A 56,936-nucleotide genomic window follows, 5' to 3' on the forward strand; every position below is an offset into this window, starting at 1 on the left:
GCCGGAAGAAGGCGCTGAAGGTACTTGAAAAAGAGGATGCGCTCCTGCCGAAAGCTACTGTGCTGCGCTGCCGGGTGCGCTACTTCACCGATGGGGCCATCCTGGGCAGTCAGGACTTCGTCCGGAGCTACGCTGGGGCCTGGCAACGGGAGAAAAAACGAAAATATCCGCCCAAACCGAATCTACTGCGCGGAGCCGACTGGCAGGATCTTGCCACGGTTCAGGGGTTGAGGAAGCAGGTGTTCGGGTAAAATGTGCTGATTCTGATAAGAAGAGAACGGCACTTCTTGACCGTAGGCGTATGTTCTTCTATCAGCGCATCATGAATATCCTGATTGCCGAAGATGACATGATTTCGCGGAATCTCCTGAAGACGACGTTGAAGCAGTTCGGGCATACGGTGAAGGTGTTCAGCAACGGAGCGGAGGCTTGGGAAGAATACGACAACAATCCTTACCGGGTGATTGTGAGTGACTGGTTGATGCCGGAAATGGACGGGCTCGATTTCTGCCGTAAAGTGCGTCAGCGTCATTCGACGGAATACACTTATTTTATTTTACTCACGGCTAACGTGCAGCAGGGAAATGAGACCTATATCGAGGCAATGAACGCGGGCATCGACGATTTTATGACGAAGCCCCTGGATCGGGACCTGATCTGGATGCGGCTCAAAGTGGCTGAGCGTATTCTCCGCTACACCACGGAGATCAGCAATCTGGAGAGCATGTTGCCGATCTGTTCCTACTGTAAAAACGTGCGCGACGATAATAACTACTGGCAACAGGTGGAAACCTATTTGAATAACCGCACAGGCACGGTTTTCAGTCACAGTGTCTGCCCGCGATGCTACGAAACCAAGGTGAAACCTCAGTTAGAAGAACTTTAGCCGACTTGTGGGGCCCATTACTTCCCGATCAGAGCTAAAGCGATCAAGCTCTCATAGGTGACCCAGGCCACCAGTGCGATGATCAGCAGTGTGGCCAGGTATTGCATGAATTTGCGTCGCTTGCGTGGCTGGTCAAAGGGCCGGAAACCGCGGCTGTGCCCGGACGTGTGTGAGAGATAACTTCCCAGGTTTGCCCTTTCCGGCTTATCGCTCCGTCCACTTTTAGGCAGTTTGAACGCACCCGACCGAGCCTGTCGTTCGTATCGCCATTTAAAGAATCGGTGGAGCATTCGGATTAATTTTTCAGGGTCACTTTTGGTTCGCATCAGAAGAGTCATCCCTCTTCCATAAAAGTTCAATTTATTTTCAATGGATGCAGACAAAATAAGTACGCAGACGATTTCCCTGCTCAAAGGGGAACGTGCTGTTGTGGCGGTGACCGCATATGACACCGCGATGGCTCGCTATGCCGACGAGGCCGGGGTCGATTTGCTCCTGGTCGGCGACTCCGTGGGCACGACTCAGTTGGGCTTCGATACTACGGTTCCGGTCACGCTTGAAATGATGCTGCACCATACCGCGGCTGTTGCGCGGGCCAATCCGGGTGCGCTTCTCGTGGCCGACGTGCCTTTCGCCGTCGCGCATGATGAGTTTACCAAGCTGCTGGATGCCTGCCGCCGCCTCATGCAGGAAGCCGGAGCCGAGGCGGTTAAAATCGAAGGTGGTGCCTTGATCGCTCCTAAAATTGAGCGCCTTGTTCAAGCCGGTATCCCCGTGCTCGGTCATATTGGCTTACTCCCACAGAATTTTCACCAGTTGGGTGGATACCGCAAGTTCGGGCGCAGTGATGCGGAGAAAAGTGTGCTGGTCGACGACGCGCTGGCTTTGGAGAAAGCGGGATGCTTCGCGGTGATCTGCGAAATGATCGACGGCACGGTAGCCGGTACCATCGCCGGTGAGCTTAAGATCCCACTGATCGGGATCGGCAGCGGCCCGCATTGCGACGGACAGATTCTGGTTTGTAATGATCTCCTCGGGATGACTGCCGGCTATGTGCCATCCTTTGTGCGGCAGTATGCACAACTCGGGGAGGAAGCGCGTAAGGCCTTTGCCAACTACGCGGAGGACGTACGTAATCGAAAGTTTCCCTCATGAATTGTTGTATCTTAGGAGCAGGTGCCTGGGGCACCGCGATGGCCTTGCATCTTGATCGTTGCGGCCACTCAGTCACTTTGGTCCCGCGTCGGATGGAGCATGCGCTCTCGATCGCATCCTCCCGCGAGAACTCCGATTATTTACCGGGCTACAAGTTGCCGCACCGTATTCAGATCGGTTACGAGATCGGACCAGTGCTGATGGAGGCGGACGTGGTTTTTTTCGCCTGCCCCTCCAAAGCGATTCGTGATCTGGCCGGAAAAGTTCGGCCTCATCTGGAAGCGGCCCGTCAGCTCAAGCTCTGTCTTGTGATGTGCAAGGGGCTCGAACTGGATAGCTTCAAGGCGCCGGCTGAGATCCTTGAAGAGTCCTTGCCCGGCTTACACTGCGGTGTTCTTTCCGGTCCGACTTACGCGGGTGAGGTGGCGGCTGGGCAACCCACTGCGGTGGTCCTGGCATTGCCGAGAGGATTGGAGGACGGCAACCGCTATCAGGAAGCATTCAGTAACAGCTCGATGCGTTGCTACCTGTCCCATGATGTTCGAGGTACCGAGCTGGGCGGCACACTCAAGAATATCTATGCCATCGGTTCCGGGATCTGTGACGGGCTGAAGCTGGGCGATAATGCCAAAGCCGCTTATTTGACGCGAAGCCTGAATGAATTACTCGCTTTGGGTACTTCACTGGGTGGGCAAGCGGACACCTTTTACGGGCTGAGCGGCTTTGGGGATTTGATCGCCACCTGTACCGGCGCCTGGAGTCGTAACCGGACCTTCGGCGAAAAAGTGGGGGAGGGGGAGGCTCCGGAATCCATCATCGAAAACCAGAAGACCGTGGTTGAAGGCTACCGGGCAACAGAATGTCTCTACCGTTACTGCAGGCAGCAGAAGATCGATGCGCCCATACTCGGTACGATTCATGCCGTTCTCTACGAAGCGCTCAATCCGGAGGAAGGCATTCAAGCCTTGATGAGGAGGAACCTGAAAGCCGAGTGATTTTTTCTCATGCTCCTATTTGTAATCTTAATCCCAATTCTCTTGGGTTGACCTGATTGCCGTAGATTAAGATTAGGATGAAAAATACGATTAAGATTTGAATATCATTATGCCGAAACGCCTTTGCAAAGTCGACTCATCGCCAATCCATAAACGCGGACTCTTCGCCACCGCCGATATCGAAGCGGGAACCGATATCATCCAGTATATCGGAGAAAAAATTTCTAAGGAAGAATCCACCCGGCGCGCTCTCGAATGGGAGGAGAAGGCGCGCAAGACGGGAGCCGGACTGGTTTATATTTTTGAGCTCGATGACGAGTGGGACTTGGACGGTCGCCGCGGTCGTAATCCGGCCCGCTACATGAACCACTCCTGCGATGGGAATTGCGAAGCGATCAATTACGACGGGGAGATCTGGATCGTGGCCCGTAAGGATATCAAGGACGGTGAAGAACTGACCTACGATTACGGCTACGACATGGAGCACTTTCTCGACCACCCCTGTGAATGCGGGGCAGACAACTGCATTGGCTACATCGTGCGCGAAGACCAGCGCAAGAAGGTCAAAAAGCTGCTGCGCGGGAAGAAGAAAAAGAAGAAGGGCAAGAAGTCCAAAAAAGACAAAAAGGGAAAGAAATAGAAATTTCGCCCTAAGGCTGAACCAGTGTCAGGATTTGTGTCTCCGCACTGCGGCCGTCTTTCCGCTTGGCCTTGACGACGACGGTTCCCCGGTAGAGCTCATCGTATGACTTCGGTGTGATACGCAGGGTGCGGCTTGCGTTATCCCCGGGGGCCTTCTCTTCGACCACGTTTAACTTGTCGCTATCGTAGCCGATGCTCTGGATGGAATCGACGTAACGCTCGTCGAGGGTGACGGTGACGCGCCGCTCGCTCTTGGAACCGGAGGGGCTCCAGTAAACAACCCGAGGCGTGGCTTCGACAAGTTCCGGAATCTCCACATTCATGCGCAAGGTTGCGACTGCTTCAGCCTGACTATCGATAAAGACATCCAGCTGCAGGCGGTTCAGCCCCTGACGTTTACCTTTGTTGAAGGTGGCAATGATTTCCGTGGTATCTCCGGGCTTGAGAATCTTTCGGTCAATGATGGATCCGGTACAACCACAGCTTGTTTTGATGCGCGAAATGCGTATGCGATCCTCGCCTTTATTGGTTACCTTGAAACTGGCGCGGACCTCTTTCTGGTCCGGTTTCATTTCCAGTTTCACTTCTGTGCGGTCCCAACTCAGGTCTGAGGCCGAAAGCATATGGACCAGGCAAAGGCAAAGTGCGGGAAGTATGATGGATAAGCGCATAAATCAGTTAGAGCTTTTTGGGGTTCTCTTGTTCCTGCACGAGGCGCGCAAGATGAAAATTGTTATGATTAACAGGACGAGATTTCTCAAGATCAACCAGTGGTACTCCGGGCTGTCCGTACTTTTTCCGAAGCAGCCGCAATTGATATCCAGCCCCCGGGTCCAGGCGCTTCCGTGCAATGTGATAAATAAGCAGAGTAGGGCGACCATGATGCATGCACTCGCCCGTCGTAGCCATGGCGTGAGCAAGCCGAAGCCGATAATCAGTTCCAGCCAGGGGAGAATGATAGCGGTCCAAAGCGCGGGGCTTCCGCTGATAAGACGATAGCCTTCAATCGATGTGGAAAAGGCCACTGGGTCCTGCACCTTGGGAAGTCCGGCGCTGATAAAAACCCAGGCCAGTACCAGGCGTGAGATGAGGAGGGGGATGGTTCTTTGATTCACTTCGACCATGCAGACCAACCTCCTTTCAGACTGTAAATCTCGGCGTCCGGTAGATTAGCGCGCAATTCTTCGGCAACTTTCTTGCTCGTTCCGCAGCCTTCATCCGAACAATAAACCACAATCACCCTCGGATTCTGGAGCCATTGCTCCAAAATATCGGCTATGCTACCGGCTGGGTCCGCCTGGTCGTAAAGCAAAGCTTCCGGGGCGTGGTCGCGGGCAAAAGCGGTCTCATCGCGCGCATCCACCCAGATGACGTCGAGCACGCGGGCATCCTGTAAGCGTATTTCGCCCGGCAATAATTCAGGCTCCGACCATGGCAGTGGTGCCAAGCCACTGAGCAGAGAATAGCATGCTCCCAAGAGGGTAATCAGGCCGATGACGAAAAACTCCCGAATCATAACATTTAAACTAGATGGATGCGTTGATGTGTGAAGGGTGAAATGCAGTCCGGCGATTAACCTTCACACATGTTGTTGGCTGATTTTGATTAGAGTACCATGTCAGTACATACCAAAGAAATCGAAGTTGTGGCTTCAGGCAAATCGACGTCGGAATTCACTCATATGATTGAAGAGGGGCTCCTCGAGTCCGGATACAACGAAGGCACAGTAACAGTCTTCTGCTGTCATACGAGCTGTAGTCTCGTGATTATGGAAAACGCCGACCCGTCCGCGCGCCGTGACCTGGAGGGTTTTATTGATCGCCTCGTGCCGGAGGACGACCCGCACTTTACCCATACCTACGAGGGGCCTGATGATATGCCGAGTCACATCAAGATGGCGCTGACCCGCACGACCGAGGTGATTCCGTTTAAGAATGGCCGCCTGTGCCTAGGCACCTGGCAGGGCGTCTTTCTTTGGGAACACCGGGCCCGGAGCCATAAGCGCCGGATCGTTTTGAGTTACCAAGGGGAGTAGGCGGATAGTCGAAGGGTATCGATGCGGTATTATCCCTGATTGCGCTTCATTACAAAAAGTGGGGGCGTCCAGTCCGGGCCTTCTCTCGTGTTGAAGCCACCGGCTTCGATAAAGAGATATTCCATGCCGTTGATGGTCTCGGGCGTGATTCGCAGAGCTTCGTTTTTCCTCAGGTCCAGCAACATATTGTCCGACCAGATGACGAGACCATCGCCGGTTGCACCATCTTCCATGAAGGTGATTTCCTGGAAGCGCGCTCGACGATTACGTTTAATCGGTTCGCCGGGTACGAATTCTTCAATTGACTGGACCTGGCCGAGTTGGGTCCAGGAGCCCTGAACCTTGGGATTGGGCACGTACTCGCCATCCCAGACATACTTGCCATCGTCCTCACCGGTGTTGCGCATGGTATCCTGTAGCGATTGCCATTCAGCCGAACGCATGGGCGTCTTAGTGGCGGAGTGAAGAATCACGTCCCGGCCCATAGGTGGTGCTTTCATTTCCTGCAGCCAGATTGAGAAGTGGCGACGGCTGGAGTTTTGCCCCATCCGCAGGAAGCTCATAGCGGCGATGGTGGTTTTATCCTGAGCGAAGTTCGGCCACCAGGCCTTGTCGATGTAGTAGGTTAAGGGTTTGGCACCTTCCCGGCGGCCGACGCCGCGCTCACGCTCGAACATCTGCTCTCCCCCGACGTAGACCCGGAAACCATCACCGGCGTTTACATGAGACATTCCCCCGACGAGTATACGGTAGCGGTGGCCTTCCTTGAATTCGGGAAAATGGAATTTGCCGTGCATCAGCATGGCTTCGTTTTTCCACAGCGTCTGCATGGGTTCGTTACAGCGGCAGAAGTCGTAACCACAACCGCGCAGGCGCTCGACGAGTTCGCCGTTCTTTTGACCGAAGGGTTGCTGGCCGCTCTTCCAGCCCGCCTTCCGGGGATCAAAGCCCGGCTTGAACCAATCTTCCATGCCTGCCGGGACGGTGACTTCACGGAATCGGGTGCCGGTGCCAAGGGTCTTCTGTTCCGGTGGATCGAAAGTATGGTATTGCCAGGTCATCTCGGTCCACTTGGGGCCGTAATCCTTCCAGTTGTAGTCGTCGATACCCGCACGCTGGTAGAGTTCGACCAGTCCGGCCATGCGCGGTTCGCGATAGTAGAAGCCCCAGTCGAGCGGTTCGCTGCTGGTGGCTTCGTTCATTAGGTAGCCACGATTGGATTGCGGGTGATGCCCTTTGCCGATGTATTCCGGAATCAGATCCTCCAGGATAATTTTCCGCATGGACTCCTGAAGTTCCGGTCCGAGGCGTTGCGGATCGGCTTCAAGGTAGAGTTCCTTGTGAGGCAGCGAGGCGTTCGGAAAGCGTTTTTTAGCCACGGCATAGAGCGCGTCCAATCCCCCCGGAGTTTGGGCGACCGCCTTGGCGGCGTGCCGCAGCATATAGTTGGTGCCGTTCGACATATCCTGCCCACCAGGTGCCGCGATCATTTCGGGGTATTGGGCATAGGCTTGAGAGAAATGTTCTCTGGCAAACTCTTGAACCGCCCTGGGTGCCTTCCGGCATTGCTTGGCAATGTCGTTGAAATAGCGCGGCATACTGGCGCGCTGGCTGGTGGACATGAGTTCCGCGATCGCAGGGATCAACTGCTTGTAATAGCGCTCGTCCGTGACCAGAGGCGTGGCCGCCCGCATGGCCGAGGCCTGCAGCCACCAATCAGAGTGATTGAGCCACTTTTCTATGGCAGCGAGGTGGGGACCGAGTTGGTCCGCGCTGGCGTTCTGAAGCTGTTGCAGTGCTTCCATGACGACCCACCAGGATTCGTTTTCGTCCTCAATCATATCAATGAGGATGCCGGCCACTTGATCGGACATGGGCTTGGGCAAAGCGCCGACGCCCATGAGCCCGGAGTGGCGGCCGCGCGGGTCCTCCGAGCGGAGCAGCTTCATGATAATATGATCCCAGCCACGCTTGCGAATTTGCGCCACGGTCGAGTCGCGTATGCCCTGGTCGATATGCAAAGCATAGGCATGCAAAACCTCTTCTGTCACGTCGTTCGCTTTGATCCGTTTGAAGATTTCCTTGGATGCACTGTTGGGAATGGTTTCGTGGGAGATATCCATTCGTTTCCCGGGCGCATAGGCTCCGGGGGTGAGTGAATAAAAAGCATCGTCCGCCGCGGTGCCCCAAATGCGTTCGGGCAGCTCATAGGTCTGGGAATACTGGGTCGCCGGAGCCCCAAAGATCCGTAGCTGTTTGCGCGGGAGCGTGTAGATTAATGGGATATAATTGCCATTCGGTTTGCCGGTATTGACGCCGGTGTAGTTGACGTTCTGTCCGGCAGCCCATCCGAAGGCGCCTTGGTAGGTACGGGCCAGTTCATAAACCCAGCGGCGCTCATCCATGAAAGAGCGGTATTGTGACGGGCGCTTCTCTTTGACCATGCCCATGGCGGGGCCGCGCCAGAACTCACCGATGCCTCCGCCGGTATGGCCGTGAAACAGCCAAGAGGTGTTGTAAAAGCTTTTCGTAGCGCTGATGTCGCGGGCATTGGCATAGATCGATTGCTCTCCCTTCGGCGTTAAGTTGGCCGCGGCCTGAAGCACGAAGGTAAGTTTGCCAACCTTGCCGTTGTCGGTCATCCCGCCCTCCGGCATATGGTCGCCATAGGCCACATTGCCACGGCCCGCATAGCGGTAGAGATGGCGGAAAGTATTTTTGAGAAATTCCTCGTCCACATCGACACCGCACTCCCTGGCCATGAGCAGGAAGGTGACCGCGTGCAGCCCGGCCGCATTGAGGTGACCACCGGCGACGTAATTGAAGTTGGCGCCCCCGCGCCCCATCCACGAGTCGTTGTAAACTCTTTCGAGCAAATAATCGTGCCGGGCCTGGATAGCCGGCAGCACGCTCTTGTCACCGGTTTTCAGATAGTATTCGCAGATGGCGATGCCGGTGTAACCGATGGGCCAGGGGAAGCCCGGATTATCACCGTCCAACTTACCGCTGAAGCGCTGGCGCACCGCTTCCAGGTCCTGCGGGTCGCCGGTCGAGAGGAGGAAGAGAGCGGCACCCCAGCCCCAGTTATCCGCTTCCCGCAGGTATTGAGCCATGTTCTTGACGATAGCTTCCGACTTGGCGCAGTTCATTGGCCAAGTGTCGCTGTAGCTGCCGAGGACGGGGATCCTGAATTCAATGGGGGACGCTTCGGCCTTCGGCTTGTCTTTTACCATGAGGCGGACCACGCCATCGCTGGCTTCGATTTCGGTGATCAGATTCCCCAACTGGACACGAGGGTCGATATCCTTCAGCACCTCACCGTTGATCGATTCGATGATCTGCCCCTTCCTGAGCTTGCCCGTTTTGGCGGCGGGAGAACCCTCTTCCACATTGCTGATGTGCATGGTGAAGTTGGGCTTACGCAGTTCCAGTCCGAGCCCGATGGGACCGAGGCGACCAATGGTGTTGGTCGGAGCATTGGGATCGGGCGTGAAGTGAAAGAGCGGGTCCTCGGTATAGTATTTGTCTTTAGCCTGAGCGAGGCCGGAGCCGAGGCTGATTGCGAGGATTGCAAGTAGAATACGGTTCATTGAATGACGCGGGGGATAACGATTTCGGTTCACCTAAAAGGTGCCCATGAGTGCGTGGATACAAGCCGCCGCCTAAATCGATGCCAATAACACAATATAGTAAAGGACGGCACAATGCTGTCCTTATATGGGTAGGTTTTAAGCCTCTACAGCGATGGGCCGATAGCCTGACTGCTCCACCTGTGAGAGTAGTTTCGCTTCGTCCACTTCCACACCGAGCCCAGGGCCGGTCGGGCAGTGCATTTTGCCACCTTCATCGGAGATCGGTTCCTTAAGAATACTGGCGGTAAGAAACTGTGGCCCGTTCAGCGCGGCCGGTTTCTTTAGGCCGAAGGCTGTGTAGAGCTGGAGGGTAGCGGCGAGGGAAAGGTCCGGGTCGGTCAGGCCGCTGCCCACCCACATGAGCTTGTGGCGGTTGATGATTTCAATCTGTCGCTTGTTGCTGGTGAGGCCACCGCAGCGGGAGGGCTTGCAGGCGATGCCGTCGATCATGTTCAGTGCGATGAATTGCTCCAGATCGGTGGGCGAGATCACGCCTTCATCCATCAGGATGGGGAGGGCGCCCTGCTTTTTCAGGGCCTGGTAGCCGAGGATCTGGTTTGGGCGCAGGGGGGCTTCGAGGATATCGACACCGGCGTCCGCCAGACGCGGAGCGGCCTGGAGCGCAGTTCCCGGGTCATAGCCACCATTGGCATCCGACCAGAGGAAACCATCGGGCGCGGCGGCGCGGGCGGCTCTGGCAAGTTCCACGTCGAATTCCGGATCGGGCGCGACCTTGATATTGAAGTTTTGGTAGCCCCGCGCCTTACCCTGTGCCGCGACCGCTTCCACGTCCTCGATCTTTTTGACGTTAAGTGTCCAGCTCAGGTCAATCGGGCCCTTCGGCTTCATCCCCCAAAGTTCACAAACCGGCTTGTTGCGAATGCGGCCCTGTAGATCCCATAGCGCGATATCCAGCCCGGCGCGGGTGATGGGCATACTTGTGCTGAAACCGGGGGCAATGGCCGCATCGAGTTTTTGATGGGCTTCGTTGATATTGCCGGCACGGTGGCCGATGAGCGCGGGGGCGAAGTAGTTCTTCAAGGCCGCCACTGCGGTTTCAAGAGTTTCGTCACTCCACTTGGCGATCGGAACCGATTGTCCCCAGCCGACCCCTTCGTCGGTGGTGATTTTGATGGTGATGCAGGCCCGCCCAGTCGAACCGTCGGGCCCGGCAAAGAATTTGAAGTAGCCCGTCATCGGGTAGCGGGAGGGGTAGAGGTCAATACGCCGGATCGGCCCGGCAATCGTGTGCCGTGTGTTGCCGAAAGCCGTGCCGGCAGCAGTCAGAGCCATACCGCCGGTAGTAAGTTGAACGAATTTTCGGCGGCTTAAATTCTGGTTCATTGCGGGGTAGGTTTTGGCGGATGTAGACCGGCTCAGATGAGCTTCAAGAGTTCATTGGTCGCAGGCACGTCTTTGATAATCTGGCTCGGGTCCGGACCGACGCCGATGTAGCGAAGGTTGGGTAAGCGGTCTTTGTGCTGGTCACCCTGATTGGCGACTTCGATGAGGGATTGCATGAGCCAGGCCACGTAGGTCCTGGCGTTATCCGGCAGATCCTCAAAGGAGCGCACATTCGAGATATCTTCGCTCCAGCCGGGGAGCATTTTATAGACCGGCTTGAGTGATTTGTGCATCTTGGCATTGCGGGGCACGTGGTGAATGACGTTGCCCTGCTTGTCTTCGTAGGCGGTGCAGATCTGAAGGTCACCCTGCCAGTCACCGGAGTGGGAGAGGGCGTCGAGCTTGTTGAGTACGAGGTCCTGATAGCCCCCATAGCGAAGAGCATCCCCCTTCTCGACGGCATCATACCAACCGACCATGCGCTGGCGGCCTGTGGTGGCGCCAAACTCGATCTTGCGCAATTTGGTGCTGAGGGGGTGGTCCAGATCGATCTCGGAGATAAAGGTATGGGTGCCGACTTTAGTATCGTAAGCCTTGCAACAGCCGATGTTGTGAATCGGCTGCGCCGGAATACCGGCCGATTGGAAAAACTCCGGGGTAAAGGTGTGCGAGGCGGTGACGTTGGGCGGGAAGCCGTGTCGCTTATCCAGCCAGTAAGCTTGGCCGAATTCGCCGATGATGTAGTTGCCCTTGTCTTGCTCGCGAAGCACCAACTCACGCACGTCGAAAATTTGAGCGGCGAGCTTTTGGCCCGCAGCCCAGTAGGCATCAATCAATGCATCGGTCTTCAGGGTGAATGGCGCTTCGCCCGCGAACTGTCCGAAGTCAAATTCCTCCGCTCCAACTTTGCCTTCCTCGATGATCTCGGCGTTGGCCCGCGCTTCGGCACCGCTCAGGGTCTCGAAAAACCTGGGCCAGCGATCCGGTCCGACCTGACAGACATGTTCAATCACGCGCATGGCCCGATCCACCCGGCCACGAAGTTTTTCGGCAAAGTGATCTTTCGAGCCAAGAAAGTCGGCGTAGTACACCTGGAACTGACCGACCTCGTCGAGATAGGCTGGGGTGATTCCCCGACCGGTCGAGCCGCGCGGGTCCCCGCCGAGGGCGTGGATACGGTAGTCTTCCCAGGCCAAATCGAGTAACCGGTGGGACAGGTCCGAAACGAGGCAACGCTCGTCAATCGCCAGGCGCTTCAGCGCAACGTGACCGTGCAGTTCCGCGTAAGCGCACTCCCAGAGAAACTTGCGAGGGTCCGCGACCACGCCCGAGCCGATGGGCAAGTAGGGCACATGTGGGTCCGCCACGCCACCGGGAAGCAAATTGAGCTTCAGTCCGGCCACGGTATGCCCCGAGTTGGAGCCTCCGTTGACTTTCATTACGGCCGCCACGGCGTCCTCACGTCCCGTGGATTCGCGGAGTTCGTTGACGATTTCGAGGATAACGCGACCTTTACCTTCATCTCCGGTGGAGATGCCGGTGTCGGCGATGAGTTGAGATGTGAATTTTGTGAGCATTGAGCTTTGTTATTGGCCCGCTAAAAAATGTGTCGTGGTTGCAAAGTAATTCAGAAAAGCAGTGTGACCATTTGAAAGAGTTTTCCTGACTGCAAATCTCAAAAGCAGAATCACGGGGTGATAGCAAGACACAGAAGCGCGCAGGCTCTAAAATCATGATGCGGGCCGGATGATAGGGGAATAGTTTGCGTGTCGGGCGATTTCGCGCAAGCTGCCCGTCATGACAAAAGTAAGCTGCCTTTTCTCTTTAATCCTCCTGAGTGCCACGACTGTTGCTTTGGCCAATCAACCGCCGCCGGTTCTAGAGATCGGCCAGCCGGCTCCCGACTTTACCCTCCCCGGGGTAGACGGTAAGAAACACTCGCTCGAGGATTTTGCGGAGGCGGAGCTGCTGGTGGTGATGTTTACCTGTAACCATTGTCCCGATGCACGGGCCGCTGCGCCCCGGATGGCGGAGCTCTATGAAAGATACGCGGGCAAAGGCGTCGCTTTTGTCGCCATCAGCGGGAACGACCCCAAAGCCTTGCGGCCCGACGAACTCGGTTACGGGGTTTATGGGGACTCTTTTCCCGAGATGAAACCTTTCGCCGAGAAAAACGGCTGGCAATTTCCCTACCTCTACGACGGGGACACGCAGAAAGTCATTTCGGCCTACGGAGGGCAGGCGACGCCACATGTTTTCATCTTCGATGAAGACCGGCTACTGCGCTATAATGGGCGGATTGATGATATGAAGCGAAGGTCCGGGCCTCTAGGGGAGAGCTACGTTGTCGATGCCATTGATGCTTTGCTTGCGGGTGAGGAAGTCGAAAACAAGACGACACGCGCCTTTGGTTGTTCGACCAAGTGGAGCTACAAACGAGACAGCGTCGCCAAGGACCAGGCGCGCTGGGAAGCCATCGAGGAAAAACTGGCCCTGCTGGATGCGGAAGCAGCCAAGTCGCTGGCAGCGAACACCACCGATAAGTTGCGAATCGTAAATTTCTGGTCCACCACCTGTGGCCCCTGCGTGGTCGAATTTCCCGACCTGGTTGAAACCTACCGCCGTTTTCAAAACCGGCCGGTCGAGCTGATCACCGTCAGCCTTGATCCCCTGGAAGATAAAGGGAAGGCCCTCAAGTTTCTCGAGAAGCAGCACGCCGCGCTCTCGCCCCGCACGGCCAAGTCGGTGCAGGAGGAGGGCCGAACCACCAACAACTATCTCTTCGATGGTAACCCCGACCATCTGGCTGAGGCCTTTGACCCGGATTGGGGCGGTGCCATGCCGCACACATTGATTATTGCCCCAGGCGGCGAGCTGCTCTGGCGTCATTCCGGAATGGTTGAGCCAGTCGAGCTACGAAGCCAGGTCGTAAAGTGGTTGGAGCGAAAGCGATAAAAAGTTATCGTTTCGACCGCCGGTATCCTCAGTATGGCTTGTCTGGTCGAATTTATTTCTTTCGGGTGAAATTGTGACTCCCCTGAAAGGTTAGTCACCAAACCCGAACCTCCAGTGACCCACACCATGAAATCTACTTTTTTACCATCCCTGTTATTGGCAGTTGTTTTCCACTTTTGCTCTCTGAGCGCCAGCGCCGAGGAAGCGTTGGTTCGCGGTGAAGACCTGATTAAAGTCCCGGAAAAGGCCGACGGGCTTTATCTTCACAACCTGTTTCAGGAAAATATGGTTCTCCAGCGTGGCAAACCGCTCAAGGTCTGGGGCTGGGCGGCAGCCAATGATTCAATTCAGGTTAGTTTTGCCGGACAGTCGCTGGCCGCCCGAGCCGATGCCGACGGCCGCTGGGCCGTAACTCTGGAGCCGCTTGAGGCAAATGGCACGCCTCGTTCGCTCGTAGTTAAGGGGCGGGACAAAGAGATCGTGTTGGACAACATTCTGGTTGGTGACGTTTGGGTACTCGGCGGCCAGAGCAATATGGCATTTCCCATTCATAAGGTGGAGAATGGTGAGCTGGAAATTGTCTCGGCGAATTTCCCCCAGATTCGTATGATCACCATTCCACACCTGACGGATGGGAAGTCGCGAGAAAACTTTCCTTCCATGTATCAGTGGAGCGACTGGTCATCGCGGCATTTTCGTCAGGGTTACTGGGATGTCTGCTCCCCTGAGACAGTGAAAGAGCTTTCTGCCATCGGCTATGTTTTCGGTCGTCGCCTTCACATGGCCAGTCAAGTGCCGATCGGTTTGGTCGATACCTCAATCGGTGGCACGACCGTAGAGTCGTGGACCTCGCGCGAGGCAGCCCGCATGGTGGATGATGCGGAAGTGAGTGAAATGCTTGACGAGTGGGATACCAATATAGCGGAATTCGACCCGAAGAAAGACTTCGAAGAACGATTGGCCAATTACGAGAGAAAGGTGGCCGAGCGAAAGGAGCAGGGCCGGGAAATTCCAAACCGCTGGAAGCGCCCGGTCGGAGAGCAGCCCGGACCCGTCGCGGACAGAAATCGCCCCGGCAACTGCTTCCAAGGCTTAATTCAACCTCTCGAGGGCATTCAGGTGAAGGGGGCCATCTTCCATCAGGGCTTTAACAACTGCTTTGACGGCTCCCGCGGGGCTCGGATCTACCGCGAGATCTTTCCTTTTATGATCGGTGCCTGGCGGAAAGCGTTTAACGATTCGGAGCTTCCTTTCGGTATCATTTCCCTTTGCACGGCAGACATGGCTCAGACCGAGGAGAACTACTGCGAGAAGATGGTCGACATCGGGCCGGAGATCCGTGCCGCGCAATACGAAACCTTCCGCCAGTTGGTCGATGCCGGTGATGAGAATGTGGGGTTTGCCAGCACTTACGACTTACGCCGCCGCTGGTTTCATCCTCAGTTGAAAGTGCCCGCCGGTGAGCGCATTGCCCGTTGGGCACTCGCCACCGAATACGGATTCGACAGTTTGAAGTGGATGCCTCCGGTGTTGGAAGAGATGAAGTCGGTCGATGGAGCGCTCCATCTCAAGTTCAATACCGATGTGATGGCAGTTGATGACGGTACTGAAATGGTTGGATTTGCCCTGGCCGGTGAAGACAAGGCCTACCACATGGCCGAGGTCGACCATCTGGTGACCGGTGAGAACAACAAAGGAGGTCCGGTACACGACCGCTCGGTCATCGTACTGACCAACCCCTTTGTCGAAACCCCGGTCCATTTTCGCTATGCCTGGGCCCGCAACCCGATGGGGAACATCCAACTGGGCCGTCATAACGACGTACCCCTGGCGACTCAACGCAGCGACCGCTGGAACCAGCGGGAAGGGCCCGTTTCAACGGAAGGCATGAACGACCGTCAGGCCAAGAACGCCATGCGTCAGGCTATGCGGGAGATAGATATGAAGCGCCGTCTCTATGAGGCCAGAGAGCTGATCGAGTCGCAGGAATAATTCGCCGATCCAGTCTGCTGGATTCGCTCTAGTTCGTGAATGTCACTATTTTGTAGGCGCGCCTCGTCGTAGTGTGCTGCCATAGCTACAAAAGACTGTGTCTGTCTACCAAAATTACTTCGATTTGGTATTGGAGGACATGGGTAATCGGTAGTCCATGGCAACTACCTTTTAGGTCGTGCTACTCGCTCTATTTCGATGCTTCCGTGTCGCTCGTTTTGACCGTGATTACGTCATGCGGCGAAGACTCACGCTGGCCGGCGGGGCTGACGCGAATGTAGCGTGCGTTGGCACGGAGCTGTGCCAAGTCACTGGCACCGAGGTAACCCATGCCGGACTGGATACCGCCGACCAGATCCCGGAGCACCCCGGAGAGCGAGCCGACCGATTCCTTGAGGGCTTCAATACCTTCGGCGGCGGCCTTGGTGGCGACGTCCTTCCGATCGTGCCCGTAGCGGGCGGCAGAACCCTCTTTCATGGCTGAGCTGCTGCCCATGCCGCGGTATTGCTTATAGAGTTTGCCGTTGATTTCGATGATTTGGCCCGGAGCTTCATTGCAGCCCGCGAGCAGGCTGCCACACATCACTCCGTCGGCAAGAGTCAGAGCCTTCACCATATCGCCGGATTTGGTGATGCCGCCGTCGGCGAGAATCGAGACACCCTTCTTCTGAGCCGCGATAGAGGCCACATAGAGCGCAGTCATCTGAGGGATCCCCACGCCCGCCACCACACGAGTGGTGCAGATCGAGCCGGGGCCCTGGCCTATTTTAACGGAGTTGGCTCCGGCATCCGCGAGGTATTCGACACCCTCCGCGCTAGTAACATTGCCGGCGATGAGTGTAAGATCGGGGAACTCCTCACGGATCATTTTTACCGAATCCCCGACACCCTTGGTAAAACCGTGTGCAGTCGATACTGCGATCGCATCCACGCCTTCATCAACCAACTTCCCTACATGTTCAAAGATACGGTCTCGATCGAGTGAGCCATCCGTCTTGCGATGTGCGGCTATGGCGGCCCCGCAGATGAGGCGAAAGTGGTCGTCGCGAGCCGGTTTGACCGACTGCTGGGATTCCGACTCGATCCGCTCGATGTCGGATAACGTGAACAGGCCGCGGAGACGGTCCTCATCGTCGACCACCAGCAGCTTATGGATACCCATGTGCTCGGTGAAGAACTTGTCCGCCACCTTAATCGGGTCCTTGGTGATGTCTTTTTCCAGAAGTGTGTAGATTTGGTCGCGAGGGGTCATGCCCTCGGAAACCAGGCGCGAGGCGTAGCGCGGCTTCACCACTCGTCCGGGGAGCAGCCCCAAGAGCTTATTGTTTTCGTCGACGACGGGGAAGGTACTGAAGCCGTAGCCGCGGTCGGCGATACGTTCGATAATTTCGCCGACCGTCTGATCCGGGCCGACTTTGATCGGCTCCTGAATGAAGCCGTGGATATGATTCTTCACCCGGGCGACTTCCTTGACCTGCTTTTCGTCGCTCATGTTGTAGTGGATCAGCCCCATGCCCCCATTGAGGGCCATCTGGATCGCCATCTTCGACTCGGTCACCGTATCCATGTCCGAGGAGATGACCGGGATCTGCAGTTCCAGAGTCTTGGAGAGGCGGGTGACGAGATTCGTCTGCCTTGGCAAAACCTCGGAGTAGAGCGTGGCCAGCGAAATGTCGTCGTAAGTCAGGCCGACCGGGAGGTTGCTGCTGAAAAACGCTTCAGCGGGCAGATAATAATCTTCGATCCTGGGTGTCGCAGGTGCTTTCATGTGCTGAATCCATCAAAAGATTGTCTTTTCTCAAGTAGGAAATGACATGAGAGGGCATGAATTTGAAGGTCGCATACCGTTCCTATCGACGGGATTTCCTCCAACCACTGAGAACGGCGCACGGCCAGTGGAAGGTCCGCGAGGGTTTTATTCTGCGGCTGGAATCGGAAAGCGCGGTAGCTTACGGTGAGATTGCTCCCATCCCGGATTTCGGCACCGAGACCGTTGAACGGGCGGCGAATTTTTTGAAGCAGTGGGCGGCCGACCCGATTATCATGCCCTCCGGCCTGCCTTGTTGCACCTTCGCACTGACCACGGCGCTGCAACAGCTCAAACAGCCCGCGACATCCTGTGGGCGGGATTACCGGGTGGCCGGCTTGTTGCCGGCCGGTCCTGATGCGCTTGATGTGGCCAAGAAAAAACTGGCAGGTGGCTATACCACTCTGAAATGGAAGATCGCCGTGCATGAATTCGAGGCCGAACGAGAGATTTTGAGCGACCTGTTACAGCTGCTTCCCGAAAAAGCTTCCATCCGATTGGACGCCAATGGAGGTCTGGGACAAAAAGATCTGGAAAACTGGTTGGAGGTTTTGGGGCAGAATGACGACCAAATCGATTATCTCGAACAACCCCTGCCGGCGGGAGAGGAGCGGGCTATGGCGGAGCTGAGTAAAGCGTCGAACGTGCCCATCGCTTTGGACGAAAGTTTGAATATGCCCGGTCGCGAGCGGTGGTTGACGCCTGATGCCTGGAAAGGACCGCTGGTAATCAAGCCATTGCTGATGGGAAATGTTTCGCCTCTTCTTGAGCAACTCCGGCCTTTGGCCGGCCAGTTGGTCTTTTCCTCCGTTTTCGAGACGGGAATCGGTTTGTTTCAGGCGCTCGATTTGGCCGACAACTTACCGGATATAAAATACGCCATCGGATTTGATACCATCGCCGCTTTTGACGATGATTTATCTGGGCTTGTCCCCGGACCAATTTTCCCGGCTGGAGCGCGAGCTAAAATTGACCTGGAATCGATATGGAACCAACTGCCCCATTCAAGCTAGACGAGCTGCGTCGCGACTGGATCGGTGGTGTCTCCGGCGAAGCATTTTACCGCCGGGTTCAGGATGCTCGTGTAAGCCTGAAGGAAACCGACGGGCCGGTTGTCATCAATGAAGGGGAGCCGGTTGCCTTCGCGGTAAAGTTCTTTGCTGCCGCTTCGATAAGCCTCCCCATCGTATTGGTCAATCCGAAGTGGGGTGCCAAGGAACAGAGTGAATTCGATACCTTGATGGCCTCGGATGAACCGGAGCCCGGTTCCATTTCGATTCCCACCGGCGGGACGACCGGAGGGGTCAAGCTGGCTATCCACGATTGGAAGAGCTTATCCTCCGGTGCCCGTGCGGTGCAGGCTTTTCATGGGGGCGGGCCTGTCGACGCCTGCTGTGTGCTGCCGCTTCATCATGTGAGCGGACTGATGCAATTGGTACGAGCCTTCGTGTCCGGCGGGAGGATACGCTTCGAGGCAAGCGAGATCGAAGGGAGCTGCCTTTCGCTGGTGCCGACGCAACTCCAGCGAATGATGGAAGATGCGAATAGTATCCAAAAATTAAATAGATCTAAAGTTATATTTGTTGGTGGGGCAGGGATGCCTGAAGTTGTGGCTGAGAGGGCCCGTGAGCTGAAGCTGCCCGTGGTGCCGGTGTATGGGATGACGGAGACCGCGGCCATGATCGCGGCGGTTCCCAATGCAGACTTTCTCGCCGCTTCCGGTGCGGGTGCTGTTATGCTGGGGGATACGCAGGTCAGTATTGAGCCGTGTGGTTCGATTCGTGTGCGTACCAGCTCACTCTTCAAGGGCTATCTCGGCGGCGAGCGTGTCGATAAGGCAGAAGGCTTCCGCACCGGGGATGCCGGTTGGCTCGATGCGCATGGTCGCTTGCACCTTCAAGGGCGGATGGATCAGCTCATCAATACAGGAGGCGAGAAGGTGGACCCTGCCGAGGTGCAAGATGCGCTAATCGGGATCGAAGGCATCGCGGAAGCCAGGGTCCTGGGGGAACCGGACGAAGAGTGGGGCGAGATTGTGGTGGCTCATGTCAGGACCGGAGCAGAAGGAGCCGTGTTGGGCGAGTCCGATATTCTTGTCTCGCTGAAGAATAAGCTCAGCCCGTTCAAGGTGCCCAAGCGAATCATCTTTTATTAAATCACTTAGTGCTGGTGTGGTGTTTGACGACGCCGCTTCGTTCACGGGCTTCGATGCACTGGGTGCTCCCGGCGGCAAATCGACGGCAGACTTCCGGGCGTGTCGCATAGATACTGCAGAGCTGGTCCTGCAACAGGAATGCGCAACGCTGATGAAAGGGCAGGGGGTAAAGTTGGTAGACTTTATCTTTGGTCGCCAGGTGTGGTTCCAGTCGACGTGTTTCCGATTTGATTCTTATTTCCTGCTCGGCGTCTTCTGCGCTGGCAAAGATCGGGAAACAGCGGCAACAGGCGCCGCAATTCGTGCAATCATACTCACTGGTTTGAGCCATGCGTCAGGGCATCAGCTCAACGCCGAATTTTTTCCCGATCCAGACTGTTATCAGAAATGAAATGAAGGTTACGATGACCCCGACACCAAGCGTGAGCCAGAAGTTACAGCCTTTGCGCAGCATGATCGGCATCTGGGCAAACATCGGTAAAGTCGGTACGACGAACCAAAGGGTGTAATAGGCATGGTTCGCGATTTTTTCGACGCTTTGATTTTCGATGTATAGCCAGATCATGACCATTATGGTGACAAAAGGCAGTGCGGCGATCAGGGCGCCAATTTTTTCGGTGCGCTTCACAATCTCCGATACCAGAACGATGATGAAGGAGGTCACCAGAAACTTTGTGATGAGTAGTGCCATGTCGGTCAGTTTGCTAAAAGTGATGGCCTGTACAATCCAAGAATACGCGCAGCATAGTGAGCCACTGCATGCGTTGAGCGAAGGGTCTTATGCCAAACGCTCTGCTGAACCTTCGCCAAGGAAGCGGAACTCAATCTGGCAGCCTTTTAAAGCAGTCAGCTACCAAACACTGAGTAGCTCATCCGCCGCTTTGCGGCCGAGGTCCCGGGCGAGTCGCGGGATCGCGTTGAATTCCGATTGGATCAGGCCCTGCGTATTGGCAGCGCCGGCCCCTGCGTAGGGATCGTAGACGTAAGCCTTGGAGCGTGCCTGCACTCGGCGCTCCTGAAACAGGTATTCTCCGCTGCGCTGGTCGAAGAGATCGAGCTGCAATTGCAAGGTGAGGTCGAAATCCTGCGCAACTTCCGTATCATCCTGACTTCGGGTTGCGGCCCGACGGCTGTAGTCGGTCAAGGTTAACATTAATACGGCGTCCGCTTCGCTGCGGTTGGCGATCAACTTGACCCGTCCGTCACGGATCACCGCTTCACGAACCTCCGAGCTGACCAGTGCCTGCGCCTGAGGCGCGAAGCTATCGTTCTTAGCTGGCTGGATGAAAATGGTCTCAAAAGGGAGCTCGGCGGGATGCCCCAGCTTGTAGGACTTGCAGCCAACCGTGAAGCCCAGCGTCAGAAGGGTGAGCAGGGCGCATACTTTGTAGAGCATCTTATGTGGCGGAGCGATCATGCTGTGAAGAACGGCTCGTCTAGTCGATGAGGAGCAGGGAGCGCACGATTTGTGCGCCGGAGATAGGACGGACGCCGGCTTCAACATCTTCGATACGCGCCCGGGCTTCATCGGCAGCTTCGGATTCAGGTGCGATGGTGACCGTTTCGTTGTAGAATGTGAGTGCCGCCGTGTTGTTATTGCGGTAATAGTAAAAGAAGTCGCCTAACTTAAGGCGGCTTTCCGCGAGCAGATTCTGCATGGCGGCCAGATTGGCCTCAACATCGCCGACATAGTTGCTTTCCGAGAAGAGGATGAGAAAGTCTTCGTAATAGCTAATGGCCTGACGGGTCGCGCCCTGGTCATATTCCGGCCCCTTTACCAAACTGGAGTAAGTTTCCGCCATGTTGTAGTAGGCGTCCGGTGCGAGCATGCTTTGCGGGTAGTAGTTGATCAACCGGTCGAGTGCATCGATGGCGACATCGGGCTCGTCCTGTTTCTCGGCCACCAGTGCGATATTCATGAGAGCCAGTGGGGCGTAGTCGCTGTAAGGGCCGTTGCGAACGACGGTCTCGAATTGTCGAACTGCCTCATCGTATTGGCGAAACCCCGGAATGATCCAGAGGATGCGGCCCCGGGCACCTTCCATCAGCGCGGTCGCACACTCAAACTGGGCGCTGATGACTTGGTTGAATTGTTCAAACTCAGGATTCTCGGTAACAACTTCCTGGAGTGTTTCGAAAGCTTTCTTCCATTTGCCTTTGGTCATCAGAATCCGGGCCCGAAGGTAGCGTGCTTCGCCGGCTGCCTTGGTTGTGCCATAGCGTTTGATGACTTTTTTGAACCGACTGTGGGCGCGGCCGGTGTTTCCGCTTTCAAGCGCGGCTTTACCGCTTTCGACCAACGAAGATGCAGCGACTTCGTCCGCATTGCTGGCGACGTTAATGGCGAGGGCTTCCTCTTCGGCTTCACCATCGAACCAGTCGAAAGGATTGAGGCCCATCTGGGCAGTGAGTTGGCCTGCGCCAGCGAAGAGAAGAACAAACAAAAAGAAGGAGAGTCGTTGCATAAGCGTTATTACCATTTCACCAGAGAGGCGCCCCAGGTCAAGCCTGCCCCAAACGCCACCAGCAGAATCAGATCGCCGGATTTAATGCGCCCCTTCCGTACTGCTTCGTCGAGTGCGATGCCGACAGATGCGGCCGAGGTATTCCCATAGCGGTCGAGGTTGTTATGAAAATGATCCATTGAGATACCCATCCGCTTAGCGAGGCTCTCGATGATACGCATGTTGGCTTGGTGAGGAATGACAAGGTCAACATCCTTCGTCTCGTAACCGTGTTCCTCCAGAACCTGGAGGCTGGCCTGTTCCATGACTCGGACTGCCAGTTTGAAGATTTCCTTGCCGTTCATCTTCAGGAAATGTTGCCGCGCGTTGATTGAATCGCTTGATGCGGGAATCGCCGTGCCGCCACCGGGCTGGCAGAGAAGGTCCGGGTTTGAGCCGTCTGCCCCGCCCAGTGAGCCCAGTATACCGACATCAGGTTCATCACTCACACTGAGGACAGCGGCACTCGCCCCATCGCCAAAAAGGACGCAGGTGGTGCGATCTTCAAAATCAAGGATGGGACTGGTCTTCTCCGCTCCGATAATTAGGGCCTTCTTGTAGGGGCCGGCGCGCAGCATGGAGCTGGCAATATTCAGCGCATAGACATAGCCCGAGCAAGCGGCCTGTACGTCAAAGGCGGTTACTTTCCGGAGGCCGACCTTGTCTTGTACCAAACAGGCCGTGGAGGGGAAGGGCATGTCCGGCGTCATGGTAGCGACCACCACGAGGTCGATTTCCTCGCGCTCGATGCCGGCGGTGCCAATCGCTTTTTTAGCGGCTTCTGCAGCCATATAGCTGGTGGTTTCGTGATCCGCGGCGAAGCGTCGCTCACAGATTCCGGTGCGCGTGCGAATCCACTCGTCCGATGTCTCGACGATTTTTGCCATATCATCATTCGTCACGACTTTTTCCGGGACATAAGATCCGGTGCCGAGGAAGATAACAGATGAACTTTGGCTAGCCATGCGCTTTGCTTAGTTGGATTCCTGGGTAGAAGCTTCTTCAGTCTTGGGAGTCTGGACCAATCTGTTCGCTTGATTGATCTCTGCGTGGATTGTGTCGATCATATCGTGCTTCACCACCTGACTGGCGATTCGCAGCGCATTGGCAATGGCAATATAGTTGGAGGAACCGTGAGTCTTTAAAATGTTCCCCTTGATCCCGAGCAGGGGAGCGCCGGCGTGTTGATCCGGGCTCAGGCGGATTTTCATGTCGCGAAAGGCTGACTTGGAAAGGGCGGCCCCGATCATGCGCTTTGGGTTGCGCACCAGTTCTTCTTTGATCGTGCTGCCGACAAAGCCAAAGAGCGCTTCACTGGACTTCAGGACTACGTTGCCAACAAAACCGTCGCAAACGATCACGTCGACATTCCCGTCAAAGATCTGAAATCCTTCAATCGGTCCGGCGTAGTCGATGATGTCGTCCAGTTTTTGCATCATTGTGTGGGTTTTGTTGATCAGGCTGTTCCCTTTGCCCTCTTCTGTGCCGATCGTGAGCAGAGCCACTCTAGGTTTTTCGATGCCCAGTGCGGCTTTCGCGTAGTTGGACCCCAGCACTGCATTATGCAGGAGGTTGGTGGCGTCGGACTCGGGGTTGGCGCCGACATCAATCAGTACGCACGGTTTCTTACGGCTCGGAATGATGATGCCTAAAGCCGGCCGGTCCACCCCTTCCAGCGGTCTGAGGCGGAGGGTGCCCCCAGCCATCAGTGCGCCGGTGTTGCCGCAGCTGACCATGGCGTCGGCCTTGCCGTCTTTAACCAGCCCGATGGCCTGAAGCATGGAAGAGTCTTTTTTCTTCTTCAGCGCCTGGACCGGCTTCTCATGCATACCAATCACCTCGGCGGCATGATGGATTTGAATGGTCGAAGGATCGACGTGGAGCTTGCGGACCTTCAGCAGGCGCTCCAAAAGCCGGCCTTTGCCGACCAGTGTGAAATTACAGTCGAGCTTAAGTTCTTCCGTGGCATACAAAAGCCCACGAATAAATTCCGTGGGCCCGAGGTCGCCTCCCATGGTATCGACCGCGATGGTGCATCTGCCCGCGCGTGCGCCCATGTGGATAATTTCTGGCTTATGCGATGGTTACGCCAGCGGCTGATCTACAGTTCGACGTCCATGACCTGGCGGCCACGATACATGCCGTTGGCGGGGTTCACGCGGTGCGGGCGGAAGAGCGTGCCGTCCTGTGAGTCCTTAGCCAGTTGCGGCAGTTGAAATTGCACGGCACCGCGGCGTTTGCGGCTGCGTTGCTTGGATTGTTTGCGTTTTGGCTGTGCCATAAGATGTATCTCCTGTTGAAAAGTTAGTGCCCACGGGAATTGAGCAGAATTGGCGGATTAAAGAGCCTTTAGACGTCTCGTCAAGTAGCAATGCCGCGAAAATATCCGCCTTTTTTAGGCCATTTCGAGTACGGAAGCGACCAGCTTATTGATCCCGGCTTCCGCATCGGTGATCGACTGGGCCAGCATGTAGGCCGGTGTCGTGACGACGCGGTTCTCCTTGTCAGTGACAGCTTCGTCGACCGGGCAGTCGACGTGCTTGGCACCCTTGGCTTCGAGGGCGGCCGCTGTCTCGCGGTCGTTGCCAATGGTAAGCTGCACACCTTTTTCCCCGAGGGCCCGGGCCGCCAGGACCGGTGAAATACACATGAACCCGAGTGCCTTGCCTTCCGCGTGGGCATGATGGATGAGGTCGAGAACTTCCGGGTCGATGTCGTAGTCCGGTCCGTCGAAAGCATAGCTGGACAGGTTTTTAGCCACCCCAAAGCCACCGACAAAGATAATCGCGTCAAAGTCGCCGGACTGAATTGTATCCAGTGACTGGATATTACCCCGTGTGATGCGGGAAGCCTCGGTGATGACGCTGCGGTCCTCATCGACCATTTCCTCGCCAGTGATGTGGTTGATCACGTGTTTCTGGGCGATTTCCGGGGCGGCGCAGGTGACTTCGGCTTTCGCCCGGTCCAGTGCGAGCAGAGTGAGGACGGCCTCCTGAATTTCGGCGCCGTCGTAGGCGCCGCAACCTGAAAGAATGACAGCTACTTTTTTCATAATAGGTGCGTGTGTTGAAAGATTTGGGTGTTAAGCCCCGATAAATATGAACACGGCGAAGGCAAGGGCAATACGATACCACGCGAAAAGTGCCAGGCCGTGCTTGCTGAGGTATCCGACCAGCCATTTCACCGCGAGTGCCGCAGAGACGAAAGCCATGATACAGCCGAGCAGGACAGGGCCGATGTCGAGGGCGGCCAGCATCTGTTCGCCGTTGCTGACGAATTTATATCCGGAAGCGGCGGTCAATGTAATGAGGCCCAAGAGAAAACTAAACTCGGCGGCATGTTTTGGGGAGAGCCCTGCAAGGTAGCCGCCCACGATCGTCGCCATGGACCGGCTCGTGCCCGGCCACATCGCCAGGCATTGAATAAAGCCGATCATCAGGGATTGTTTTATCGAGAGTTCATGGAGTGCCGGACCATCCTCCGGGTCCACGGGAGCTTTCCGGCCGTGCTTACGCCAGCGCTCGACGCCAAGCATGACAAATGCGCCGACAAAGAGAGCGCCTGCGACCGCGTAGACGTTGTCGCCAAGATAGGATTCGATCCAATCGTCGAGCAGTAAGCCAATGAAAGCTGCCGGCAGAAATGCGGTGATTAAATTCACCGCCAGTCGTCTGCCGGTCGCGCTTCGCCCAATGCAGCCCAAGGCGATATTCAGAATCGTGCGCCAGTAGAGAATCACGACTGCAGCGATCGCACCCGCCTGAATCACGATAACGTAGGCGTAGGCCGCATCTCCCAGTGTGTAGGGGCGCAACTCTCCGGAAGCACCATCATCCACCATGATTGGCGTCCCGCTAGCATCATAGACCGGAGTATCCCCGTCCAGACCCAGTAATCGATTCGTCAGGATTAGATGGCCGGTGGAGGAGATGGGCAGATATTCGGTGATCCCCTCGACCAGCCCGAGAATGACGGCATCGAGGTGGCTCAGTTCAGCGGGGTCGCTATCACGCTCCTGACTTGCTTCGGCCAGCACCGGAAACGGCGATAGAAGAAGCAAAGCGAAAAGGATAGCTATTGAGGGGCGCATGGTGGCAAGCTAGACAGTGCCCTTAGCTGAAGGAAAGCCGAAAGTGATTATGCTTGTCGTGGCTTGCTTTAATCTTTGCCTACAAAAAAACTACCCAAATGGATCCACTGGAAAGAATAACTTCACTGGTCGCCGCCGGCCAAAACCTGCAACCTGATCAAGCTGCGGAAGCAGCGCGGCTTATGGCCGATGCCGAGATCGCTCAAGCCAAGAAGCAGGCCTTTCTGGTTGCCTTCGCTGCCAAGGGGGAAACCGCCGAAGAAGTGGCGGCCTTTGCCGGCGCTTTCCGGCAGATGGCGATCGATCCCGGGGTCGAGGCATGGGCCGACCGTGCCATCGATGTCTGCGGCACGGGTGGGGACGGTTCCAGCACCTTTAATATTTCAACAGCAGTCTCGCTGATCGTGGCGGCTGCCGGTGTGCCGGTTTTCAAGCACGGCAATCGTTCCATCACCTCAAAATGCGGCAGCGCCGACTTGCTGGAAGGTTTGGGCATACGGCTTGATCTTTCTCACGAGCAGCTGCGCCAATCCCTGGAAGAGCTTAATTTCTGCTTCTTTTTTGCACCGGCCTTTCATCCCGCGTTCAAGGAAATCATGCCGGTGCGCAAAGCGCTGGCTGCCGAGGGACAACGCAGTATCTTTAATTTACTCGGGCCGCTGATCAATCCCGGTCGTCCTGCCCATCAGCTATTGGGGGTGTATGCCCCGGAATGGGTCGAGCCGCTTGCCGGAGCTTTGGACGCGCTTGAACTTTCAGCCGGTCTGGTGGTCCACGGTCAGCCTGAAGCGGGCCGCGCGCTGGACGAACTCAGTTGTGCCGGGACAAACAAGATTGCCGGATTCGGCAAATTGTCGCAGCATTCCGGTGCGCTCAGCGCCAGCGACGCCGGTCTGCCGGAGTGCAGCTTTGCCGATCTGGCCGGGGGCGAGGTGGACGAGAATCTGGCGATTCTTCACTCACTGCTTTCGGGCGAAGGTGACCCCGTGCCGGCAGGCCTTCGAAACTCGATTCTGTTCAATGCCGGTGCCGCTCTCTGGGCTGCCGGTGAAGCTCCTGATTTGAAGGCGGGTGCCGAAGCGGCCTCGACACTCCTGGAGGAAGGCCGTGTGGCGCGCTGGCTAGAGAGCGCCCGGGAATTCAACGCGCAATTCGAATCCACGGATGGTTAAGTATTTCGGCACAGATGGCATCCGTGGTACCTGCGGTGACGCCCTGATTAACCCTGATTTTGCTTACCGCCTCGGTTCGGCGCTAGGGCATTATATTGCCCGGGATAAGCTGGACTTGCCGCTCAATGTGGTGATTGGCCGCGACACACGTTTGAGCGGCCCGGAGCTTTGCGATGCACTGATTCAGGGGCTGAATAAACACGGTGTTTATGTCCACGACGCGGGGATCGTTCCCACGCCTGCAGTGGCTCGTGCTGTTTTGCAGAAAAGCGCTGATCTGGGGATCGCCGTAACCGCCTCGCACAACCCGGCCACAGACAACGGCATCAAGCTCTTCAATGCCGAGGGCTGTAAATACGATGAAAGCTCCGAGCAGCAGATTGAAGCGCTGGTCGACGGCGAGCCTTCCGGTCCCGATGAACGGCCCCGTCCCGAAGCATACCCTATGGATGCGGCTGCGGAATATATTAACTACATTCGCTCCCTGATGAACCAGAATTGCCTTGGCGGTTGGAAAATCGTTCTTGATCTGGCGAACGGTTCGACCTGCGAGACCACGCCCGCCGCATTTCGTCGCTGGGGGGCCGAGCTCCACCTGATCGGGGACAATCCCGACGGTGAGAATATCAATGACGGCGTGGGTAGCGAGCACCCGGAACAGTTGGGCGCAAAGGTTCGCGAGGTCGGCGCCAACATCGGGATCGCTCATGATGGTGACGGGGACCGTCTCGTCGTTTGTGATGAAAAGGGTGAGCGACTTCCAGGCGAAGTGCTGCTGGCGCTTTTTGGAATTTATGCTCTGGGAAGCGGGGCTCTGGATGGTAAGACGCTAGTGACGACCGTGCACAGTAACCTTGGTCTCGATCATGCGGTACGCGATGCCGGCGGATCCGTCGAGCGCGTCGCTGTGGGGGACCGCAACGTGGCCCGCCGCATGCGGGAAATCGGTTCGAATATTGGTGGCGAATCCTCGGGGCATATTATCCTCTCGGATTTTGCAACGACCGGGGATGGGCTGCTTGCCGCCGTCAAACTGATCGACCTGATTTGTAAAACGGGCAAGCCTCTTTCGGAGTTGCGCAAGCAGGTGACGCTCTTCCCTCAAAAAACGCTAAATCTCAAGGTGATGGAAAAGCTTCCGCTCGACCAGCTCCGGCACCTTTCCGACGCCACGGCCGCGGCGGTCAAGCAATTTGGCGATGATGGGAGAGTCCTTGTCCGCTATTCCGGGACCGAGCCCAAGCTCCGACTCCTTGTGGAAGGTGCGGACGGGCAAGTCATTGCCCAGCAGATTCAGGCCCTTGAGTGTGCGGCCCGCAGAGATCTTGAGATAATTGATAGTTGACCGTTCCCCCATTATAGTCAGCTATTTAGCAAATTACACCATGGAAGAAGTTTACTTAAAAGACCTTGATTCACGCATTCAAAAGCAGGTGGAGAACGCCCGCAAAGCGATCGATAAGAACCCAGCCTATGCTGTAGATATTCTGGCAAACATTGTCAGCCGTCACCCGGGCTGCCTTGAGGCGAGGAAATTCCTCCGGCAGGCCCAGCAAAAAGCGGCTGGTGGTAAGACAAAAGGTTTGGGCAAATTTATCGGGAAAGTGACGAGCCTGCCCTTTGCCATGTCCGGCGGCTCTAAGCTAAAAAAGGATCCGGCCGCCGCTATGGAAACTGCCGAGCAGATGCTCGGGGCGAATCCGGCCAATCCGGCGGCGCACAAGATGTTGGGTGCCGCTGCCGAAGCGCTTGATTTGGAGGGCACGACAGCTTTTGCCTACGAGGAGCTTTACAAACTGGACCAAAGCAACACCGAGAGTGCCAAGCTTCTCATGTCCGCCTACATTCAGGCCGGCCGGTCGAAGGAGGCTATCGAAGTTGGCGATGCCGCTTACCGGGCCAATCCCGCTGACGATGAGGTGCAGGCCCTGATCAAGAAAGCCTCCGTGCAGCAAACCATGGAGAAGGGCAAGTGGGAAGAGGACAAGAGCTTCCGCGAAAAACTGAAGGACGAAGACGAGGCCCAGAAACTCGAACAAGCCTCCCGCGCCAAGACCGGCGAGTCAGGTCTCCGCTCGCTGATCGAAGAGGCCAAGAAAGCCGTCGAAGCTGAGCCCGAGAACATGAATAATTACCGCGATATCGCCAACAGCTATCGCAAGCTTGGTGAATACGACGATGCTCTGGAATGGGTCGGCAAAGCACGCCAGCTAGAAGCCGGCCGGGCGGATGCCAACCTGGAGCGACTCGTGGGTACACTGAAGCGCGAGAAGATGCAAAAGGCGATCGAAACCGCGGAGGAGGCCCTCGAAGCCAACCCCGAGGATGCCTCCATGAAGGCCGAACTGGAAAAACTTCGCGAAGAAGAACGCTCCTTCCGCCGCAAGCAGGCCGAAGAACTCGTCAATCGCTACCCCAACGAATTCAGCTACCGCTTCGAACTGGGCGAGCTGCTGTTTGAGGACGGTGATATGAACAAAGCCATCGAGAACCTGCAACTCGCTCTCCGTTCGCCTAAGGTGCGGATCAATGCGCTCATCCTGCTGGGTAAGTCTTACCTGAGCAAAGGCTTCCACGATATGGCGGCCGAGCAGCTGCAGACCGCTAAATCAGAGATTCCCGGCTTTAACGATCAGAAGAAGGATGTGCTCTACCAGTTGGGTACTGCTTACGAGCAACAAGGTGACATGGACAAAGCGATGAAAGAATTCAAAGCGCTTTACAGTGCCGATATCTCCTATCGCGACGTCGCCCAGAAGATCGACGAGTTCTACTCGAACAAGTAGGGTTCGAAGCGTTCGACCGAATCGATCTGGCTTGCCAGTTGATCGGCCACTAAGAGGTCGAGATCATCCGGGTGGATGGAAATGCGCAGCGCGCGCCCCTTCCACTTGGCGGCACGAGCTTGATTTGCATTCCAACAGCGAAGGAAAAATTGGCGGAATGTCGTATCTGCCTCGTAGCCGGTGAGCGGAAGCTTTTGGAAAGTCCGTTTTCTTTCCGCTTGGTGACCTTTCGGTATTGCTGATTGCTCTCCGGAGTGCGGCAACGAAGGCGCATCGCCCTCCAGATGGATCAGGCCCCTAGTGGTTTCGATCAGCCGGTAGGGTACTTGTGCGAGATCGTCTTTCGAGATGGGACCGAGAGCCCAGGCGGGGGGCACGTAAATGTCCGGAAGGGGGAGGGTGTTTTCGCCAAACCAGGCCCGGGAACGCTGCATTAGTTGAAGGATTCCCTTGGAATTGAGGTCAAGGTGCTCGGCCACATTGCGCGAGATCAGGGCGGCATGTATCCGGTGGTAGGCGTGCCTGGGTTTGGTTTCATGGTGCCAACCGTGGGCGGCGAGTTGGTAGCCTTGATGGGCCAGTTGCCGGAGACGATCGATCTGTTGTGGCTCCCAGGGGCGTCCGGGCACGACCAGTAGCGTGACCGGTGGTACGCCATGCGCTTTCAACCAATCGAGGATGCGCTCCACCCGATCCATGGTGTGGGGCATGACATCATGAATGGAGACAAGTGCTTTCATTTCACAAGAACTTCGAACACGGAACACGGAACGTTAAATTATGAATGGAGGTCACTTCGATGTTCGATGTTCGATGTTCGATGTTCGATGTTCGATGTTCGATGTTCGATCTGGTTAATCCTTCGCGTATTTCCCGAGCACATCGACCCATTGCCGGATAGTTTGATGGTTGAGTCCCTCGGCGGCGGCGCGGGCGGCATCGGCTTTTTCTTTCAACTGACTTTCAGGGAGAGCCAGAATATCACGAATGGCATCGATCAGCGGTCGCTCCTGGTCATAGGCGAAGAGGCCATCCTTAAGTTGAGGCCAGTCGTGGATGCCGGCGTTGGAGGAGACGAGGGCGGGCCGACCGCGTGCCATGGCTTCAAGGGCGACCGAGCCAAAGGTCTCGATCTTGGAGGGAAGCAGCAGGAGGCTGGATTGGTCGATGAGGCCAATGAGATCCTCACGGTTCATCCAACCGCAGAAGGTGACATTATTCAGCTTTGCTGCCGAGCTTTCCAATTCTTTGCGCAGGGGGCCGTCGCCACCGATGAGAAACTCAATGTGGGGAAGCTGGGCCGCAGCATCAATGATGCGGTCGACGTTCTTTTCCGGGGCAAGTCTGCCGGCAAAGCAAATGCGTTTTAATGTCTCCGGGTAGGGAGAGGGCGCTTTCTCCAGGAACATGGGTTGGATCGGAGTGCCCATAATTTCCACCGCCGGGGCGCCCAGGGCTTCGACATCATCCTGCAGATTTGAATTGTTCACCAGCACGGCGGCGCTGCGTTTACAGAGAAAGCGGTTGGCGTTGTTGAGGTAGCCATTGACGAACCACCTTGAGAGCGGCCGCCAATAGATGCGGGCCAGTTGCTCAAAGTCGGTGTGGAAGGCGGAGATAAAAGCCGCCTTATTTCGCTTGGCATGGTAGAGCCCCAGCATACCGAAGGGGCCGGGGGTAATGCTGACCACGATGTTGGGTTGAAGCTTCCGATAGGCCCGGCTGATGCGCGGGAGATTCGGTGTCACCAGGCGCTGGCTGGGGTCCCCGGGCATGGGCCAGGAAAGCAGCGGCGGGCGCTTCATGTCGAGCGGCTGAAAGACCTCTGCCGCTTCCACAAGCGGGCCGAGTTGAGCGAGGAGGTCGTGGTAGTAGGCACCGGTGCCATTGCGCTCGGAGAGTGAGTCCGAGAAAAAGGCGACACGGAGTGGGGCGGGAGCTGTGGCGTTTGCGGACAAAGGAGTTATTTTTAAAACCGTGAATGGACGTTTATCGGCGTTAATTTTTAATAGAAGCAGTAACGTAAGGTGACAGGATCTTCGAGTATTTTAACTTTGAGACCTCGGATGGTTGTCGACTCGTCTCAAACACTATTGAACGGGTATACTATTGAAACGAATATCAGCACAAACCGGTAGGTTCTGCTTCAAGGTCATTCACGTTCATTCACGGTTCAACTTTAATTTAGCCGCAGCTGTAAGTGGTTCGATTCGGACTACGGAGCATCGTTTCGTAGGGTGAGTTCATGCAACCTTCGATTTCTGTGGTATCGAGGGCAAAGTCCTTTGGGGCATGCCGGTGGGTACTGCGTGTTGCAGACTTTCCCCTCTCTAGTGGCGGAGAGGCCCTGAGGTCGAGCTGTGTCACAGCGGCTCGTATGATTTCCGCGGGTGCGGCCTTCATATCGGATTGTTCGATGAGTGCGACCTGCGATGGCTCGCTGGCTTCAACGAACCGGGCGAGTTGCCGGTAGCTGTGGGTGTAAATGTTGAGGAAGCTACGCGTGGTATGGGTGCCGTCGGGATCGGTGCCGAAAAAGCGACGAGCGGGTGCCAGGGAGCTGAGTTGCGAGCTGAGTGCCGAGCAGGGTTCACGGACACAGATGAGAAACCCGGCTCCGGGGAATATCGCCTGCAAAGCGCTGGCCCAGGTGGCAAAGGCGGCGTTCTTCGAGAGTAGCCGCTTTCCGGGGTGGCAGTAGAGATGCCGCTGCAGTGCGCGTTTGTAGACATCGAGTAGGCGTTGGCGCTCTTTTTCAGGCACTTCGTCAAGGCGGCTCAGGTCTCGCAGGCAGGACGAAAACGGAAAAGCGAGGAAGAGGATGAAGCAACCGCCAGCCGGCAGGAGACTGAGATAATCTTCCTCCGGAACGCTGAGGCCCACTTCATGAATATCGTTAAAATCGCCGGAGGCCGACCGGAGGATTTTTTGGATCAACTTATTGAGAGGGGCACCAAGGGTCCGGTCGACAGCTTTGAGTAGGCCGACGATCTTTCGCTCGGTGACGGATGGCGCCAGGATTGCCTCCCATGTGCTGAAAGAGGTGAATTGTGGGTCTTTTGCCAAGCTGCGGTGCAGGAAGGTTGTGCCGCTACGTGGGATACCCAGCACAAAAACCGGATCTTTGACCGCCACTTTGCGGTAACCGGGAAAGCATAGCTCATCGCAAAGAAAGCCGAACCAGTGCATAAGCTGAAGGAAAAGGAAGGCAGGGTAGAAGAGGAGCAGAAAGAGCAGGCGCCGCGCGTGCAAAGGTGCGCCATCGTGGCGCCCCGGCCAAATTGAGGCGATCCACCAACTGAGGTACCGGATCAGGCTCTGGAAAAAGAGGTGCATCGATCTGTTCTGAGAATGGAAGGCCGAAAAAAGGGAAAGGTCAGCAAAATGATTAACGGCAGAATAATGTGAGGCAAAACAATGGCCACTCTGCGGTATGTTACAGGCGCTGAGGTCGGAGAGGGGGGAACTCTATGATAAAAAAGTAAGCCGAACGATTCGGGCTGAAAATCATTCTGCTTCCTGTTAAAAACGGTGCTCAATTATCGAAGACCATTTTCTTGGAAAAGAAGAAGTTGAAGCACATGCCAAACATGCCGCCGATCCAGACGGCGACAAAGGGCAGCGTGCCGGAGGCACTGGCCTGGCCGCCGAGTTTCTGACCGATGATCAGTGTAAGGGTAAAAACCCCGTAATTGATTGCGCCGCCCACCGCGTGCACGCTGTAGTGCCGGACCAGTGAGTGCCAGAGCGCGCGGCCGGTCTCAAGGTGGTGGAAGGTGAAATAGCGATTCAAAATGTAGCCCACCGTCATCGAAGCGAAAAAGGAGGGGATGCGTGCGAGATAGATATTCAGCCCCAAAGTGTTGAGCAGGTAGAGCAGCCCGATGTCCACCAGCGAAATGGTGACACCGACTCCGGCAAAGCGGATAAACATCCCGCGGTTGCTTTCGGAGCGGTGAATTCTGCCGAGGAGTTTACGCATGGTTGGTTTGAGCGATCAAGCCGTGGCGACATGGGCGGGTCAAACGAGAAAAGGAGCGGTGCTCGGGCGTCGGGAAGTTATTTCGTAGAGCAGGCGTCCCGCCTGTATTACAGTTCTTCTGTCTGAACCTTGCGCAGCAGCTTGGCCTCGGCGACGAAAGGGCCAAAGGGCAGCAGGCTGGCCACAAAGAGCCAGGCCGTGGTCTTCCAGTGCCACTTGTAGTCAACCTGGCCGAGCACGGCGAGTCCGATGTAGGCCATCCAGAGCAGACCGTGGGCCATGCCGACGGCACGGACGGCTTCCGGCCAGCCCCAGATATACTTCAGCGGCATGGCGACGCAAAGCAGGAGGAGGTAGGAAACCGCCTCCCAACTGCCCACGGAGCGGAGCCGGTTCAGGGAGTTGTTAAAATGGAGCCACATCCTAACTTCCCGGTTTAACCGCTTTGGTGCCCTGGAGTTCGGGTGGCAGATTATCAACCTCGTAGGTGGGGAAGCTGAGCTCTGCCAGACTGTGGTGAGGGATGTCAAAGCTGGTCGCCCCGTTACTGCGGTCAACAATCACGCCGACAGCGACGGGATCGGCCCCGTGCTCGCGGCATTTGGCGATCGCTTCAACCACCCGGCCGCCGCGGGTAATGACGTCCTCGATGATGAGAACTTTCTCGCCCGGCTCGAATTTGAAGTTGCGGCGAAGCTCGAGTTTGTCGTCGACCTTTTCCAGAAAGAGAAAGCGCAGCCCGAGTTGGCGGGCGACTTCCTGGCCGATGACCAGACCGCCCATGGCGGGTCCGACCACGGTTGTGGCTCCGTAGTCCTTGAGCATCGGGAGCATGATCTCCGCCAGCCGGGTGACCTTGTCCATATATTGGCACACCTGGGCGCATTGAAAGAAGTGCGCGCTGTGCAAGCCGGAGCGGAGAAGGAAATGGCCCTCAAGCAGGGCGCCGCTATCACGGAAAATTTGAATTACTTCGTCGTTTTCAGAACTCATGCGGCGCAGAGTGATGGGAATTCTCTCCGTGACAAGCTTCCAGCTTGCCGAACTTGCCCGGAGCGATTCGTGGGGTGGGCGGACTGGAAGCCTTTGGCTTAGCAATTAGGGTTGGACGACAAGCTGGAAGCTTGTCACTACGATGTCATGCTCAAGTTGCTGCATCGCCACATACTCAAAGAGATCCTTGTTTCCACGGGATTGGCGATGGGCTTGTTCGTGTTCGTCCTGTTGATGGGCAACGCCATTCGCGACATTGCTGAGTTGGTTGCGGCCGGAAAGTTGGGCCCGATGGTCTTTTTTCAGTTGATTGGGCTGTTGATCCCTTATGTGGCGGCCTATGCGCTGCCGCTCGGGATGCTGACCGGCACTTTGATGGCACTGGGCCGGCTTTCCTCCCAGCAGGAGATTACCGCGATGAAATCGGCGGGAGTGAGTCTCTATCAAGTCGCTACGCCGGTCTTTCTGATCTCCTTCGTCGGGATGGTGGCCGGGATTCTGGTGAATCTGCACTTTGCGCCCCAGTCACGGGTCGCCTATAAGCAATTGATGGCTACGGCGGTCACGCAAAACCCGGTCGGCTTTATTGAGGAGAAGCGATTCATTCATGAATTCCCCGGTTACGTGATCTATATGGGTGGTCGTGACGGTGCCGTGATGAAGGACTTTTGGATCTGGGAGCTGGATAAAGAGAATCGGGTAAAACTCTTTCTCCGGGCCGCCGAGGGGGCGGTGGATTTCGATAAGGAAAGCAACGAGTTGGTGCTCACCCTGCGCAACGGCACTGCCGAACAGCGGGACGAGACCAACCCCGAGGCACTGGATGCCTCGCCCGACAAGTCGCTTTATTTCGGAGAGTTGCCCATCGCGCTGCCCTTGGATCAGATTTTCGGCGAACGCCGCGACAAGAGGATACGGACCAAATACATGAACTTTGCCCAGCTCATGGAGCGGCGAAGTGAGGCCATGGAAGGGGAGTTGGGATCAGCGGGCGAAATTTCCGAGGACCGGATGGAAATCCAGATGCACCTGCAGAAGAACTTTGCGATGGCGTTTTCGGTGTTTTCCCTGGCCGTCTTTGGCGTGCCGTTGGCGATACGCATTGGACGGCGTGAGAGTTATGCCAATCTGGGTATCGCTCTGGTGATCGCGATGTCCTACTATTTTCTCATGATTATGGTCAGTTGGCTGGAGGAGAATCCGGCCATGCGGCCTGACTTGCTAATCTGGTTGCCCAATATCATATTCCAGTCGGTCGGGTTTTGGATGCTCTACCGCGCGGGGCGGCACTAGGCCGCTTGATTATCTGCTGTGAAGCTTGTTGAGATTACAGAGCCGCCTTCTTTAAACACTTTGATCCGCCGATTTGGCTCGAGGCGTCTGCCGTTCGTTCTCGAAAGTTCACAATCGAACGACGGACTGGGGGAGTGGAGCTTTTTTGGAGCAGAGCCTTTTGACGTTGTGGTCGGTCGGGCGCTTTCCGAACTCCGAGAGGTCATGCGCCCATGGCGGATGTCGAATGACACGGAAATTCCCTTCATCGGAGGCGCGGTTGGTTATTTGGCCTACGACTATGGCCGCCGGATTGAATCGATCCCGAATGCGGCTCTCGACGATCGCGGCATTCCGGACATGTACTTCGGGATCTACGACGGCGTGGCGGCCTATCATCATAAGAGCGGAAAACTCTACCTGATCGCGCATGGCTTCAAGGAGCCGGCCAAAGATATTATCAAGCGGTTGCGTGGGTGGATTGAGGGGCCATTCGAGGCGGAGGTGAAGCCGATGTCACTAGGACCCTGGGAATGGAACCTGTCCAAGGATGAGTTTGCCCGTGCCGTCGAACGCGTGCGTGAGTATATCGCGAGCGGCGATGTTTATCAGGTGAACCTCTCACGCCGTGCTCGCTGTGCATTTACCGGCCAGGGGCTGGACCTTTATGCCGCATTGCGCGAAGGGAACCCTGCGCCATACTCGGCCTATCTTTCGAGCGGAGAGTTTGAGTTTATTTCCACCTCGCCGGAACAGTTTCTGCAAAAGAAGGGTAGTCAGCTCGTGACACGTCCGATCAAAGGCACCCGACCGCGTAGCGGCGACCCCGAGAAAGACCTGATCAGTGAGGAAGAGCTAAGGGCTTCGCGGAAAGACCGGGCGGAGTTGCTAATGATTGTCGATTTGGAGCGAAACGATCTGGGACGGGTGGCGGAATTTGGCTCTGTTCACGTCGAAGGCTTATTTCAACTCGAGCATTATCGAAGCGTGATTCATCAAACCGCTCAGGTTAAGGCGAAGCTCGCCGAAGGCGAAGATGTTTACCGTGCTTTGACGGCGCTCTTCCCGGGTGGATCGATCACGGGGGCGCCCAAGGTTCGAGCCATGGAGATCATTGAAGAGCTGGAGCCGACCCGGCGCGGCGCCTACTGCGGCTCGGTCGGCTACATCGGATTCAACGAAGACGCCGAATTCAATATCGCGATTCGAAGTCTGCATCTCAAGGCAGGCCGACTTGATTATCAGGTAGGTGGAGGCATTGTCTGGGATTCCGAAGCGGAAAGTGAATATCAGGAGACGGTTGATAAAGGCCGCGCCATCTGCGAAACCCTGGACAGAATATGTCAGCCATAAAAATAATATTTCCGGGCGAGTTGCTTGCCTTGAATCCCGAGTCTTCGCTCTTCGCTCATGGGTTTGGCCTTTTCGAGACGATTCGTTTGCGGGCCGGCTATCTCGAACTATGGGATGGGCATTGGCAGCGGCTGACTTCTTCGGCGCGTGAGTTGGGCATCGCCTGCCCGTATGATAATGCGGATGTGCTACAGGCAGTTCGACGACTTGCGGCCAAGCTACCTATCGACTCGATTGTTAAGCTTTCACTTTTCAAAGAAGGGCAGGGTGCCAAATTGGCGGTCTATTCCCGCCCGGTGAATCCACCACCCGAGAGCGTTGGGCTTGTGATGGAGGGGGCATCGCCCATCAACGAGTATTCGCCACTTGCCGGTCATAAGACGCACAATTACCTCGAAAATTTGCTCGTTTTGGAAGCGGCAAGGGAGGCGGGCTGCTTCGATTGTTTACGCCTGAACACGAAAGGTGAGATCGCAGAAGGAGCGATCTCAAATCTCTTTTTCTTACGTGACGGCCGATTGCATACCCCCAGTCGGCAGAGCGGATTGCTTCCGGGAGTTGTGCGGCAGGAGCTTGTTCAGGGGCTCGATGTGCAGGAGGGCAGTTATCAGCTCTCCGATTTGAGATCCGCCGATGCGGTCTTTCTGACAAATTCCTCCATCGGGCTCCAACCGGTCGACTGGCTGCTGTCCCGCGGCGAGCAATTCGAGCTCTCCAGCCGTACGGATGGCCACTATCAGCGTATGTTTGAATGGCTCACGGACCGTATTTCCGCTACATCTGTCAAGATTTAGGCAAAAAACACTTTACACGCTCCGGCTTTTCTGGCTCTTTCCCGACTTTTCTCGAAATTTCACACACACACTTTACATGGGTAACCTAAAGAAAAAGCGCCGTCTGAAGATGAACAAGCACAAGCGTCGTAAGCGCTTGAAGTCAAATCGTCACAAGAAGCGCACTTGGTAAGCGCCTTCCCGAGGCTGCCAAGCATACGCTATTTCAACAACGGCTCTCCGATTCAGGAGAGCCGTTTTTCGTGTTTCGGCAGGATTTTTTCCGTGATTCAGATGTGCCAGATAGGGATCTCGCGGCACGCCACAGCGTGTCTTATGTCTGACACCAGTTCGCAGCAGATTTGAACGCTCCCCATTTCCTCTGCGTGGCTTGGGCTGTGAAATCACTTGCGCCCCTATCGGATTCCGAAGGCTATTCAACCAGGGTATAACCGGGTTTTTTTGGTATTTTGCAGGTAACGTTTTGAGGCGAACAGGCCCAGTTTCGGGTCCTGAATTTCCGTCAGGGGATCTGGAATGATTGGGCTACAGGATACGAGGGTATATCGTATGCCATATTCGCTGACGCGCAGCCCGGGGCGGGTCGCAAGGCAAGTGTTTGAGGCTACGACGAACTTTCGTTTCACTGTGCTGGTGCTTTAGAAGTGGGCCGGGGCGGATTTAAGGGTGTATCGGGCTCTCTAATACAGGCTAATTCTATCTTTCCTGAGCCTTCAGTTGTACGCGCGAATGATATCGAGTGAAAGGGCGCTCTAAGTAGTATTACGTAGAGCGTTATTTGGGGGCCTTGATTTATCGCCCTGGTGTTTCGCCTTACGGAGTTGTAAATATATTTTAATACGTTCTCTACAGCATCTGGCGGGGCTTTTTATCCTTGCGGCAGGCCGATTTGAGGCAGATTCTTGTCAGGGTTACGTCAAAGCCATCCTAACAACCCTAACTACTTGCATCGCTCTATCGCTACCTCTCTGGATACGCTGCATAATCCGACGTTCTACGTATGCTGAAACCCAAGACTAAAGGTCTATTTGTTGATATCTCGGAATATTCAATTCTCGCGGCGAGAACATCCGGATACAAGTTACCCATGGTGATCGAGGAAATTGCCGAGTTTCCTCTAAAACCAGATCAGGACACGAAAGAAATCGAAGAGTTCTTTCACGGCTTGGTCGACTACCGGGGCGCAGGCTATTATGTATCGCGCTGCGGGGTTTATCCGGAAGGGCGCTTTGTTCGTTACTACGAAGCGGAGTCGGCCAATAAAGTTAAGGATGCGGCCTTCCTGACAAATACCCTGAAGACGGAGTTCAATATCGACTCGGAGACGAACAATATCGCGATCCTGGACGCCCGTGACGGTTCCGACTTTGATCTCGAGAAAGGGGGGACCCGGCGATTGGTCTTCTGCGGTGCGCCGAACGAGTCTTTTCAGTCCGAGCAGGACCGCTTGCTGGAGTATGGCGTGTATCCGGAGCGTCTTGAACTCTCCACCATTTCAACGCTGGGCGGAGTGAGTGATTACGCCCGGTTCAATAACATTACTTCGCCGATACTCTGTTTTGAGCTCACTGCCAAGAGCGCCAACATCTTCATTGTGAACCGCGGTCAGGTCGATGTGGCCCGGCCGGTTCCGTTTGGCCTAGACAGTATCTACCCGCTCTTGCAGCGCGAACTGGGATTGAAAGACGAAGAATCCGCGAAAAAGTTGTTTTACTCCAACACTTTCGATTTTGCCGAGATGGGGCCCAAGCTTCTGCGCCGTATGACAAAAGAGCTTCAGGCGACGACCGGATTTTACGAGGTGCAGACCGGCCTGACCATACGCCATGTTTATCTGAGCGTTCTGCCGAAAAATTTGAGTTGGGTGTCAAAAACGGTATCCGACTCCCTCGCTCTGGAAATCTTACAGCCTCAGATTGAAGGCTGGCTGGAAAGTCTGAATATCAAGATTGGCGATGGCGTGGAGGTTATGAATCTGGGTGCCCGCTGGATGGGTTTGTTCAGCCTGATGGGCGAATTTCACTTGAGAGAGGAGGTTGGCAGTGAGTAGGGCTAACAAAAATGTTCAGCCGTATTGGCGGCCGAATTTCGTGAACGCGTCGGAGCTACCGGACATCAAAGTCATCCGTACCGACTTTATTATTAATTTTATCGCTGTCGTGCTGATGCTGCTGGTCGGGTTTTATGTATTGCAGCGTGAATATCGCTCATACGCTCTCAGTAAAACCATTTCGGACATGGAGCAGCGCATCCGCGTGGCCGATGCCGACGATGCTGCCAGCCTCAAGCTGAGCCGGGAGTTTCGAGATTTAGCTGCGAATGTTGCCGAAATGGAGAAATTCTACGCTACTCCGGTTGTGGCGCACGAATTCCTCACACAGATCACTATGATGCGACCGGAGGAACTTATTTACCGGCAACTCTCCTTGGTTGAATCGATTGAAAAAGTGGACAACAAACAGGTTGTCACGTATCAGATTAATATTTCGGGGGATGTACGTTCCTTGACCGTTCTGGACGAATTCAAAGGAGAACTTTCGGAATGGGACCTGCTGAATGCCGAAGGATACGGGCTGAGTATTGATGAAGCCCTACAGGGTCGTGATGCAGACACCGGGATCTTCCCATACACTCTGGGAATTACATTAAAGCCTCAAAAGAGCAAACCTGCTGACGATGGCGAAGGAGGTGATGCATGAATTTCTCCGTTATAACCGATAAACTAAAACAATATCCACTTGCGGTCATTTGCGCTGTTCTGATCGTCGTTTGTGCGGTTGTCATATTTATGCGCGGAGGTGTTGCATCCGAGCTATCAATCAAGGAGTCGGATCTGAATTCCCGCATTAGGACAATCGACCAGAATCTCAAAAACTCCAAAAACCTGGAGCAAGATACCGAGGACCTTAAGGTTGTCGTCGATAAAATGAACTCCCTGCTGTTTGATCGCTACGAACGCGCGATCAATATAAGTTTCTTCTACGAATTCGAGGATAAGGCGGATGTTGTGATATCGAACATTAGCCAGCTCCCTGCGCCCGACCCTATTTACGCGGAGAAAGGTCCGCGCAAACTGGATCTGCATTCAACTCTGGTATATAACATCACCCTGAGCGGTTCTTTTTCCAACGTCCTTCGGTTCTTCTATGAGCTCGATCGGGCCGAACCGCTGATACGCGTGGCCGACTTTCAGGTGAGCCGCAACAAACTCGAAGAAGTGGATGCGCGACTGCGCGTACTCGTCATGGCAGAGAAAGATTAGATCGGAGCTACTATGAAATTTAAACGGATTCATTTACTTCATTGTGCGGTGGCTGCGGCCCTGTTGCAAAGTTCGCTGTATGCTTTTGAGCCCGAGATCAAGCTAACCGGGCGAAAGGATCTTGTACTGGGGATCGATAGCCGCGAAAAAGTTTTGGAGCTCGGGGTTACTTATCTGGCGGATAAAAAAGACGACTACGTCTCAAAAATTGAGTCTCTGGAAGAGCCTTTTGCATTTAGGGATGCTGCACCTGAAAATCCTGTCGCGAATAACAACAGGGAGACCAGGGAAACCGTTGAGCCTGAAAAGGTGAATTATGACGACGCGTCGGTTCTTAACGTATCCGCGGCCAGTTTTGCCAGGAAAGTAAGAGGCTCGATTGCCCGGGGTGACACCAGTTACCTTCAACTGGAAGGCGGTACCTTACTCAAACCCGGTACGAGCTTCCCAGTCCGCATTCCTCAGGCGCAGGGTCAAACTTTCAAACTAACCATCACCGAGATCACGTCCGAGGGCTACACATTGCAAATCGGCGAAGCGACGAAACAACTCAGTTTCAATAATAATTCACAATCGAATTCCATTCAGTTCTCAAACTAACAAGACAGCTCTAAATAACTCTCCCCCTAAACCCGCAGAATCTCACGTCCTATGAAAAAGCACACACGACCACTTATATTCCTATCTACATTCCTTGCTATGTGGGTGCAGGTAGCGGCTCAAAATGCCGGAGAAATCGACCTTTCTGACGTTGTCGTCGTCGAAGATACGCAACCCGATGCAACTAGTGCGGAAGTGTCCGAAGAACCTGCCACGGTAGTTGAAATTCCCGACGAGGAGATCGAAGGGGCGAGCATTGATGTCGAGGCACCCGTTATTCCTGAGGCGACAGAGGAGCTGTCTGGGGAGACGGAAGTTGTCTTGGAAATTCCCGGCCAGGATGACCAGACTCCCGGCGAGGCGACGATGGCAAGCGAGGAAACAATCTCGGTGGATTTTCCGGACGAAGATGTACGCACCATCCTGCGTAACGTCGCGGACCTGTTTGATCTGAACCTCGTTATTCCGGACACCCTTCAGGGGCGGACCTCAGTCAAGCTTCGTAATATTACTTGGCGTCAGGTGTTCGAGGTGGTGCTTGATCCGCTTGGGTTCACTTATGTAGAGGACCGAAATATCATTCGAATCAAGAGTATCGAGGAGTTGACGACCGAGCCGGTGGACACCCGCGTATTTGTGGTGAATTTTGCCCGGGCCGAAGAAATTCAAGGGTCGATTGCTCCGCTCGTTGACGCGGCGGCCGGTGGTCAGATCAAGGTGGATAAGCGCAGTAATGCGCTCGTTATCACGGAGCGTCCCTCCCGTATGAACAAAATACAGGAAATTATTGAGCGTCTCGATAAGCCCAACCAGCAGGTCATGATCGAGTCCAAGTTTATCGAGGTGACCAACTCGGACACCAAGAATGTCGGGGTGAACTGGGCTTTCTTACAGGGCTATTCTGCTTCGGCCGGCCCGTTTGACCGTAATTGGTCACGTGAACGCAGTCAGACCACGAATACAGATTCGGGAGTGGTGGATGATGAGAGCTTCACTACGGCTGGTGGCCCGACTGAGGAGCAATCCACAACATTTGCTGAAGATGTAGCCAAGGTCGCATCCACATCACGTTTGGATACGGCTGTATTCTCCGCATCCGAATTTAACGTCGTGATCTCTGCGCTGAACGAGAACAACGATTCTGAATTGGTTTCCAATCCCACGGTGGTGACGATGGATAATACCGAGGCTTCGATTGAGATCGTGACCGAAGTCCCGCAGGTTGAGTTCGAATTCAACGAAGAAACCGGCACCACCCGGGCCGTCGGCCTCGCGGAACCGCTTAAGTTTGGTACGGAGATTCTGGTAACACCGCAGGTCAACGCGGCAGGTTTCATTAATCTGAAAATAACGCCCGAGGTTTCCAACCAAATCGGAATTCAGGAAACCGATTTCGGCGAACAGCCGATTCTTTCCACGAGAAAGGCCACCACCAATGTCATGATCAAGGATGGTTACACCCTTGCACTTGGTGGCCTGACTCAGAATGAAAATACAAAGAGTGGAACCAAGGTGCCTGTGTTGGGTGACCTTCCGGGCGTGGGCCGTTTGTTCAGAAGTGATTCGGATGAATTAACGCAGAGAAACCTGATCATTTTCATCACGGCAAGAACGCTCAATCCGGACGGCAGCACTTATCGCGATATTGTCGACCCGCGTAAGCTCGATGAGATGGGAATTTCACCTGCAGACCTGCCGGGTTACAAAGTGCCGGAAGGACAGAAAGAGCTTCTCCAGCAGCTTGAAGAATATCGCATCGAAAAGCAGGCAAGCGAAGCCAGGGAAGACGCTCAAGCCCGAATCAAGCGAATCGAATACGCCAAAGAACAAGCCGAGAAAGAGCGTGCCAGTGAACAACGCTAAGCCCGGCACGAATCACAACTAACCAAAGACAGCTATGAAAATTTCTTCAGCTTTAGGCCGGACAATTGGCAGGTTGGGTGTGGTCTCCCACTGTCTGATGGCCGCATTTCTATTTGCCGCTCCCACGAGTCAACTCAGCGCTCAGGAGTATCGGATTTCCACCGGTGATGATTACGGGGCCGTGATTGATGCCGAAGGCAATCTTTTTGTCTGGGGGGCGATCACCGGAGGCAGCGGGGTTCTCCAGCAAATACCCGGTACCTGGCGTGAAGTCAGTGTCAGCCGTACGCCGGCTGCCAATGCGCATATTCTATTGATCGCTTCGGACGGTTCACTTTGGTCCTTCGGTAATAATGACCGGGGGCAACTCGGGGCCGGCGACCAGATAAGCCGTGAGGAGCCGGTTCAGATCAGCCCAGCCTCAACATGGGCCGAAGTCGCAGCGGGGGCTCAACACTCATTGGCACGAGACAATCTGGGCAGGGTTTTTGCCTGGGGCGATAATAGCTTTGCTCAACTGAACCGTCCTGCAATTTCTAATAACCCTGAACAAGATTTTATTGCTTCGGTTCCTGCAAATCCAATCGATCCGAATGTCTACATCTCGATCGCAACTGGTAACGCTCACAACCATGCGATTCGTGCTGATGGAACGCTTTGGGCATGGGGGAGTGGAGGATCCGAAACAAACTCAGGGCCTGAACTTGGTATTCTCGTTGATGGCAGTTACCCGAAAGGACCCGTGTTTCTCACGCAAGTTGGCAACGGGACAAATTGGACGAAACTCTTCGGTGGGTATCGTGCTACGTTTGCGCTTCGCGATACTTCGAGTGAGAGTGGACAGCTTTGGGTTTGGGGCACTGGGGGAAATCTCGGTGGTAGCGACTCGATTATTGAAACCCCGAGGCGTGTCGGGACACAAGCAAATTGGAGCTACGTTTCGCACAGTACTTCTCTTGGTGATGGCAGGCAGCACGCATTAGCGCTTAAGACGGATGGAACTCTATACGGATGGGGATCAAATTACCCTGACGGTCAACTGGGTCTACCGCATTACGACGGGAATGGCCGCTTTATTTTCGATAATACGCGACGAGTCACTCCGACCCTTCTCGAAGCACCCGATGTCTTCCTCGCTGTGGGTGCGGGCGACGGGTTTTCCGCTTTAATTGATGCCGATGGATTCATGCAAACGGCAGGCCGCAACGACGCTGGTCAGCTTGCCAACGGTTCGATCGACAGTACTCCGGAAACCGGGCAGGACTTCTTTGATAATTCCAGTCTGGGTGTGGCGGATCTGGTTGCTCTTTCCGTAACAGTCAATACGCCGCTCGTGGATGTTGTCGCCGGAGAAACGATCAGTGTCTCCTTCGAAATTCAAAATGCAGGTACGGGTCCGATTGCCGAGCCTTTCGACTTGGAAGCCCGCTTGAATACTTTTGGAACATTTGGCGGCGAAACGCTTACTTTTCCTCTTGGGCTGACCAGCTTTGAGGTTAATGACGACTTCGCCCCGGGGCAGTCCCGCAGTATCGATGTCGAGATTGAGCTTCCCGGGAATATTACGCAGGGCACTTACTTTATTGTGATGCGGGCGGATTCCGGTAACGCTATCATCGAGAATTCCGAAACCAACAACGATGCGGCAACAGGTACGAGCTTCAGCTTCCTGCCGGATCTTGTTGTTCCCGAAGGCCCTCCCAATGGATTACAGATCACCAGTGGTAGTGTCTATGACCCCGCCGACACCTTAGACATCGACCTGCAGATTGAAAATCTGGGCAACGGCACCTTGCCCTCGGGCAGCACCTTTGACGTGCGAGTGTTTCTCTCTCCCGACCGCAGTACGAGCAATTCCGGTATCGTCGAATTCAACATTGAAGATCCGATTGTTTTGGCAAGCGACTTGGAAGCCGATCCCTCGCTTAATTCAACCGTTACCGTACCTTTTAATCTGGTCGTACCTCCCATGCCCCCGGGCTCCTACTTCGTGGGCGTTGAGTTGGACATCAACGATGATATTGCCGAGCAGCCCGAACTTCTGGATGATAACAATGTGGTCGTTCAAGTCGACGGTGAGACCAATAACGCCGCTTTCAGTGACGGCTTGATCACCATTTCCGGTCTGACAATCGCAGAAGGGGTCGATCAGGACGGCACCCTGACCTTTGACACCGATGGTGACGGCGAATGGTTCGGACAGAATTCTTTCTTCAATAACGACGGAGACGCCGCACAAAGCCCCGGCTTGGACGCTGGGGAATGGGCTTCCTTCAGCACGTCATTTGCGACGCCGGTCGCCATCAGTTTTGACTGGAGCGCCAATACCAGCAGCCAGGACAACCGCTTGGAATTCCGGGTCGTCAACGGAACAACGGGCGGAAACAATAATTCCATCTCCGGAAATACCGATGGCTGGATCGAAAATGTGACGCGTGTTATTCCCTCGGGTGCTCAAGCCGAATGGGTGTATTTTCAGGATGCCGGGGGTATCGGAGATACTGTCTTCGTGGACAACCTGCAATTTACCGAGATCACCGAGCCGGATCTTGTGATCGACGACATCTATTTGCCCAGTGATGCAGGGGCCAGTTACGTGCTTCAGCGTGACCGGCTCGACCTGACGATCAACAGCCGGAACCAAGGCACTTCGACCGCCGGCGAAGATTATGTCATCTCGATCTACCTGTCGCCTGACCCTGTCTTTGATGAACCGGATGCAGATCCACTCACCCCGGACGATATTCTGATTCGCGAGGAAATTGTGACAGAAGTGATTGAAGGAGGCGAGCCAGCTGTGAACCTTACTTCGGTGAGGCTGGATACGACAATCGATCCCGGCTTTTATTACGTGATCGGGTTCATCGATTCCGGAGATACTGTTACAGAATTTACCGGTCTGGTAGGCGGTGTTCCCTTCCCCGGTGAGGAGAACAATGTCTTTGTGACCGATACCGCCCTTGTGGAAATTGTCGCCTTGCCGGACATTCAAGTGGATAGCCTGAATACAACTCCGAGTTTCTACTTTATCAATGATCCGGCAACCGGTTACCTCGAGGCGAACAGCCTGCCGTTTAATTTCACCTTATCGAACCAGGGCTTAGCTGCGGTGAATGATCCGTTCCTGGTCCAGGCACTATTCTCTCGTGACCAGGTGCTTGATCCGGGCAGCGATTACTCCTTCCTGGAGTATGAGTACAGCAGCGGCCTGGGCAGTGTGACCTCCACTTTGAACACCCGTAATGTCAGCCCGGATGATGCTGATTTTCGCCAAAATATTGTTGATGCCGGTATAATTGGTGAACGCTTGTTCTTTGGCGTCCTGGCCGACAGTGGTGATGCCATCGCTGAGTTGTACGAGAACAACAACAGCTCGCCACCGATTAATAATAATCTGATCCTGAGCGAATTTACCTTGCAGGATGCTCTGGATGTCAGTGATACCACGGTGAGTGAACTGAACATTACTTTCACGAATGATCAGCAGGCACCTTACGATAACTCCTATGTGCCGTGGGTCGGACAATCCAGCAACACGTTCGACGCATTCGATGCCGCTGCCAGTGTCAGGGTCGGAGATAGCGAAACGTCGAGATTCAGCGTAAGCCTCGAACCTGATGTACCGGTCCGTGTCTCCTTCTGGTGGAAAGTCAGTTCCGAGGATGATCCGCTTAACGGCCAACGCGACTATCTTGCCTTTTTCGAAACCCCACCAGGGGATGTCTTTGACCTCGATGACGCCGATCGAGCGATCTACGGTGTTGATGAACTGGAATGGCGCCGGGTCGAAGTGGTGCTGGATGCTGGCTCACACACGCTCACCTGGGCTTATGTCAAGGATGCGCAGGGTGAAGACGGTGAAGACCGCGGATGGGTGGATCAATTAACGATTACAGAACTTCCGAACCTTGAGGTGACGGCTGTCAGTGTTGACGGTAGTGTCAGTTACCAGGCAGGTGAAACGATCAACACTTGGTCTGTCGATATCGCGAATACCGGTGAAGCCATCGAGGCAGGCACTGCTTTTGATGTACAAGTCCGATTGCTCCCCAGTGCCAACTGGGCTGAAACTGATGCCATTACACTACTGACAATCACCGATGACAGCGGGATCGGCGAGGGCGAAAGCCGGAGCTACAACAACACAAATATTGCAAGTTACACGACAGAACCTGCTACGGCCGGCCCGTTGACTCTGCCCGCGGCAGATTACGATTTGGAATATTACTACTTTGGCGCCTATGTGGACTGGCTGGAAGCTGATCCGGGGAGCGGACAGGTCTCCGAATCGAATGAGTCTATCGTCGACAATTCGGAAATTACCGAGGAAGCCTCAATCCAGATCGGTCGCCCCGACATCGTCGGTAGCGCCGCATCTATTTCCTTCGTGAGTTCCGGGCCTTATGCCTACCAGGATCTCGTAGGTCTCACGCTGGATCTAACAAACATAGGCGACGGGGTTCTGTCCGGTGGCACCGGTTTTGATTACTCGGTTTATATTACCCGGACGGACGAGGAAGCAGATCTGGATGCCTCTTCCTCGACGCTCCTCACTTCGGGAACAGCTAACCAGGTAACAAGTGTCGCTTCAGGAGGATCACTTGATTCTATTACCGTTCTTGCAACATTACCTTACGGTCTGGCTGACGGAGACTATTTCATCGCCGTGGAAATCGACGCAAACGATGACGTGCTTGAGCAGGGCCTTGCTCCTGACGGGACTGGAATCGACGGTGAGGCGAATAACGTATTCTTTACCAATTCCCCGAATTTCGCTGTCGCCGACATATCGCTTTACGAAGCACTTGAAGACCAAGGCGGCCCTCCTTTTGCTTTTGAGGATGGCGACGTCGCGGTACCGACCCCGCCGACACCTTATATCACACAAGGAACGGAGAGCTCCGCCCTCTGGTTCGGCCGTGATGACGCAGGTGATGCTACTATCCCGGAGGACGATGCCACCTTTACCGATGGTGACGGGGCACAAACTCCGGACCTTCAAGCAGGTGAGTTTGCCGAGTTCAGCTTGACCGTGCCGGAATCGAGCTTGGTTCGTTTTGACTGGCAAGTTTTCAGCGCCAGCGACCAGAACGAACTCAGCGTGCTGGTGAACGGCGTTGAAGTCGCATCCATCTCAGGCGATGTCCCACTCGCTGAAATCGACCCCGCCATACTGGTACCGAACAACGGGGTGGTGACTTGGCGCTACACCAAAAACGCAGCTACGGTCGGAGACTTTGGCTACATCGACAACCTGCGGATCGATGATAACGACGATCCCGATCTCGTGCTCACCGCGCTGAATTACACGCCCGGGGAATACGTACTCGATATCGCGGGCTTTGCGGGCGCGCCAAATCAATTGCTAGGAACCGAATATCTCGATATTACGGTCGAAGCGACGAATCAGGGTGAAAGTATTACCGCGACCAGCTTTACCACGGCAGATATCGAGGTGCGTCTCTCCACTGACCGGATCTACGGAAACGATAATGACATCGTGCTTGGCACTGTCAGTCAGGTGGAGGGTGATTTGCTTTCGGGAAGCTTGATCCGCTTTATCGGGCCTATCCAGCTGGGTGATTCGATCCCGGAAAACTCCTACTACCTAATCGCAAAAGTCGACCCGAATGATCAGGTGGTGACGGAGTTCAGCGAGTCGAACAATATGCTCATATCCGAGAATCGGGACGTTATTGTTTCCCGCCGTCCGGCGTTGCGCCTTTACAATCCGGATGCGACCGTCACCACCGAAGGTAGCGATGGTGAAACTAACTTCCTCGATCCTAGAGAGTTAGAAACAATTGGTGATCCAAATAGCGAAGTCGTTGCCTTCGATGTCGACGAAGGCCTGTTCTACTATCCGGAAGCGCCGATGCGTTTACGCTTTAGTGTTCAGAATATCGGTCTCGACCGGATTCAGGCGGACGAGGAATGGACCGTCCAGGTGAATCTGGTGGGAGCGCTACGCCAAAGCCTGCAAGATGCCCAATCGCCTGACCCCAATCCTCAGGCATTCCTCGATTTTTTTGATGAGGTGATTAATCTGGGTGATTTTACGGTGAAGCAGCTGATGGAAGGTCGTAGCGCCGCCATGCCGGAGGGGCAGATACTCGATTTTGATGTCGAGTTGGCGATTCCCAGCGGCTCAAGGTTTACCGCTCTCCTTCCGGAGGACAGGGTGATCACCGATTACTTGTGGGCGATCCAAATCGATTTGGATGCGAATAATGAGATTCCCCAATCCTCCATTGTGCGGGAGTTCCCGGCACGGATCATTCCGTCCGGTTTGCCTTGGCTGATACTGAATCCATTCGAAGGTGTTGTGGGAGATGATACGGATCCTGGCCCAGCTTTTGCCGGTTCTGGAAATGATCTGACTCTAACCAATTCTGAAATGGACGAAGGTGCTTTCGGTCTCGTGCCGCAGCTTTCTACAGTCAGTGAGGCTAGCTGGGAAGCGCTGTACGGAGTGATTGCCGATGAAGCCGGTACTCCGACGCAAGTGGCTAATTTCCTCGCCTATGCCTTCAACCGGAATCCGAATGACGGCGATACTGTAGGCAATCAGTTCCCGGGTAGTTTTGGAATAACCGAAGAACAGGGAGAAGAGTACCTGAGCATAAGCTTCGACTTCGTTACCCGTGCTTCGGATTTACAGTATGTGGTTGAAGCAGATAATTCAGCACTGTTTGACGATGCTCCTGAAGTCCTATTGACGATCACGCCGCCGTTTACTGAAACCGTGGATGTGGCATCTTTGACTGGTGACGGTGGAGCTATTTACGAAGACAATGTGGTGACAGTCCTCGATCAGGGTTACTCGGCACGCGTGACTGTTCGGGATAGCATTGATGTGACGACTGAACCGATGCGGTTTATCCGGGTCATTGTCGAGTCCGTGGAAACCACAGGCGTTCCTGATTCCGGACCCTAAACGAGCATTGCGAAGCATGTCCCGTCCGCGCTTGCTTGGTCGCAGCTGGGGCGGGGCGTGCTCCAAGCTTTCAGTAAACCAGGGCCTTGCTGCCGAGAGCTGCTAATGTCGTCGTTCAATTGAAGCGGCGTCATTCCAGTGTGTGACTCATTCTGTTAAAGGACAAATGTCTCAGATCGAACACCCCGCTTTGACAAGCTAAGCTACCTGGCCTCTAGACTTTGTTTCGGGATTTCCTGTTTCCGAGAAAAGTGAGTCGCTGGTTTCATGCCGTTTTGAAGAAGTTTTGATCTCTTGGAAGTCATTTGTCTCAGTAGCGAACCTGCGCCAGCAAGGTCGGCTTTTCTCTCAGAGCTGACTATCGACGGCACTATCAACCAGGCCACATCTTTCTAAAGAGGCTACAAAAAAGGCATCTCCGGAAGGGAGATGCCTTTTCTTTTAAAAGATGTGTCGTTTTAATTTCCGAACAAATTCTTAATGCCGTCGCTGGCTTTGTTCACTGCGTCACTGGCAGCCTTACCGGCTTCATCGGCAGCTTGGTCGACCTTTTCGAGGCTTTGTGTTTTTATGACGTTTGCCGCCTGCTTCCCGAGCTCACCTGCATTGGCGATGGCCGGGCCGATATTGTTTAGTACCTTGCCTAGGATCATGTCAATGGCCTCGGCCATGGTCATCTGATTGCCGTCTTCGCCGATGTCATTCATCTCAATCATTGGTAGCTTGACGGTCTGGCCGACTCCCAGGGCACCCACGTAGATTGTGCCTTCTTCGATGATCAGCTTGCGGATGACGACCTGTTTCTTTGCGCCTGTTTCGGGTTCTGCACTCGCGTCATCCTTTGGGCCGGTGAAGGCCTCGATATTCTCTTGCAGCTCTTTCACGTTGGAGGAAGTGAGCGTCTTTTCATAGCTGATCCCCGGCTGCCTAATGTGAATCTTGTCGATAATGATCTTATCGCTAAAGACCGTGCCGGTATCGACCTGGATATCGATTTGGCCGAGCTCAAAGATATTCTCACTTTTAAAGCCTTCCGGATTGCCGACATAGAGGCCCTTCAACGTGCCGCTGCCAGTGAAGGGTGAGAGGTTGACGGAGTCGAGTGTGACGGAGGTTTGTGTTACCTTTGGGCCAATGGTCTCGACACCCTTTTTAACACCGTTGTTCAGAGCGCTGGCGCCAAAGAAGTAGACCAGCCCGACTGCGATGAGGGCTAAAACAACAATTCCGATGAGTAGTTTTTTAATCATGATAGCTGTGGGTTAACGTTTGTGTGAGTTAGAACATAGCATAGGATTTTCCACAGTGGCGAGTGATAAAGAAGTCAGCTTTGATTTACAGGTCCCGGAGGGTTTTGAAGCCCCTCCAGGTTGGGGCCCCGTCGCGCTGTATCCATCGACCCAGCAAGCACACGAGGCCGGGCTCGCTATTTTGGCCATGGGGCATGCTTACTGGCTGCTACCTTACGAAGAGACCTACATTATATGTGTGGCCACGGGGAAGCTGACTGCGGTACGTCTTGAGCTGGAAGCCGTGCAGAAGCTGGGCAATCAGGCCGTGCCGCAGGGGCGCCCGGCACCTTATCGGGAGCTGGATGTCAGTGTGTTGAGTTTTGTCCTCTACGCAGTAGTCCTATGCGGATGCTTTGCGGCACAGTTTGCCTATCCATTGAAGGCTGCTGGTCGGGTCGATGCGGTCCGAATGATGGAAGGGGGCGAATGGTGGCGTGCAATTACGTCACTCACCCTGCATAGTGATGTCGTTCATCTGGCTTCAAATACGGTGGCGGGAATTGGTTTCGCCTTTTTGCTGGCACGCTTTTTTGGTGCGGGAGCGGCATGGTTGTTGATTATGGTCACCGGTGCGGCGGGCAATGCTCTGAATGCCTGGATTCACTATCCTGAGGTGCACCTGTCGATCGGCGCTTCGACTGCGGTCTTTGCTGCGCTGGGCTTAATTACCGGCATCGGATTATGGGTGGCCGTGTTGCAACCGGCGGAACGCTGGACCATGCCTCGTTGGCTTATCCCGGTTTTCGGCGGGTTGACTTTGCTGGGCTTACTTGGGGTGGGCGAGGGACTGGACGGTCGCATTGATGTGGCCGCACATATCAGTGGTTTTCTGTGGGGGAGTATCGTTGGTTTCCTTTGTGCGACCCGACAAGTTTACTTCTTGAGAATGGCACCCCATACGAAATGGATCGGCTTACTGGTGTTTGCCATCATTCTTGCCGCTTGGGCCGCTGCCCTAAGATAAAGACGATTTCGACTAACAGGTATAGCCGCTACGAAGCTTTATGCGTCGGACGTTTTTTCAAATCTGGTTTGGGTACCTTGCAATTCGTGTTACCGCAGCCACAGCCTGTTTGCTGGGACTTCGGCCAAAAGGTTTTGACCAGATAGCCCAGGGCAAGAGCCAGCACCAGCGCGACAATGAAGTATTCGATAAACTGCATACTAGATCAGTCTAATGGTAATCTGATAAACCGCAACCGCAGCCAGCCATGCAATTCCAGTGAGCCCGAAGAAACTGGCCAAGGCCCAGCCCCAATTCAGCTCCTTGGCGATGACGGCTACGGTGGCCCCGCATTGCATGCAAAGGGCAAAGAAAACCATGATCGAGAGGGCGACCGCCAGATTGTAAACCGGCTCGCCCGTTTTGGGGCCGCTTTCCCACTTGGCTCGTTTGAAGGCCTCGCGCAGGTCTTTGGACTCCTCGTCGACCTCTCCGCCCAGGGCATAAGTAATGCCAAGTGTGGAGATAATCACCTCCCGGGCGGGGAAACTTGCGAGTACACCGACAGTAATTTTCCAGTCGTATCCGGCCGGGGCAAAGACCGGCTGAACAAACTTTCCGAAGCGGCCCATGTAGCTTTGCTCCAGATAGGCTGCATCGATTTCCTGAGCAATTTCCTCCTCAGAGGATGTGCTATATTGGCTGATAATATTTTCTTCAAGCTCAGCTGGTCGTGGAAAATACAGGAGGGCCCAGATAATAACCGTCATGGCGAAGATCACCGTGCCGGCGCGGACGACAAAGTCCTTACCACTCTCATACATGCGCCAGGAAATACTCCTGACCCGGGGCACCCGATAAGGCGGCAATTCCATAATGAACGGCTGCGCCGGACGGCCTTTGTTGAGGGTCTGGTTGAGAATGTAGGCGAGAGGAGCCGCCAGCAGTGCACCCACAAAATGCATGGCGAAGAGAACCGCCCCTGCTATCGATGGTCCGTATCGGGGCTCGACGAATGCCCCAATCAGCAGGAGGTAAACGGGCAGGCGCGCCGAGCAGCTCATGAGCGGAGCGATCAGAATGGTGATCATTCTCGTCTTGGGGTCGCTGATCGTGCGTGTCGCCATGATTCCGGGAATGGCGCAGGCGTAACTGGAGAGCAGCGGCACAAAACTCTTCCCGTTCAAGCCGCACCACTGAAAAAGCTTGTCCATGAGGAAAGCGGCACGGGCCATATAGCCGGTTTCTTCAAGCAGTGCGATGAAGAGGAACAAAATCAAAATTTGGGGCAGGAAGACGACGAAAGCGCCCACACCGCCAATGACTCCGTCAACGACGAGACTTTGGAGCATGGGTGTGTTCGTTAATGCACCCGCGGCAAGACCCTGGAGCCAGCCGGTTACCCCCTCGATCAGATCCATGAAAGGGCCGGCCCAGGTATAGACCGACTGGAAGACAACATACATCATCCCCACGAAAATACCGAGCCCCCAGAAACGATGGAGAAGAAGTTGGTCGATGCCTTCTGAACGACTACGCTTTTTCAGGTTGGCCTGACGCTCGATGATATCGAGGAGGAGCGGGTTTAAAAAGCGAAAGCGGAGCAGCGATTCGGCGGCATCAGGATTGAAGCCGCCGCTGCGTAAATGATCACGGGCCGATTGTACGATTTTTTCGACCTCCACCATAGGCGTCTTCAATCGGCTGCGGACGGCGCTGTTCTGGTCGAAGAGAAGCCGCATGAGCTCGCCGTCTTTCAGGGTCTCGTCATTTTTTTCGACCAGTTCATTACGAAGTAGCTCCACGCTCTCCTTGACCGGTGCGGGCCAGGAGGGGCGGATCATTTTCGGTCGGCTCTGAACCGCTTCGAGAACCGCAGCGCTGAGTTCGTCCGCACCGCGCCGGCGGTTGGCCACGGTAGGTATCACCGGCACACCCAATCGCTGCTGTAAGAGCTTACAGTCGATCTTCAAGCCCTTACGCTCGGCAACGTCCCAGCAGTTCAAGGCAATCACCATGGGCACATCCAACTCAGCTGCCTGGGATGCCAGAAAAAGGTTGCGCTGCAGATTTTCCGCATCGACGACGACAATCACCAGGTCCGGCGCCGGTTGACCTTCCATGTGTCCGCTCAAGACATCGACGGCGATACGCTCGTCGATCGACTTGGCGCTCAGGCTGTACGTTCCGGGCAGATCGATAAGTTCAACCGTTTGCGTATCGCCCAGACCCCATTGGCCGATTTTCTTTTCAACTGTGACACCGGAGTAATTGCCCACCCGTTGCCTCAAGCCGGTGAGGGCGTTAAAGAGTGAGGTCTTTCCCGTGTTGGGATTACCAATGAGGGCAATCCGTAACTTATCCGTCTTCTCGACCATCAGACAGCCTCGACTTCGACTTCCGCTGCGTCGCAGAGGCGCAGGCTCATGTGGCAGCCTTCAAAGCTCACCGCGATCGGATCGCCCAGAGGGGCTTCGTGGGTCAGGCGAATCTCCTGCCCCGGCAGTAACCCGAGCGACATCAGCTGTGACACGCTGTCGTTCTCGGGATTTACTTTGGTGACGCGGAATTTTCCGTCTCTTTTGATCTGACTGAGTTGCATGATATCCTGAGATTAGGTCTCAATTACAAACTAAAGAGAGCGGTTTACCGCCGTTTTGCAAGCCCGTAGCTATCAGCCGAAGCGTTTTTTATGTTCCCGGGAAACGGTGATATATTTTTCCGCCATCGACTTGAGTCCGTAACGCTCATCCTCCGTCAGCGGCCGAACTACCCTGGCAGGGCTACCCAAAACGAGCGAGCCCTCCGGGATTTCCGTGCCTTTTGTGACGAGTGCACCGGCGCCTACGATGGATTGAGCGCCAATAACCGCACCGTCCAGAACTGTGGCCTGCATGCCGATGAGGCACTCATCGCCGATCTCACAGGCGTGGATCATGGCAGCATGACCGATGGTGACGAATTTCCCGATCTTGACCCCGTAGTCGTCGGCCAGATGCACGACAGAACCGTCCTGAATGTTTGAGCCTTCGCCGACCTCAATCCGGTTGATGTCGCCGCGGAGGACGGCGTTGTGCCAAACACTGGAATTCTTAGCGAGTCTGACGGAGCCGATGACAATTGCCCCGCTGGCGACGTAGGCGGACGATTCAATCTCGGGTGTTTGATCGAGATACTTGGCGAGCCGTTCTACGATCGTCATGGCTAGTATTTCCTATATCTTATCCACGACGGCGTCAGCCAGACCGTATTGGATGGCCTCGTCGGCGGTCATGTAAAAGTCGCGGTCGGTGTCCTTTTGGATCTTTTCCAGCGGTTGACCGGAGCTCTCCGCGAGGATGGCATTCAGTTCGTCCCGCAGGCGCTCCATTTCCTGGGCCTGAATATGGATGTCGACGGCGACGGCCACCATCTGTCCGGAAATCAGAGGCTGGTGGATGAGGACACGGGAGTGCGGGTAGAGTAGGCGTTTGCCCTTATCCGCGCCGCAGAGCA

At 55.1% G+C, this 56,936-nt stretch carries 52 protein-coding genes and 1 pseudogene (1 of these 53 running past the window's edge); 24 read left to right on the plus strand and 29 right to left on the minus strand.

All coding sequences use genetic code 11. The annotated features are described in order from the left end of the window. Both DDZ13_RS15545 and DDZ13_RS14235 read left to right on the plus strand, forming a co-directional pair. Positions 1–251: pseudogene (locus DDZ13_RS15545) on the plus strand (transposase); the annotation flags it as partial. A gap of 50 nt (positions 252–301) precedes the next feature. After that, positions 302–886, plus strand: coding sequence for a response regulator (locus tag DDZ13_RS14235; protein WP_233246173.1), 585 nt, complete (start codon positions 302–304; stop codon positions 884–886). Positions 887–903: 17 nt separating this feature from the next. Here the strand turns inward: DDZ13_RS14235 and DDZ13_RS14240 are convergent, their stop codons facing one another. Beyond that, positions 904–1,176 (minus strand): hypothetical protein, encoded by a 273-nt coding sequence (locus tag DDZ13_RS14240; protein ID WP_146209387.1) that lies wholly within the window; start codon positions 1,174–1,176, stop codon positions 904–906. Positions 1,177–1,255: 79 nt separating this feature from the next. Between DDZ13_RS14240 and panB the strand changes: the two genes are divergently transcribed. From panB to DDZ13_RS14255, 3 genes are all read left to right on the plus strand, one after another. Beyond that, on the plus strand, positions 1,256–2,041 hold the full coding sequence (gene panB, locus DDZ13_RS14245) for a 3-methyl-2-oxobutanoate hydroxymethyltransferase (RefSeq protein WP_110132133.1): 786 nt from the start codon (positions 1,256–1,258) through the stop codon (positions 2,039–2,041). Further along, on the plus strand, positions 2,038–3,036 hold the full coding sequence (locus DDZ13_RS14250) for an NAD(P)H-dependent glycerol-3-phosphate dehydrogenase (protein ID WP_110132134.1): 999 nt from the start codon (positions 2,038–2,040) through the stop codon (positions 3,034–3,036). Before panB ends, DDZ13_RS14250 begins: the two co-directional genes overlap by 4 nt. Before the next feature lie 109 nt (positions 3,037–3,145). Then, positions 3,146–3,676, plus strand: coding sequence for an SET domain-containing protein (locus DDZ13_RS14255; protein WP_110132135.1), 531 nt, complete (start codon positions 3,146–3,148; stop codon positions 3,674–3,676). A 10-nt stretch (positions 3,677–3,686) separates the two neighbouring features. Here the strand turns inward: DDZ13_RS14255 and DDZ13_RS14260 are convergent, their stop codons facing one another. Genes DDZ13_RS14260 through DDZ13_RS14270 form a run of 3 tightly spaced genes read right to left on the minus strand, consistent with a single transcriptional unit; the run spans position 3,687 to position 5,194 of the window. Further along, on the minus strand, positions 3,687–4,349 hold the full coding sequence (locus tag DDZ13_RS14260; RefSeq protein ID WP_110132136.1) for a DUF1573 domain-containing protein: 663 nt from the start codon (positions 4,347–4,349) through the stop codon (positions 3,687–3,689). A 3-nt stretch (positions 4,350–4,352) separates the two neighbouring features. Beyond that, complete coding sequence (locus DDZ13_RS14265; RefSeq protein ID WP_158279934.1) at positions 4,353–4,793, minus strand: MauE/DoxX family redox-associated membrane protein; 441 nt, start codon at positions 4,791–4,793, stop codon at positions 4,353–4,355. After that, entirely contained in the window at positions 4,790–5,194 is a 405-nt protein-coding gene (locus DDZ13_RS14270) for a rhodanese-like domain-containing protein (RefSeq protein WP_110132138.1), read from the minus strand. The genes DDZ13_RS14265 and DDZ13_RS14270 overlap by 4 nt, the downstream gene beginning before the upstream one ends. A gap of 99 nt (positions 5,195–5,293) precedes the next feature. On the opposite strand from DDZ13_RS14270, the gene DDZ13_RS14275 reads away from it, so the two are divergent. Next, positions 5,294–5,713, plus strand: a complete 420-nt coding sequence (locus DDZ13_RS14275; RefSeq protein WP_110132139.1) for a secondary thiamine-phosphate synthase enzyme YjbQ — start codon at positions 5,294–5,296, stop codon at positions 5,711–5,713. A gap of 29 nt (positions 5,714–5,742) precedes the next feature. Here the strand turns inward: DDZ13_RS14275 and DDZ13_RS14280 are convergent, their stop codons facing one another. The 3 genes from DDZ13_RS14280 to DDZ13_RS14290 all read right to left on the minus strand — a co-directional run bounded on the left by DDZ13_RS14280 (position 5,743) and on the right by DDZ13_RS14290 (position 12,266). Beyond that, a complete protein-coding gene (locus DDZ13_RS14280) occupies positions 5,743–9,303 on the minus strand; it encodes a DUF6288 domain-containing protein (protein ID WP_110132140.1) in 3,561 nt (1,186 codons plus the stop codon). 138 nt (positions 9,304–9,441) lie between these two features. Next, positions 9,442–10,689 carry a mandelate racemase/muconate lactonizing enzyme family protein gene (locus DDZ13_RS14285; RefSeq protein WP_110132141.1) on the minus strand — a complete coding sequence of 416 codons (1,248 nt, stop codon included), beginning with the start codon at positions 10,687–10,689 and terminating at the stop codon, positions 9,442–9,444. 32 nt (positions 10,690–10,721) lie between these two features. Beyond that, on the minus strand, positions 10,722–12,266 hold the full coding sequence (locus DDZ13_RS14290; protein ID WP_110132142.1) for an adenylosuccinate synthetase: 1,545 nt from the start codon (positions 12,264–12,266) through the stop codon (positions 10,722–10,724). A gap of 220 nt (positions 12,267–12,486) precedes the next feature. Here DDZ13_RS14290 and DDZ13_RS14295 point away from each other — a divergent pair, with 220 nt between their 5' ends. Together DDZ13_RS14295 and DDZ13_RS14300 are read left to right on the plus strand one after the other, a co-directional pair. After that, the gene (locus tag DDZ13_RS14295; RefSeq protein ID WP_110132143.1) at positions 12,487–13,644 is read left to right on the plus strand and encodes a redoxin domain-containing protein; all 1,158 of its coding nucleotides are present in this window, start codon (positions 12,487–12,489) and stop codon (positions 13,642–13,644) included. 126 nt (positions 13,645–13,770) lie between these two features. Continuing rightward, a complete protein-coding gene (locus DDZ13_RS14300; protein ID WP_110132144.1) occupies positions 13,771–15,636 on the plus strand; it encodes a sialate O-acetylesterase in 1,866 nt (621 codons plus the stop codon). A gap of 190 nt (positions 15,637–15,826) precedes the next feature. Here the strand turns inward: DDZ13_RS14300 and guaB are convergent, their stop codons facing one another. After that, positions 15,827–17,404 carry an IMP dehydrogenase gene (gene guaB, locus DDZ13_RS14305; protein ID WP_110132145.1) on the minus strand — a complete coding sequence of 526 codons (1,578 nt, stop codon included), beginning with the start codon at positions 17,402–17,404 and terminating at the stop codon, positions 15,827–15,829. A 56-nt stretch (positions 17,405–17,460) separates the two neighbouring features. Between guaB and DDZ13_RS14310 the strand changes: the two genes are divergently transcribed. Next, the gene (locus DDZ13_RS14310; RefSeq protein WP_110132146.1) at positions 17,461–18,456 is read left to right on the plus strand and encodes an o-succinylbenzoate synthase; all 996 of its coding nucleotides are present in this window, start codon (positions 17,461–17,463) and stop codon (positions 18,454–18,456) included. After that, complete coding sequence (locus tag DDZ13_RS14315; protein ID WP_110132147.1) at positions 18,429–19,598, plus strand: AMP-binding protein; 1,170 nt, start codon at positions 18,429–18,431, stop codon at positions 19,596–19,598. The genes DDZ13_RS14310 and DDZ13_RS14315 overlap by 28 nt, the downstream gene beginning before the upstream one ends. A 1-nt stretch (position 19,599) precedes the next feature. On the opposite strand, the gene DDZ13_RS14320 is transcribed toward DDZ13_RS14315, so the two are convergent. From DDZ13_RS14320 to DDZ13_RS14360, 9 genes are all read right to left on the minus strand, one after another. Further along, complete coding sequence (locus tag DDZ13_RS14320; RefSeq protein ID WP_110132148.1) at positions 19,600–19,929, minus strand: YkgJ family cysteine cluster protein; 330 nt, start codon at positions 19,927–19,929, stop codon at positions 19,600–19,602. A gap of 3 nt (positions 19,930–19,932) precedes the next feature. After that, positions 19,933–20,289 carry a DUF3147 family protein gene (locus tag DDZ13_RS14325; RefSeq protein ID WP_110132149.1) on the minus strand — a complete coding sequence of 119 codons (357 nt, stop codon included), beginning with the start codon at positions 20,287–20,289 and terminating at the stop codon, positions 19,933–19,935. Positions 20,290–20,448: 159 nt separating this feature from the next. Beyond that, positions 20,449–21,015 (minus strand): LPS assembly lipoprotein LptE, encoded by a 567-nt coding sequence (locus DDZ13_RS14330; protein WP_158279935.1) that lies wholly within the window; start codon positions 21,013–21,015, stop codon positions 20,449–20,451. Positions 21,016–21,034: 19 nt separating this feature from the next. Beyond that, positions 21,035–22,063 carry an outer membrane protein assembly factor BamD gene (gene bamD, locus DDZ13_RS14335; RefSeq protein ID WP_158279936.1) on the minus strand — a complete coding sequence of 343 codons (1,029 nt, stop codon included), beginning with the start codon at positions 22,061–22,063 and terminating at the stop codon, positions 21,035–21,037. An 8-nt stretch (positions 22,064–22,071) separates the two neighbouring features. After that, positions 22,072–23,067, minus strand: a complete 996-nt coding sequence (locus tag DDZ13_RS14340; RefSeq protein ID WP_110132152.1) for a beta-ketoacyl-ACP synthase III — start codon at positions 23,065–23,067, stop codon at positions 22,072–22,074. A 9-nt stretch (positions 23,068–23,076) separates the two neighbouring features. Next, positions 23,077–24,159 carry a phosphate acyltransferase PlsX gene (gene plsX, locus DDZ13_RS14345; RefSeq protein WP_110132153.1) on the minus strand — a complete coding sequence of 361 codons (1,083 nt, stop codon included), beginning with the start codon at positions 24,157–24,159 and terminating at the stop codon, positions 23,077–23,079. 44 nt (positions 24,160–24,203) lie between these two features. Then, a complete protein-coding gene (rpmF, locus tag DDZ13_RS14350) occupies positions 24,204–24,383 on the minus strand; it encodes a 50S ribosomal protein L32 (protein WP_110132154.1) in 180 nt (59 codons plus the stop codon). Positions 24,384–24,497: 114 nt separating this feature from the next. Continuing rightward, positions 24,498–25,154, minus strand: coding sequence for an isoprenoid biosynthesis glyoxalase ElbB (gene elbB, locus DDZ13_RS14355; RefSeq protein ID WP_110132155.1), 657 nt, complete (start codon positions 25,152–25,154; stop codon positions 24,498–24,500). Between the two features lie 30 nt (positions 25,155–25,184). Continuing rightward, entirely contained in the window at positions 25,185–26,192 is a 1,008-nt protein-coding gene (locus DDZ13_RS14360; RefSeq protein ID WP_199221144.1) for an undecaprenyl-diphosphate phosphatase, read from the minus strand. Positions 26,193–26,290: 98 nt separating this feature from the next. Between DDZ13_RS14360 and trpD the strand changes: the two genes are divergently transcribed. Genes trpD through DDZ13_RS14375 form a run of 3 tightly spaced genes read left to right on the plus strand, consistent with a single transcriptional unit; the run spans position 26,291 to position 30,150 of the window. After that, positions 26,291–27,364 carry an anthranilate phosphoribosyltransferase gene (gene trpD, locus DDZ13_RS14365; RefSeq protein WP_110132156.1) on the plus strand — a complete coding sequence of 358 codons (1,074 nt, stop codon included), beginning with the start codon at positions 26,291–26,293 and terminating at the stop codon, positions 27,362–27,364. After that, entirely contained in the window at positions 27,357–28,709 is a 1,353-nt protein-coding gene (locus DDZ13_RS14370) for a phosphohexomutase domain-containing protein (protein WP_110132157.1), read from the plus strand. The genes trpD and DDZ13_RS14370 overlap by 8 nt, the downstream gene beginning before the upstream one ends. A gap of 40 nt (positions 28,710–28,749) precedes the next feature. Next, positions 28,750–30,150 (plus strand): tetratricopeptide repeat protein, encoded by a 1,401-nt coding sequence (locus DDZ13_RS14375; protein WP_110132158.1) that lies wholly within the window; start codon positions 28,750–28,752, stop codon positions 30,148–30,150. On the opposite strand, the gene DDZ13_RS14380 is transcribed toward DDZ13_RS14375, so the two are convergent. The 6 genes from DDZ13_RS14380 to pyrE all read right to left on the minus strand — a co-directional run bounded on the left by DDZ13_RS14380 (position 30,135) and on the right by pyrE (position 35,125). Further along, positions 30,135–30,890 (minus strand): polysaccharide deacetylase family protein, encoded by a 756-nt coding sequence (locus DDZ13_RS14380; RefSeq protein WP_110132159.1) that lies wholly within the window; start codon positions 30,888–30,890, stop codon positions 30,135–30,137. The genes DDZ13_RS14375 and DDZ13_RS14380 overlap by 16 nt on opposite strands. A gap of 114 nt (positions 30,891–31,004) precedes the next feature. Beyond that, positions 31,005–32,108, minus strand: coding sequence for a glycosyltransferase (locus tag DDZ13_RS14385; protein ID WP_233246174.1), 1,104 nt, complete (start codon positions 32,106–32,108; stop codon positions 31,005–31,007). Positions 32,109–32,334: 226 nt separating this feature from the next. Beyond that, positions 32,335–33,486, minus strand: a complete 1,152-nt coding sequence (locus DDZ13_RS14390) for a sulfotransferase (RefSeq protein WP_110132161.1) — start codon at positions 33,484–33,486, stop codon at positions 32,335–32,337. Between the two features lie 199 nt (positions 33,487–33,685). Continuing rightward, complete coding sequence (locus tag DDZ13_RS14395; RefSeq protein WP_110132162.1) at positions 33,686–34,132, minus strand: GtrA family protein; 447 nt, start codon at positions 34,130–34,132, stop codon at positions 33,686–33,688. A 107-nt stretch (positions 34,133–34,239) separates the two neighbouring features. Next, positions 34,240–34,554, minus strand: a complete 315-nt coding sequence (locus tag DDZ13_RS14400; RefSeq protein WP_110132163.1) for a DUF3817 domain-containing protein — start codon at positions 34,552–34,554, stop codon at positions 34,240–34,242. Position 34,555: 1 nt separating this feature from the next. Beyond that, positions 34,556–35,125: an orotate phosphoribosyltransferase gene (gene pyrE / locus DDZ13_RS14405; RefSeq protein ID WP_110132164.1), complete on the minus strand. Its 570-nt coding sequence runs from the start codon at positions 35,123–35,125 to the stop codon at positions 34,556–34,558. Between the two features lie 111 nt (positions 35,126–35,236). Here pyrE and DDZ13_RS14410 point away from each other — a divergent pair, with 111 nt between their 5' ends. The 10 genes from DDZ13_RS14410 (at position 35,237) to DDZ13_RS14455 (ending at position 51,206) form a co-directional block, all read left to right on the plus strand. Next, entirely contained in the window at positions 35,237–36,418 is a 1,182-nt protein-coding gene (locus tag DDZ13_RS14410; protein ID WP_110132165.1) for an LptF/LptG family permease, read from the plus strand. A gap of 60 nt (positions 36,419–36,478) precedes the next feature. Next, on the plus strand, positions 36,479–37,750 hold the full coding sequence (gene pabB, locus DDZ13_RS14415) for an aminodeoxychorismate synthase component I (protein WP_158279937.1): 1,272 nt from the start codon (positions 36,479–36,481) through the stop codon (positions 37,748–37,750). Then, positions 37,738–38,544 carry an aminotransferase class IV gene (locus tag DDZ13_RS14420; protein ID WP_110132167.1) on the plus strand — a complete coding sequence of 269 codons (807 nt, stop codon included), beginning with the start codon at positions 37,738–37,740 and terminating at the stop codon, positions 38,542–38,544. The genes pabB and DDZ13_RS14420 overlap by 13 nt, the downstream gene beginning before the upstream one ends. A gap of 76 nt (positions 38,545–38,620) precedes the next feature. After that, positions 38,621–38,716: an AURKAIP1/COX24 domain-containing protein gene (locus DDZ13_RS14425; RefSeq protein ID WP_110132168.1), complete on the plus strand. Its 96-nt coding sequence runs from the start codon at positions 38,621–38,623 to the stop codon at positions 38,714–38,716. A gap of 915 nt (positions 38,717–39,631) precedes the next feature. Beyond that, positions 39,632–40,594, plus strand: coding sequence for a hypothetical protein (locus DDZ13_RS14430; RefSeq protein WP_110132169.1), 963 nt, complete (start codon positions 39,632–39,634; stop codon positions 40,592–40,594). Continuing rightward, a complete protein-coding gene (locus DDZ13_RS14435; protein WP_146209388.1) occupies positions 40,581–41,243 on the plus strand; it encodes a hypothetical protein in 663 nt (220 codons plus the stop codon). Before DDZ13_RS14430 ends, DDZ13_RS14435 begins: the two co-directional genes overlap by 14 nt. Further along, a complete protein-coding gene (locus DDZ13_RS14440) occupies positions 41,240–41,806 on the plus strand; it encodes a hypothetical protein (protein WP_110132171.1) in 567 nt (188 codons plus the stop codon). Before DDZ13_RS14435 ends, DDZ13_RS14440 begins: the two co-directional genes overlap by 4 nt. A 12-nt stretch (positions 41,807–41,818) precedes the next feature. Then, complete coding sequence (locus tag DDZ13_RS14445; RefSeq protein ID WP_146209389.1) at positions 41,819–42,406, plus strand: hypothetical protein; 588 nt, start codon at positions 41,819–41,821, stop codon at positions 42,404–42,406. 51 nt (positions 42,407–42,457) lie between these two features. Then, positions 42,458–44,269, plus strand: a complete 1,812-nt coding sequence (locus tag DDZ13_RS14450; RefSeq protein ID WP_110132173.1) for a secretin N-terminal domain-containing protein — start codon at positions 42,458–42,460, stop codon at positions 44,267–44,269. A 34-nt stretch (positions 44,270–44,303) separates the two neighbouring features. After that, on the plus strand, positions 44,304–51,206 hold the full coding sequence (locus DDZ13_RS14455; RefSeq protein WP_110132174.1) for a CARDB domain-containing protein: 6,903 nt from the start codon (positions 44,304–44,306) through the stop codon (positions 51,204–51,206). Positions 51,207–51,664: 458 nt separating this feature from the next. Here DDZ13_RS14455 and DDZ13_RS14460 read toward each other — a convergent pair whose 3' ends face one another. Beyond that, positions 51,665–52,456, minus strand: a complete 792-nt coding sequence (locus tag DDZ13_RS14460) for an AsmA family protein (protein WP_110132175.1) — start codon at positions 52,454–52,456, stop codon at positions 51,665–51,667. Between the two features lie 55 nt (positions 52,457–52,511). Between DDZ13_RS14460 and DDZ13_RS14465 the strand changes: the two genes are divergently transcribed. Next, positions 52,512–53,462 carry a rhomboid family intramembrane serine protease gene (locus DDZ13_RS14465; protein WP_110132176.1) on the plus strand — a complete coding sequence of 317 codons (951 nt, stop codon included), beginning with the start codon at positions 52,512–52,514 and terminating at the stop codon, positions 53,460–53,462. A gap of 28 nt (positions 53,463–53,490) precedes the next feature. Here DDZ13_RS14465 and DDZ13_RS15550 read toward each other — a convergent pair whose 3' ends face one another. From DDZ13_RS15550 to DDZ13_RS14485, 5 genes are all read right to left on the minus strand, one after another. Further along, complete coding sequence (locus tag DDZ13_RS15550; protein ID WP_158279939.1) at positions 53,491–53,661, minus strand: FeoB-associated Cys-rich membrane protein; 171 nt, start codon at positions 53,659–53,661, stop codon at positions 53,491–53,493. A gap of 1 nt (position 53,662) precedes the next feature. Beyond that, the gene (gene feoB / locus DDZ13_RS14470; protein ID WP_110132177.1) at positions 53,663–55,819 is read right to left on the minus strand and encodes a ferrous iron transport protein B; all 2,157 of its coding nucleotides are present in this window, start codon (positions 55,817–55,819) and stop codon (positions 53,663–53,665) included. Further along, positions 55,819–56,043, minus strand: coding sequence for a FeoA family protein (locus DDZ13_RS14475; protein WP_110132178.1), 225 nt, complete (start codon positions 56,041–56,043; stop codon positions 55,819–55,821). Before DDZ13_RS14475 ends, feoB begins: the two co-directional genes overlap by 1 nt. Positions 56,044–56,115: 72 nt before the next feature. Continuing rightward, a complete protein-coding gene (locus tag DDZ13_RS14480) occupies positions 56,116–56,643 on the minus strand; it encodes a gamma carbonic anhydrase family protein (protein WP_110132179.1) in 528 nt (175 codons plus the stop codon). Between the two features lie 12 nt (positions 56,644–56,655). After that, positions 56,656–56,936, minus strand: the 3' end of a protein-coding gene (locus DDZ13_RS14485) for a ClpP family protease (protein WP_110132180.1). 298 nt of this gene lie beyond the right edge of the window; only the last 281 of its 579 coding nucleotides appear in the window; its start codon lies off the right edge, out of view — the gene reads right to left on this strand; it ends in the stop codon at positions 56,656–56,658.

Source organism: Coraliomargarita sinensis (assembly GCF_003185655.1).
In the GTDB taxonomy this organism is placed as follows: Bacteria; Verrucomicrobiota; Verrucomicrobiia; order Opitutales; family Coraliomargaritaceae; genus Coraliomargarita_B; species Coraliomargarita_B sinensis.

Excerpts from the sequence above, each read along its gene's own strand:
- DDZ13_RS14235 (WP_233246173.1), top strand. The coding sequence starts at position 302 with ATGTTCTTCTATCAGCGCATCATGAATATCCTGATTGCCGAAGATGAC.
- DDZ13_RS14240 (WP_146209387.1), bottom strand. The coding sequence starts at position 1,176 with ATGCTCCACCGATTCTTTAAATGGCGATACGAACGACAGGCTCGGTCG.
- panB (WP_110132133.1), top strand. The coding sequence starts at position 1,256 with ATGGATGCAGACAAAATAAGTACGCAGACGATTTCCCTGCTCAAAGGG.
- DDZ13_RS14250 (WP_110132134.1), top strand. The coding sequence starts at position 2,038 with ATGAATTGTTGTATCTTAGGAGCAGGTGCCTGGGGCACCGCGATGGCC.
- DDZ13_RS14255 (WP_110132135.1), top strand. The coding sequence starts at position 3,146 with ATGCCGAAACGCCTTTGCAAAGTCGACTCATCGCCAATCCATAAACGC.
- DDZ13_RS14260 (WP_110132136.1), bottom strand. The coding sequence starts at position 4,349 with ATGCGCTTATCCATCATACTTCCCGCACTTTGCCTTTGCCTGGTCCAT.
- DDZ13_RS14270 (WP_110132138.1), bottom strand. The coding sequence starts at position 5,194 with ATGATTCGGGAGTTTTTCGTCATCGGCCTGATTACCCTCTTGGGAGCA.
- DDZ13_RS14275 (WP_110132139.1), top strand. The coding sequence starts at position 5,294 with ATGTCAGTACATACCAAAGAAATCGAAGTTGTGGCTTCAGGCAAATCG.
- DDZ13_RS14280 (WP_110132140.1), bottom strand. The coding sequence starts at position 9,303 with ATGAACCGTATTCTACTTGCAATCCTCGCAATCAGCCTCGGCTCCGGC.
- DDZ13_RS14285 (WP_110132141.1), bottom strand. The coding sequence starts at position 10,689 with ATGAACCAGAATTTAAGCCGCCGAAAATTCGTTCAACTTACTACCGGC.
- DDZ13_RS14290 (WP_110132142.1), bottom strand. The coding sequence starts at position 12,266 with ATGCTCACAAAATTCACATCTCAACTCATCGCCGACACCGGCATCTCC.
- DDZ13_RS14295 (WP_110132143.1), top strand. The coding sequence starts at position 12,487 with ATGACAAAAGTAAGCTGCCTTTTCTCTTTAATCCTCCTGAGTGCCACG.
- DDZ13_RS14300 (WP_110132144.1), top strand. The coding sequence starts at position 13,771 with ATGAAATCTACTTTTTTACCATCCCTGTTATTGGCAGTTGTTTTCCAC.
- guaB (WP_110132145.1), bottom strand. The coding sequence starts at position 17,404 with ATGAAAGCACCTGCGACACCCAGGATCGAAGATTATTATCTGCCCGCT.
- DDZ13_RS14310 (WP_110132146.1), top strand. The coding sequence starts at position 17,461 with ATGAATTTGAAGGTCGCATACCGTTCCTATCGACGGGATTTCCTCCAA.
- DDZ13_RS14315 (WP_110132147.1), top strand. The coding sequence starts at position 18,429 with ATGGAACCAACTGCCCCATTCAAGCTAGACGAGCTGCGTCGCGACTGG.
- DDZ13_RS14320 (WP_110132148.1), bottom strand. The coding sequence starts at position 19,929 with ATGGCTCAAACCAGTGAGTATGATTGCACGAATTGCGGCGCCTGTTGC.
- DDZ13_RS14325 (WP_110132149.1), bottom strand. The coding sequence starts at position 20,289 with ATGGCACTACTCATCACAAAGTTTCTGGTGACCTCCTTCATCATCGTT.
- DDZ13_RS14330 (WP_158279935.1), bottom strand. The coding sequence starts at position 21,015 with ATGATCGCTCCGCCACATAAGATGCTCTACAAAGTATGCGCCCTGCTC.
- bamD (WP_158279936.1), bottom strand. The coding sequence starts at position 22,063 with ATGCAACGACTCTCCTTCTTTTTGTTTGTTCTTCTCTTCGCTGGCGCA.
- DDZ13_RS14340 (WP_110132152.1), bottom strand. The coding sequence starts at position 23,067 with ATGGCTAGCCAAAGTTCATCTGTTATCTTCCTCGGCACCGGATCTTAT.
- plsX (WP_110132153.1), bottom strand. The coding sequence starts at position 24,159 with ATGGGCGCACGCGCGGGCAGATGCACCATCGCGGTCGATACCATGGGA.
- rpmF (WP_110132154.1), bottom strand. The coding sequence starts at position 24,383 with ATGGCACAGCCAAAACGCAAACAATCCAAGCAACGCAGCCGCAAACGC.
- elbB (WP_110132155.1), bottom strand. The coding sequence starts at position 25,154 with ATGAAAAAAGTAGCTGTCATTCTTTCAGGTTGCGGCGCCTACGACGGC.
- DDZ13_RS14360 (WP_199221144.1), bottom strand. The coding sequence starts at position 26,192 with ATGCGCCCCTCAATAGCTATCCTTTTCGCTTTGCTTCTTCTATCGCCG.
- trpD (WP_110132156.1), top strand. The coding sequence starts at position 26,291 with ATGGATCCACTGGAAAGAATAACTTCACTGGTCGCCGCCGGCCAAAAC.
- DDZ13_RS14370 (WP_110132157.1), top strand. The coding sequence starts at position 27,357 with ATGGTTAAGTATTTCGGCACAGATGGCATCCGTGGTACCTGCGGTGAC.
- DDZ13_RS14375 (WP_110132158.1), top strand. The coding sequence starts at position 28,750 with ATGGAAGAAGTTTACTTAAAAGACCTTGATTCACGCATTCAAAAGCAG.
- DDZ13_RS14380 (WP_110132159.1), bottom strand. The coding sequence starts at position 30,890 with ATGAAAGCACTTGTCTCCATTCATGATGTCATGCCCCACACCATGGAT.
- DDZ13_RS14390 (WP_110132161.1), bottom strand. The coding sequence starts at position 33,486 with ATGCACCTCTTTTTCCAGAGCCTGATCCGGTACCTCAGTTGGTGGATC.
- DDZ13_RS14395 (WP_110132162.1), bottom strand. The coding sequence starts at position 34,132 with ATGCGTAAACTCCTCGGCAGAATTCACCGCTCCGAAAGCAACCGCGGG.
- DDZ13_RS14400 (WP_110132163.1), bottom strand. The coding sequence starts at position 34,554 with ATGTGGCTCCATTTTAACAACTCCCTGAACCGGCTCCGCTCCGTGGGC.
- pyrE (WP_110132164.1), bottom strand. The coding sequence starts at position 35,125 with ATGAGTTCTGAAAACGACGAAGTAATTCAAATTTTCCGTGATAGCGGC.
- DDZ13_RS14420 (WP_110132167.1), top strand. The coding sequence starts at position 37,738 with ATGTCAGCCATAAAAATAATATTTCCGGGCGAGTTGCTTGCCTTGAAT.
- DDZ13_RS14425 (WP_110132168.1), top strand. The coding sequence starts at position 38,621 with ATGGGTAACCTAAAGAAAAAGCGCCGTCTGAAGATGAACAAGCACAAG.
- DDZ13_RS14430 (WP_110132169.1), top strand. The coding sequence starts at position 39,632 with ATGGTGATCGAGGAAATTGCCGAGTTTCCTCTAAAACCAGATCAGGAC.
- DDZ13_RS14440 (WP_110132171.1), top strand. The coding sequence starts at position 41,240 with ATGAATTTCTCCGTTATAACCGATAAACTAAAACAATATCCACTTGCG.
- DDZ13_RS14445 (WP_146209389.1), top strand. The coding sequence starts at position 41,819 with ATGAAATTTAAACGGATTCATTTACTTCATTGTGCGGTGGCTGCGGCC.
- DDZ13_RS14450 (WP_110132173.1), top strand. The coding sequence starts at position 42,458 with ATGAAAAAGCACACACGACCACTTATATTCCTATCTACATTCCTTGCT.
- DDZ13_RS14455 (WP_110132174.1), top strand. The coding sequence starts at position 44,304 with ATGAAAATTTCTTCAGCTTTAGGCCGGACAATTGGCAGGTTGGGTGTG.
- DDZ13_RS14460 (WP_110132175.1), bottom strand. The coding sequence starts at position 52,456 with ATGATTAAAAAACTACTCATCGGAATTGTTGTTTTAGCCCTCATCGCA.
- DDZ13_RS15550 (WP_158279939.1), bottom strand. The coding sequence starts at position 53,661 with ATGCAGTTTATCGAATACTTCATTGTCGCGCTGGTGCTGGCTCTTGCC.
- feoB (WP_110132177.1), bottom strand. The coding sequence starts at position 55,819 with ATGGTCGAGAAGACGGATAAGTTACGGATTGCCCTCATTGGTAATCCC.
- DDZ13_RS14475 (WP_110132178.1), bottom strand. The coding sequence starts at position 56,043 with ATGCAACTCAGTCAGATCAAAAGAGACGGAAAATTCCGCGTCACCAAA.
- DDZ13_RS14480 (WP_110132179.1), bottom strand. The coding sequence starts at position 56,643 with ATGACGATCGTAGAACGGCTCGCCAAGTATCTCGATCAAACACCCGAG.